This window comes from Pseudoalteromonas luteoviolacea CPMOR-1, assembly GCF_001625685.1.
In the GTDB taxonomy this organism is placed as follows: domain Bacteria; phylum Pseudomonadota; class Gammaproteobacteria; order Enterobacterales; family Alteromonadaceae; genus Pseudoalteromonas; species Pseudoalteromonas luteoviolacea_K.
Map to the genome: position 1 here is coordinate 1 of NZ_AUYC01000034.1, position 57,671 is coordinate 57,671.

The 57,671-nt window shown below is 41.5% G+C and carries 45 protein-coding genes and 1 riboswitch (1 of these 46 running past the window's edge); of the genes, 19 read left to right on the forward strand and 26 right to left on the reverse strand.

Annotated elements, in window-relative coordinates; translation table 11 throughout:
- Positions 1–647: 647 nt before the first annotated feature.
- Entirely contained in the window at positions 648–1,457 is an 810-nt protein-coding gene (locus N473_RS14310) for an energy transducer TonB (protein WP_063368507.1), read from the forward strand.
- Between the two features lie 1,211 nt (positions 1,458–2,668).
- Here the strand turns inward: N473_RS14310 and N473_RS14315 are convergent.
- The 3 genes from N473_RS14315 to N473_RS14325 all read right to left on the reverse strand — a co-directional run bounded on the left by N473_RS14315 (position 2,669) and on the right by N473_RS14325 (position 5,142).
- Positions 2,669–3,157 carry a CC0125/CC1285 family lipoprotein gene (locus tag N473_RS14315; RefSeq protein ID WP_063368508.1) on the reverse strand — a complete coding sequence of 163 codons (489 nt, stop codon included), beginning with the start codon at positions 3,155–3,157 and terminating at the stop codon, positions 2,669–2,671.
- Positions 3,158–3,981: 824 nt separating this feature from the next.
- The gene (locus N473_RS14320; protein ID WP_063368509.1) at positions 3,982–4,557 is read right to left on the reverse strand and encodes a YceI family protein; all 576 of its coding nucleotides are present in this window, start codon (positions 4,555–4,557) and stop codon (positions 3,982–3,984) included.
- Between the two features lie 39 nt (positions 4,558–4,596).
- Complete coding sequence (locus N473_RS14325) at positions 4,597–5,142, reverse strand: cytochrome b (protein ID WP_063368510.1); 546 nt, start codon at positions 5,140–5,142, stop codon at positions 4,597–4,599.
- A gap of 134 nt (positions 5,143–5,276) precedes the next feature.
- Between N473_RS14325 and N473_RS14330 the strand changes: the two genes are divergently transcribed.
- On the forward strand, positions 5,277–6,173 hold the full coding sequence (locus tag N473_RS14330; protein ID WP_063368556.1) for a LysR family transcriptional regulator: 897 nt from the start codon (positions 5,277–5,279) through the stop codon (positions 6,171–6,173).
- Between the two features lie 25 nt (positions 6,174–6,198).
- On the opposite strand, the gene N473_RS14335 is transcribed toward N473_RS14330, so the two are convergent.
- From N473_RS14335 to N473_RS14355, 5 genes are all read right to left on the reverse strand, one after another.
- Complete coding sequence (locus N473_RS14335; protein ID WP_063368511.1) at positions 6,199–6,621, reverse strand: cupin domain-containing protein; 423 nt, start codon at positions 6,619–6,621, stop codon at positions 6,199–6,201.
- A gap of 156 nt (positions 6,622–6,777) precedes the next feature.
- Positions 6,778–8,334, reverse strand: a complete 1,557-nt coding sequence (locus N473_RS14340; RefSeq protein ID WP_063368512.1) for a SulP family inorganic anion transporter — start codon at positions 8,332–8,334, stop codon at positions 6,778–6,780.
- A gap of 112 nt (positions 8,335–8,446) precedes the next feature.
- Positions 8,447–8,908, reverse strand: coding sequence for an Lrp/AsnC family transcriptional regulator (locus N473_RS14345; RefSeq protein ID WP_023398345.1), 462 nt, complete (start codon positions 8,906–8,908; stop codon positions 8,447–8,449).
- Between the two features lie 47 nt (positions 8,909–8,955).
- Complete coding sequence (locus N473_RS14350) at positions 8,956–9,597, reverse strand: MBL fold metallo-hydrolase (RefSeq protein WP_063368513.1); 642 nt, start codon at positions 9,595–9,597, stop codon at positions 8,956–8,958.
- Position 9,598: 1 nt separating this feature from the next.
- Positions 9,599–11,389 carry a M14 family metallopeptidase gene (locus tag N473_RS14355; RefSeq protein ID WP_419555155.1) on the reverse strand — a complete coding sequence of 597 codons (1,791 nt, stop codon included), beginning with the start codon at positions 11,387–11,389 and terminating at the stop codon, positions 9,599–9,601.
- A gap of 141 nt (positions 11,390–11,530) precedes the next feature.
- Between N473_RS14355 and N473_RS14360 the strand changes: the two genes are divergently transcribed.
- Positions 11,531–12,358, forward strand: coding sequence for an SDR family oxidoreductase (locus N473_RS14360; RefSeq protein WP_039609952.1), 828 nt, complete (start codon positions 11,531–11,533; stop codon positions 12,356–12,358).
- Positions 12,359–12,466: 108 nt separating this feature from the next.
- Here N473_RS14360 and rplT read toward each other — a convergent pair whose 3' ends face one another.
- From rplT to thrS, 4 genes are all read right to left on the reverse strand, one after another.
- Positions 12,467–12,826, reverse strand: a complete 360-nt coding sequence (gene rplT, locus N473_RS14365; RefSeq protein ID WP_023398349.1) for a 50S ribosomal protein L20 — start codon at positions 12,824–12,826, stop codon at positions 12,467–12,469.
- 15 nt (positions 12,827–12,841) lie between these two features.
- A complete protein-coding gene (gene rpmI, locus N473_RS14370) occupies positions 12,842–13,042 on the reverse strand; it encodes a 50S ribosomal protein L35 (protein ID WP_023398350.1) in 201 nt (66 codons plus the stop codon).
- Positions 13,043–13,258: 216 nt separating this feature from the next.
- Positions 13,259–13,822, reverse strand: coding sequence for a translation initiation factor IF-3 (gene infC / locus N473_RS14375; RefSeq protein WP_080760236.1), 564 nt, complete (start codon positions 13,820–13,822; stop codon positions 13,259–13,261).
- A gap of 61 nt (positions 13,823–13,883) precedes the next feature.
- Complete coding sequence (gene thrS / locus N473_RS14380) at positions 13,884–15,794, reverse strand: threonine--tRNA ligase (RefSeq protein ID WP_039609951.1); 1,911 nt, start codon at positions 15,792–15,794, stop codon at positions 13,884–13,886.
- 235 nt (positions 15,795–16,029) lie between these two features.
- Here thrS and N473_RS14385 point away from each other — a divergent pair, with 235 nt between their 5' ends.
- The 3 genes from N473_RS14385 to N473_RS14395 all read left to right on the forward strand — a co-directional run bounded on the left by N473_RS14385 (position 16,030) and on the right by N473_RS14395 (position 19,576).
- Positions 16,030–17,034, forward strand: coding sequence for an endonuclease/exonuclease/phosphatase family protein (locus tag N473_RS14385; protein WP_063368557.1), 1,005 nt, complete (start codon positions 16,030–16,032; stop codon positions 17,032–17,034).
- 48 nt (positions 17,035–17,082) lie between these two features.
- Positions 17,083–17,544 (forward strand): DUF3010 family protein, encoded by a 462-nt coding sequence (locus tag N473_RS14390; protein WP_039609950.1) that lies wholly within the window; start codon positions 17,083–17,085, stop codon positions 17,542–17,544.
- Positions 17,545–17,731: 187 nt separating this feature from the next.
- Positions 17,732–19,576: an ABC transporter ATP-binding protein gene (locus tag N473_RS14395; RefSeq protein ID WP_063368515.1), complete on the forward strand. Its 1,845-nt coding sequence runs from the start codon at positions 17,732–17,734 to the stop codon at positions 19,574–19,576.
- On the opposite strand, the gene N473_RS14400 is transcribed toward N473_RS14395, so the two are convergent.
- The gene (locus N473_RS14400; RefSeq protein ID WP_063368516.1) at positions 19,560–20,162 is read right to left on the reverse strand and encodes a TetR/AcrR family transcriptional regulator; all 603 of its coding nucleotides are present in this window, start codon (positions 20,160–20,162) and stop codon (positions 19,560–19,562) included. The two genes, N473_RS14395 and N473_RS14400, sit on opposite strands and share 17 nt — an antisense overlap.
- A gap of 316 nt (positions 20,163–20,478) precedes the next feature.
- On the opposite strand from N473_RS14400, the gene N473_RS14405 reads away from it, so the two are divergent.
- The 3 genes from N473_RS14405 to N473_RS14415 all read left to right on the forward strand — a co-directional run bounded on the left by N473_RS14405 (position 20,479) and on the right by N473_RS14415 (position 26,885).
- A complete protein-coding gene (locus N473_RS14405; protein WP_063368517.1) occupies positions 20,479–21,654 on the forward strand; it encodes an efflux RND transporter periplasmic adaptor subunit in 1,176 nt (391 codons plus the stop codon).
- 5 nt (positions 21,655–21,659) lie between these two features.
- Positions 21,660–24,833, forward strand: a complete 3,174-nt coding sequence (locus N473_RS14410; RefSeq protein ID WP_063368518.1) for an efflux RND transporter permease subunit — start codon at positions 21,660–21,662, stop codon at positions 24,831–24,833.
- Positions 24,834–24,971: 138 nt separating this feature from the next.
- The gene (locus N473_RS14415; RefSeq protein WP_155735618.1) at positions 24,972–26,885 is read left to right on the forward strand and encodes a diguanylate cyclase; all 1,914 of its coding nucleotides are present in this window, start codon (positions 24,972–24,974) and stop codon (positions 26,883–26,885) included.
- Positions 26,886–26,999: 114 nt separating this feature from the next.
- Here N473_RS14415 and N473_RS14420 read toward each other — a convergent pair whose 3' ends face one another.
- From N473_RS14420 to N473_RS14440, 5 genes are all read right to left on the reverse strand, one after another.
- Positions 27,000–28,136 (reverse strand): ABC transporter permease, encoded by a 1,137-nt coding sequence (locus tag N473_RS14420; protein ID WP_081221194.1) that lies wholly within the window; start codon positions 28,134–28,136, stop codon positions 27,000–27,002.
- On the reverse strand, positions 28,133–28,867 hold the full coding sequence (locus tag N473_RS14425; RefSeq protein ID WP_063368520.1) for an ATP-binding cassette domain-containing protein: 735 nt from the start codon (positions 28,865–28,867) through the stop codon (positions 28,133–28,135). The genes N473_RS14420 and N473_RS14425 overlap by 4 nt, the downstream gene beginning before the upstream one ends.
- Complete coding sequence (locus N473_RS14430) at positions 28,864–30,360, reverse strand: alpha/beta hydrolase (protein ID WP_063368521.1); 1,497 nt, start codon at positions 30,358–30,360, stop codon at positions 28,864–28,866. The genes N473_RS14425 and N473_RS14430 overlap by 4 nt, the downstream gene beginning before the upstream one ends.
- A gap of 252 nt (positions 30,361–30,612) precedes the next feature.
- A complete protein-coding gene (gene topA, locus N473_RS14435; protein ID WP_063368522.1) occupies positions 30,613–33,246 on the reverse strand; it encodes a type I DNA topoisomerase in 2,634 nt (877 codons plus the stop codon).
- A gap of 255 nt (positions 33,247–33,501) precedes the next feature.
- A complete protein-coding gene (locus N473_RS14440) occupies positions 33,502–38,754 on the reverse strand; it encodes an Ig-like domain-containing protein (protein WP_063368523.1) in 5,253 nt (1,750 codons plus the stop codon).
- 177 nt (positions 38,755–38,931) lie between these two features.
- On the opposite strand from N473_RS14440, the gene N473_RS14445 reads away from it, so the two are divergent.
- From N473_RS14445 to N473_RS14460, 4 genes are all read left to right on the forward strand, one after another.
- Positions 38,932–40,266 carry a dicarboxylate/amino acid:cation symporter gene (locus tag N473_RS14445; protein ID WP_063368524.1) on the forward strand — a complete coding sequence of 445 codons (1,335 nt, stop codon included), beginning with the start codon at positions 38,932–38,934 and terminating at the stop codon, positions 40,264–40,266.
- Positions 40,267–40,422: 156 nt separating this feature from the next.
- Entirely contained in the window at positions 40,423–41,298 is an 876-nt protein-coding gene (locus tag N473_RS14450) for an NAD(P)-dependent oxidoreductase (RefSeq protein ID WP_063368525.1), read from the forward strand.
- Positions 41,299–41,527: 229 nt separating this feature from the next.
- Positions 41,528–42,043 (forward strand): glutathione peroxidase, encoded by a 516-nt coding sequence (locus N473_RS14455; protein ID WP_039609897.1) that lies wholly within the window; start codon positions 41,528–41,530, stop codon positions 42,041–42,043.
- Positions 42,009–42,986 (forward strand): 2-hydroxyacid dehydrogenase, encoded by a 978-nt coding sequence (locus tag N473_RS14460; RefSeq protein ID WP_063368526.1) that lies wholly within the window; start codon positions 42,009–42,011, stop codon positions 42,984–42,986. Before N473_RS14455 ends, N473_RS14460 begins: the two co-directional genes overlap by 35 nt.
- 54 nt (positions 42,987–43,040) lie before the next feature.
- On the opposite strand, the gene N473_RS14465 is transcribed toward N473_RS14460, so the two are convergent.
- From N473_RS14465 to nhaD, 4 genes are all read right to left on the reverse strand, one after another.
- Positions 43,041–44,366, reverse strand: coding sequence for a sodium-dependent transporter (locus tag N473_RS14465; protein WP_063368527.1), 1,326 nt, complete (start codon positions 44,364–44,366; stop codon positions 43,041–43,043).
- Positions 44,367–44,487: 121 nt separating this feature from the next.
- The gene (locus tag N473_RS14470; RefSeq protein ID WP_063368528.1) at positions 44,488–45,018 is read right to left on the reverse strand and encodes a DUF924 family protein; all 531 of its coding nucleotides are present in this window, start codon (positions 45,016–45,018) and stop codon (positions 44,488–44,490) included.
- 161 nt (positions 45,019–45,179) lie between these two features.
- Entirely contained in the window at positions 45,180–46,526 is a 1,347-nt protein-coding gene (gene lysC / locus N473_RS14475; protein WP_063368529.1) for a lysine-sensitive aspartokinase 3, read from the reverse strand.
- A gap of 85 nt (positions 46,527–46,611) precedes the next feature.
- Positions 46,612–46,785: riboswitch (Lysine riboswitch) on the reverse strand.
- A 122-nt stretch (positions 46,786–46,907) separates the two neighbouring features.
- The gene (nhaD, locus tag N473_RS14480) at positions 46,908–48,155 is read right to left on the reverse strand and encodes a sodium:proton antiporter NhaD (RefSeq protein WP_063368530.1); all 1,248 of its coding nucleotides are present in this window, start codon (positions 48,153–48,155) and stop codon (positions 46,908–46,910) included.
- Between the two features lie 158 nt (positions 48,156–48,313).
- Here nhaD and N473_RS14485 point away from each other — a divergent pair, with 158 nt between their 5' ends.
- The 6 genes from N473_RS14485 (at position 48,314) to N473_RS14510 (ending at position 55,318) form a co-directional block, all read left to right on the forward strand.
- A complete protein-coding gene (locus tag N473_RS14485) occupies positions 48,314–49,582 on the forward strand; it encodes a hypothetical protein (protein ID WP_063368531.1) in 1,269 nt (422 codons plus the stop codon).
- Positions 49,583–49,592: 10 nt separating this feature from the next.
- Entirely contained in the window at positions 49,593–50,144 is a 552-nt protein-coding gene (locus tag N473_RS14490; RefSeq protein ID WP_063360832.1) for a condensin complex protein MksE, read from the forward strand.
- On the forward strand, positions 50,141–52,918 hold the full coding sequence (locus tag N473_RS14495) for a hypothetical protein (RefSeq protein ID WP_063368532.1): 2,778 nt from the start codon (positions 50,141–50,143) through the stop codon (positions 52,916–52,918). The genes N473_RS14490 and N473_RS14495 overlap by 4 nt, the downstream gene beginning before the upstream one ends.
- 100 nt (positions 52,919–53,018) lie before the next feature.
- Positions 53,019–53,573, forward strand: coding sequence for a DUF4136 domain-containing protein (locus N473_RS14500; protein WP_063368533.1), 555 nt, complete (start codon positions 53,019–53,021; stop codon positions 53,571–53,573).
- A gap of 126 nt (positions 53,574–53,699) precedes the next feature.
- Complete coding sequence (locus N473_RS14505; protein ID WP_231099575.1) at positions 53,700–54,911, forward strand: aminotransferase class V-fold PLP-dependent enzyme; 1,212 nt, start codon at positions 53,700–53,702, stop codon at positions 54,909–54,911.
- Positions 54,911–55,318, forward strand: coding sequence for a SufE family protein (locus N473_RS14510; RefSeq protein WP_063368535.1), 408 nt, complete (start codon positions 54,911–54,913; stop codon positions 55,316–55,318). The genes N473_RS14505 and N473_RS14510 overlap by 1 nt, the downstream gene beginning before the upstream one ends.
- Positions 55,319–55,324: 6 nt before the next feature.
- Here N473_RS14510 and tcdA read toward each other — a convergent pair whose 3' ends face one another.
- The 4 genes in view from tcdA to N473_RS14530 are tightly spaced (at most 1 nt apart) and all read right to left on the reverse strand, a layout consistent with a single transcriptional unit that may run on beyond the window.
- On the reverse strand, positions 55,325–56,122 hold the full coding sequence (gene tcdA, locus N473_RS14515) for a tRNA cyclic N6-threonylcarbamoyladenosine(37) synthase TcdA (RefSeq protein ID WP_063368536.1): 798 nt from the start codon (positions 56,120–56,122) through the stop codon (positions 55,325–55,327).
- A gap of 1 nt (position 56,123) precedes the next feature.
- A complete protein-coding gene (locus tag N473_RS14520) occupies positions 56,124–56,789 on the reverse strand; it encodes a TIGR01621 family pseudouridine synthase (protein WP_063368537.1) in 666 nt (221 codons plus the stop codon).
- On the reverse strand, positions 56,782–57,537 hold the full coding sequence (gene kdsB / locus N473_RS14525) for a 3-deoxy-manno-octulosonate cytidylyltransferase (protein WP_063368538.1): 756 nt from the start codon (positions 57,535–57,537) through the stop codon (positions 56,782–56,784). The genes N473_RS14520 and kdsB overlap by 8 nt, the downstream gene beginning before the upstream one ends.
- Positions 57,525–57,671: the 3' portion of a Trm112 family protein gene (locus tag N473_RS14530; RefSeq protein ID WP_046355029.1), read on the reverse strand. Its footprint extends 51 nt past the window's final position; the window shows 147 of its 198 coding nt (coding positions 52–198); the start codon falls outside the window, past its right edge — the gene reads right to left on this strand; the stop codon is at positions 57,525–57,527. The genes kdsB and N473_RS14530 overlap by 13 nt, the downstream gene beginning before the upstream one ends.

The window sequence follows — 57,671 nt, forward strand, 5'->3', positions numbered from 1 at the left end:
GATAAGTGCTTTCCTTGCTCTAGTCATTTCTTTAAACTCGAGTTTAAACTGGATATTTAAACAGTAGTTAAGTAACTCGCTTTAAGCAAACAATTTGTGCCTGTCTAATATTGCTTGTCTAATATTGCTATCTCATATTGCTACTGTGTCTGTCCCATATGTCCCTCCCATATGTCCCTCCCATATGTCCCTCCCATATGTCCCTCTCCATATGTCCCATATTACTACTTGGAAAACAGCTTGACTTAAAGTCGGGAAATATAGGAAAAGTAGTTGAGGCCGATTAAAATCAGTGTTCCTAATTTAACCATAGACAACCTAAAAATGACGTACTTTCCCATGAATGATTATAACGCAGTTACTTTTATTCAAATGAAATGGATAGAATGACTTTGTTACTTAACCCACCTCTGAGGTTAATTATTAGCCTACCCCTTAGCACAAAAAAATACGAAAAACACCATGGTACAAAGATGTTAATACCCTGAAGCCTTTCTATATTTCGCAATTGTACATCTGTCGAATATAGCTCTAGATTAACATATTTATATTCTTTACCTCTCTACCAACTGTAGATTAAATTACGTTTGAATATTAAAAACATTTTATTATATAATTTAAATATAAATAACAAAATTTACTAAATTATGAAAAAAACAATCTATCCCATTGCTCTATTATCTGCTTTATTTGGTTGTGTGACGAGTACACCAATAGTAGAAAAGAACATTGAATTTAAAGAATGCAGTAAAATAAAATTAAATGTTTCTTGTCATAACAAACGACTTATATCCACTCTAGGTCTAGATAATGGTAGTCAAGTTATCGAGGCATTAGGAATAGACAGTAACCTAGATGCAGTAAACGCACTTAAAAAGATAGAAACCCAACATGCATATGACAAAGCGTTAATTAACTACTACATTGGCTCACTTTACTTGAAGAGTGATATGAAAAAAGAAGCTTTAATATACTTTGAGCATGCTGCCAAAAACGCCGACCTAAATCCGAATGAGTATAAGACAACTTTGCGCAACTTAGCTGAACTTAGCTTTTCTCTGGGTTACTATGATACTGCGAAGAGCCATATCCTTAAATATTATGACTATATGGAAATCACCCAACAGCATCATTTTGACCAATACCTAAGCAAGATTAATAACGAAAAACAAAACGAAGCTAATTCACCAACTTTAACTCATCGTGTAGCGCCAAAACACCCTGAAAAAGCAGTTGAACTAGGTATAAATGGCTATGTACAACTCACCTTTGATCTAAATAGGCAAGGTGAGCCAACTAATATCACTGTTTTAAAATCACAACCACAAGGGGTATTCGAGAAAGAGGCTACCTTAGCACTCGAAAAATGGCGGTATAGGGTTAACCTAACTGACACTGGTAACGTAATAGGCGGTAAACAGCTTTTTCTGCAGCTGAATTTTCAAACTCAACAGTAAAAGAAAGTGATTGAAAAAACCAACAGGTGGATTCTTAATATCAGCTATATACTCCTATTAAAATAATTGATGTTCTAACACAACCTCATCAGAGTGACGTGGAGGTGGTACCTTTTAGCCCCTCCCCTCCTGCGACCTTTTTTGTATCCTTTGGGGATAAATGTGCGTCTGTTACTACGACCAGCTTTTTTAATTTTGCTTTCTTTAAGACTGGTTTCATTTGTCTAATCTTTGTGTGTTGTTAAAATGCTCTTATATACAAACCAAAGCCAACGTTATATAAACCTTTCATAGCATTATCTCTAGTTATAATCTACGTCAAATTCAAATTTCAAAAACAACGCTTACACCACCCTGTCAAATGACTTTGTTCTTAGACAGTTATAAATTGATAAAAATAAAATACGCAATAGCGTAAGCATATATGCCTTATTGCGTACTTTTAGCTTTGTCCTTTGCTAATTTAAAGTTAAGTTGAACCTTTTGGTTAACTTTTTTTACTGCGATACCATTTACCTCTTTTGGTTTATACTTCCATTTTTTAGAGAGCTTACAGCCTCTTTATTGAAAAAATCTTAAAGGCTAGACTCCAGAGTAAGCAATTTGTGTCTGTCCCATATTACTCAATATTACTCAAAGCTGAGAAGTGCCTTATTTCTATCTTGTTTTTATATATGGTGCACTTGCATGTTTAATAAGGGCAACGATCTTATTTAATTTTATTCTAGTTTAGCGGTTTATTCGTATTAATTTTTCCCAGTTCTTCTTGATCTAATGTCCAAATATGAACCCTTTCAAGTTTAACCTTTGCAACACTAGCAGAAATAACAAACGCTAAAGGTGCCATTAGGTAGATAAATGGGGTAAAACTGTGCATGTGACAACCTACCAAATGAACTAAACCACCGAAGCACCCAACAGGTAAACGATTTTGTAACTACGAACAACAAATCTAGCTGCAAAACCAACCATCGCTGGAGGAATTGCTGGCATTATAAAAAGTGCACCTTCAATTTCTGCAAATAGAAACCGCTGGGATCAAAGAAAAAATGCTGCACAAAAGCCATAGACAGGTTTTTCATTTTCCCTTAATTCAATTAGTGCACTAACCATTTACTTATCTGAAAATCTCAAATTTCTCTCCTTACCAAAAAATTGTGCATAATCCATATTACTATTCCATATTATTATATTACTTTAGAGCTCAGCTTTTACTCTTCCCTGTAAATTTGATCATCAGTCAAATCTAGCTTTTCTTTCAACTCATCAATACATGAAGCCGTATCATGTATGAACCTAGGATATCTATGGTTTTGTTCTGCTTTGGGAGGCTTTATCCAACAACCTGATTTAGACGAACGGACATTTTTACTCAATAACTCAATATCGACAGTTGCATCTGTGATTTCTGAGGTGCCATATTGATCATGAACATAAGTCGTTTTTGCATTGACTTGACTAGACATAAAGCTTGGCGCACCTGATTTATGCGCTATAACCGCGGCACGTAACAAAGTAAAATCGAGTGTCTTTTGGAGCTTTAAATTCGAATTCCCTTTATATTGAACTGAATAGTGCTTCTCACTCACTTTTTTTTCCGAAAAGCCTCCACTTAGAATATTGTATGGCTGATATACGTGAGATACACAACCATTTAACGATACGAGTGCTGCTGTAATTGTTAATAACCTTGCAAACATGCTTCCAGGTCCTACTTCAAATTTTTTATTGTAAATATATTTATTAAAACATAAAAGAAAACGCTTTAATCTCACTTATTTTATCCAACCTGGAAATTAATGTAAAACAAACACCAACACCTTATGTACAACCTTAAAATACTAGCAAAAATTTTAAAAAACAAAGAAAGTTCATTAAATACCATACAGTTTAAAACATACATATTAATTTCTAAAATTAGAAGTTAAATAGGAACTAATATTCCCCCCATTTACCCCAACGCAATAAATATAATATTTAGCAAATGCATGGATGTGCAAAAAATGTAAATTCAACTTTCAACTTGCCAATTTTAAAACTTAGGGCTCCTCTATGTGAGTCGTCATAATTCAGGAAGTTAGACAGGCATACTTTAAAAACGCTAACTTATTTGGAACCTGTTGTGAGGCCCCCTTTTTTATCCTTGTTGCAATCAAATACACATCAAAAACCACAACGCCATTATCAGAACAGCCTAAAAATGATGAGTCGACTTGTTCGAGCCACACACTAGCTCAAAAGCATCCAATACCCACAATAGAGTCAAGTTATAAACTCTTTAGATGATATCCATGACCTTATTTCTCCTCGTTGAACTGTCTTTGAACTCCACAATTGTATTAATAAACAATTTATTATTAAAATCACACTCCCCTGTGAAAACATACAAAAAAGCCCCCACTAATTAGAATGTCCAACTATTGGGGGCTACTTCACTTGCTGAGGCTTTATCATTCTTGGGACTGAATTGTAACTACTCGCCTAAATCAACAGACCTAATTTAACCAATAGACTTAATTTAGATTTAAAGGCGAATACCTTCAATGTGTAATTCAAGCGTGACGTGTGTCGATGCAGGACCTAAGTTATAGTCGATACCAAAGTCTTTCAGTTTTAAAGATGTTTCACCAGAAAAACCAACACGGTAACCACCCCAAGGATCTTGACCTTCGCCAATTTTTTCAACTGGGAATGTAATCGTTCTTTTTACACCGTTCAGCTCTAGCAAGCCTGTAAGCTTGGCTTCTTTGTCGTTTACTTGCTCATACTTGGTACTTTCAAATGTTGCTTGTGGGAACTTCTTTACGTTCAAAAAGTCTTTCCCACGTAAGTGTTTATCGCGCTCAGCGTGGTTTGAGTCAATACTGGCTGTGTTGATCACAATATCGATTTTAGACTCATTAGGCTTGTTTTTGTCATAGCTAAATTTACCATCAAAATCATTGAACCGACCTGTTAGCCAACTGTAACCTAGGTGCTTAATTTTAAAGTTAATGAATGCATGTGCACCGGCTTTATCTACTTTGTACTCGGCAGCGCTTGCTGTTCCAGCCATTAATAAGCCTGTTGCTAACACCGCACTCACGATACCCTTTTTCATAATTTGCCCTTAAATAATCTATAAATAAATTAAAATACGTTATTTTGATACTTTTAAAATACGACTTAAGCCGCCGTCTTTATTGATAAATTGATGTTTCAGTGCTGCTAACATGTGCACAAGCACAAATCCGATCAAACTCCATGCAAGCCAAAAATGTATATCGCCTACAATGTCTTCTTGGTTGTCAAAAGACCAAGGCACTGCTGGGATTTCAAATAGCTCAAATACACTTATCGGCCTACCATCTGCGGTTGAGATAAAATAACCACTGAGTAAAAGAAGCAACATCAACACATATAAAAGCTGATGTCCTACTCTCGCAGCAATCTGTTCTAACTTCGGTCCAGGTAACGCTTTTGGTTTTGTATTTAGCTGTCGCCACGCCACTCTAAATAACCACACGCCCATCAATACGATGCCCAGTGATTTATGTAAATCTAATGACCCCTTATACCAAGCGTCATAATAGGTTAACTCGACCATGTACAATCCAAGACCAAACATGAAAAAGATGGCCATAGCCATAAGCCAATGCACAGCGATGCTTACCCAACCATAACCCTGAACGCTATTTTTTAGCATATGAAACCCACACCTTTAAAAAACTGAGACTAGATTACCGCGCATAAGTGACATTGAGTAGTGCACAAACTAAAGAACTATTGTGCAAAAAAATATATACTCAAAATCTAGACGAAGTGAAAAATATTATATTTATGCAGAAATTGAATTGGGACGATTTTAAAGTTGCCCATACAGTTGCAAAGGCAGGCTCGCTTGCAAAAGCTGCGACTATTTTAAAGTGTAACCATACCACCGTATTGCGACATATCAATCGTTTGGAAGACGCACTCAATGTGACTTTGTTTATCCGCCATCAAAGAGGATACCAGCTTACGGATGCTGGCCAGATAATGAGTGAAACTCTCGAAGAACTAAACACCCAGTTTATCTCTTTGGAAGACACTCTCCAGAGCATTCAACAAGATTTTAGTGGTAAAATTCGCATCACAACCGTGACTTCATACTCTCCCCTGTTAGCACCAGCAATGCAACAGTTTAGAAAGCAATACCCAAAAGTCAGGATAGAGTTACTGGCCACCGATGAAGTGATCCCACCCCAAAGTGGCAATATTCATGTGTCATTACGGGCAGGCCCTGAGCCAAAAGAGCCTGATTTAATTGCAAAACATGTGATCTCATTAAAAATGTCTTACTTTGCATCAAAAGAATATATGACAGAATATGGCTTACCGCAAAACGAAGATGAGTTTAATCAATTCCATTGGCTAATGCCCGATAGTTCAAAGCACCATATTCCGTTTATCAACCAAGTGATCAAACGCTTAAAAAACGACAGCATTGTGTACACCAGCAATCAATTTTCGGATATACAATCGGCTGTTGTCAGCGGTATGGGCATAGGTCCGCTATCTGAGAATGACGCCATTAAACATTCAAATTTAGTAAGATTGGATGACTGCCCGCCCCTTTGTAAAGAGAACGTTGGCGCACTCTGGTATACCTACCACAAAGATCTCAAGCAAAATGCAAAAATACGTGCACTTTATGAGTATTTAGTTGAGCACACTCAGCACTTATCAGTGGTATAAGTGCTTCGCTTATCAAAGAGTATCGTTAGTGTTTTTTCACCGTAATATCTTTTCCCTGCTCACCGGCATAAAACACTATGATGCGTACATCCTCTTTCCCCACCGCTTTGCCCTTATGCCACTGGTTTACAAGCTCAACAATAGGCTCTCCTGATTTCAGAATGAGCTGTTCACCACTTTGCTTAGTAACATGTAACTCTCCCGATAACACAACCCCGGCGTTAATGACTGGGTGAAGATGCAACGGCAGCTCAGTACCTGCTGGAATATGAATATCCAGCAATGTAATTTCCGGCTTACCTAGAGGATATGATGGTAGAGGTGTGCCATCCCAGCTTTGCGATGTTTTTGTTAAAGTTTTTACCGTCACTGTATTACTATCAGCAATGGCATTGCCACTGAGTAAACATGTTATAGCAAGTATGGAGAGTACAAGTTTTGTTTTCATGGTTTGTGCTTTTAAGATTTAATTACAGGCTACTTTAGATCATTGCTGCAAACATGTATACGTGTATTGGTAGCCGTCACCTAATGGGTAAAATACCGAACTAGTAGTGTGATAAAAAAAGCCCGCATCGAGCGGGCTTGTCTAATTAATTAATACTTAGGCTAGCTTGTCTGAAGCCACCTTGTATTTAGGGTCTTCAATTACGTTGATTTCAACTAAGTCCGATGCGTTATCAAGTAGCTGCTTGCAGTCCTCACTTAAGTGACGTAAGTGAAGTTTTTTTCCTGCTTTAGTGTATTTTTCAGCTAGCGCATCAACGGCTTCAATAGCACTGTGATCCGCAACACGGCTATGCTTGAATTCAACAATCACATCGTCAGGATCGTTTGCAACGTCAAACAATTCTGCGAAGTTTTTAACTGAACCGAAAAATAATGGGCCGTGTAACTCGTATACTTTAGAGCCTTCATCATCAATGTAGTTATTTGTGTAAATGTGCTTCGCGTGTTCCCAAGCAAATACAAGCGCTGAGACAATCACACCCACACATACCGCAATTGCAAGGTCCGTGATCACAGTCACACCAGATACCAATACAATCACAAATGCGTCACTCTTAGGGATACGCTTCATTAAACGAAAGCTTGACCATTCAAATGTGCCAAGTACAACCATAAACATAACACCAACAAGTGCTGCTAGTGGGATCATCTCAATTAAGCTCGCCGCAAATAAAATGAAGCCAAGTAGTAATAATGCCGCTGTGATACCCGATAGTCGGCTACGACCACCTGAGTTAATGTTAATCATAGATTGACCAATCATCGCACAACCACCCATCGCACCAAACACACCACATGTTACGTTTGCAGCACCTTGACCAACACATTCACGGTTACTGTTACCACGAGTTTCTGTGATTTCGTCAATCAGTGTTAATGTCAGTAGCGATTCTATTAAGCCGATAGCAGCCAAGATAAGTGCATATGGGAAGATGATTTTAAGCGTTTCAAGGTTCCAAGGTACGTCTGGGATATGGAATGCGGGGAAACCACCCGCAATTGTTGCATCTGCATTACCGCTCATGTCTTTTAGGTAATCTAGTACATTACGTGCATCTAAATCAAAACCAATTACAATACCCGTCACCACTAGGATAGCTGCCAAACTTGACGGCACAGCGGTTGTCAGCTTTGGAAGGAAATGAATAATGGCCATAGTTAAAGCAACCAAACCCGCCATAATATACAGCTCTGAGCCTTGCATCCACTGAAGAGTACCTGACTCATCCATGACTTTAAATTGGCCTAATTGCGCTAAGAAAATAACAATAGCCAAACCATTAACAAAGCCAAGCATAACGGGATGCGGGACCATTCGGATAAACTTACCAAGTTTAAATATACCCGCTAATATCTGCAAAATACCCATCAATAATACAGTGGCGAAGAGGTATTCAACGCCATGTTCAACCACAAGGCTTACCATAACTACTGCAAGTGCACCGGTTGCACCTGAAATCATTCCTGGACGACCACCAAAAATCGACGTGATCAATCCAACGATAAATGCTGCATACAAACCAACCAATGGGTCGACTTGTGCAACAAATGCGAATGCGACCGCTTCTGGTACCAATGCTAACGCAACAGTTAAACCAGAAAGCACGTCGTTCTTAGCAGAGCTTGGCGCTTTGCCTATAAGATTAAACATTTATATCCCCAAGTGTTTTTACTACGACAGAAAAGCGCTGGATCCTATCAAAATCCAGCGCTTTTAACAAACATGATACATTATAGTGTTAAATTGAGATGTCTGTATGACACTATATAATTGGTAAGGCAGTTGAACGCTTAACGCATGTCATGGTCACATTAGAGTGAACTTCTTGTACATATTCTAGGTTTAATAAATTATCACGAACAAATAGCTCATATCCTTCTATGCCTTTTGAAACTATCCTAAGCATAAAGTCCATAGTACCTGCCATAGTGTAACACTCAGTAACCTCATCATAGCTCATAATCAACTTTTCAAATTCTGCAAGGTTGCTGCGGCCATGGTTTGACAATTTCACATGAGCATACACTAACATATCGAAGCCAAGTTGCTTTTCGTCTAGCAGCGCAACTTTCCCTTTGATAAACCCATCTTGCTCCAATTTAGCGATGCGTCTCCAACAAGGAGATTGTGATAATCCTACTTTGTCTGCAATTTCTGCAGTAGACAAACTTGCATCTTGCTGTAACAACGCTAGTATCTGACGATCAACTTGATTTAATGACATATTTTTCTTTATATTTTAATGTTAAATTTTACGCTATTCACGTAGCGTTACCCAAAGCGACCGCTCATAAATGGGTTATTACGCTTCTCGTACCCTATTGTGGTATCTTCTCCGTGACCACTCAATACCCGGGTTTCATCATCCAAGGTAAAAAGCTTTGTTTCAATAGCGTGCTTAAGTTGTGAGGCATCTCCTTTAGGAAAATCAGTACGCCCCACCGAACCTTTAAACAGCACATCACCAACCAGTACTGTCGCACTTGCAGGTTCATAAAAAACAACATGTCCAGGCGTATGGCCCGGACAATGTCTCACTTGCAAGCTTAACGCTCCAAGCTCAACAATATCCCCTTCGTTCAACCAACGTTGGGGAAAAAATGGTTTATGCGGTGCAAAACCAAACATTTGCGCCTGCATAGGTAACCCTTCTAACCAAAACGTGTCATCAATGTGAGGACCAACGATGTCTACATTAAACTGTTTGGCAAGCTCCTCACTGACACCCACATGGTCCAAGTGACCATGTGTAAGCAAAACCAGATCTACATCAAGGTTATATTCCTTGACAGCTGCAATAATCTTGTCGGCATCGCCACCGGGATCTACTATGGCAGCTTTTCCTGTAGACTCGCAAGCGATAACTCGACAGTTTTGCATAAACGGCGTTACTGGTATTGTTAAAACTTTCATGTTACTGCCCCGTATACGACATTAAAATCGGATACTTTAAATATGCTTTATCGTAGTATGGTGTTTTTTCATACAACCATTCAAGCCTTTGTTTATCGCTTTTAGCAAACTTTTTATCTTCGCGGATCTTTTTATCAAATGCCAAAGCAAGCTTAGGGCTCTCTTTTAACATTTTCCTAGCATATGGCTCAAGTGCATAATTTTCAACATATTCTGTACGCTGGAAAATACTATGGAAGTCTCCCCATGCAAAAAATGAGTCAGGCGCTACTGGATGAAGCAAATGTGTTACAAGTTCAGAATACGCTTGTTTTGTCGAAACTTTAGTCCACCCAGAAAGAGAAACTTCTTCATTTAACAGGTTAGATTTGAATGTCGCATCTACTCTAAAGCGCCCTTCAAATGGCGAGTTAGCAAAGCTATGATTATCGACCGTTAGCTGTGTTAGGCCAGCTAGAGAAGTCCCTTCTGGCAATGCCTCTACTTCTACACCATGTAGCTTTAGTTTATCGACTAAATCAGCATATTGTGGTGGAATGTAAAACGCCTCTGGGACTTGCACAATCGTTTTAATTTCCTTCTGCCAAAATACAGGCAATTTTTCATAATTGATTGGCTCACCGAGATATTTTACTTCTTTATGTCCTGATAAAGCGCTTTCAAAGCTTTTGTACTTAATTCCTTTGAAAGGTATATAATCAGGCTGTTGACTGTAAGACCTTGAGACAACAAGTTCTTTAGGGTAAGACTGTTTTTCAGCTTCCACGGCGCTATGTAATGCTTTATGCTGCTGCGCAAGCGCATCAATCACACCATCAATAAATACATAGGTACCGAGTACACGCTGTTTATAAGGCTTCAATGAGTGGTTTTCAACCAAGATAGTTGGCAACCCTTTGATATCACCCCACCCATTTGAAAATCTCGGAGATGCTACCCAGCCAGCAAGACCTTTCTTAAGATCACGTTTATCCATCACAAATACAAGCGGACCAGGTATATGTCCACTTTTTGCCAGCTTTGTGTCAATAATTGGCGTAAATTGCTCTTCTAGTACTTTCGATATTGCTGGAGATTCACTCGCAAAACTAGGATTGAAGCCATAGGTCACGTCATACTGATAATCCGCGCCATCTGTGACGTGAACATCTACGTACAACGCTGGGGCATAATCATTAATGACTTTTAATACCGAACGCACACCTGGTGTGTCTAATTTTGTGTAATCGCGGTTTAAATTTAGGTTCTTTGCGTTTGTTCTGAAGCCCATGGTCACGGGGCCACGTTGATTTATACGATTAAATTCACTGCTTCTCTCGTGACCATCTACGTTCAGTATTGGAATAAACAAAATATTCACTTTACTTAAGATATCGCGGCGCTTTCCTGTAGCAATATCTCTTAGTAACATAAACATGGCATCTTTACCGTCAATTTCTCCAGCGTGAATACCCGCTTGGATCAGCAGTGTCGGTTTATTATTATTTTTCATCATCGCTGGAGAAAATTGACTACCTTCAACAGCTAATAGCATATTAATGTCCCTTCCCTGATCACTCACACCAATCTTGACCGACTGGAACTGCGTTGGATTAGAGGCGACTAAGCGCTTTAAAAACTCATTTGTTTGCTCGTAATTCGGGGACTCTAATCCACCGCTTAACTCAAAGTCTGTTGTCAGAGGTCCCTCTTGCTGCATCAAAGCCTCACTTTGACCTTGCCAAAGTTGCAATGGAGGGAGATGACTATTCAAATTAAGCGTTGCGGAAAGCAGAACAATACCTAAACTCATAAACATTCTTTGTGTCTTTTTTGTATAAAGATGATTATATCAATATTTTATTTAACAGCTTACAATGTGCGGTGATTCAACAAAAATTCACAGTTAAACGCACTAATTCGCGGTCAACTTAAGGAAAGTTTAACAAAACCAATGAGTAAAAGTATTTTAATCACAGGGTGCTCTACAGGCATAGGTTTGTATTGTGCAGAAACACTGTATAAATCCGGGTACAAGGTTATCGCCTCAGTGAGAAACTCAAAGCACCTCTCGCACTTTGAACAACTCGGGATTCCTTGTATCTTGCTCGACTTATCAGACGAGACGTCAATAAACCAAGGTTTCCAACAAGCACTTGACTTATGTGACGGAAAACTCGATGTGCTCTTTAATAACGGCGCATATGGTCAACCCGGCGCGGTCGAAGACTTGCCAACGGATGTGCTAAGACAACAATTTGAAGTTAATTTTTTTGGATGGCATACCCTAACCCGTCTTGCTGTCGCACATATGAGAGCGCAAGGGCAAGGTAGAATCATTCAAAACTCTTCTGTGCTTGGCTTAGTGGCATTGCCTTATCGCGGTGCATACAACGCCAGCAAATTTGCACTCGAAGGACTTACTGACACGCTCAGAATGGAGCTTTCAGACACCAATGTACAAATTAGTCTCATTGAGCCAGGACCAATTTTATCTGATTTTAGAAAAAATGCTCGCCAAGCATTTGAACAACATATCGATATTGAATCCAGTTATCATAAAGATGAATATCAAGCACAATTAACTAGGCTCAAAGCCCAAACAGCGCCGCAGAAATTCACGCTCGGCCCAGAAGCGGTCTACGACAAACTTCTACATGCGATTGAGTCGCCAAAAGCAAAAGCTAGATATTATGTGACGTTTCCAACTTATTTGATGGGTTACTTAAAACGCATTTTAAGTTCACGCTGGTTAGACAAATTATTACTAAAGAATCGCTGATGATAGCGTGAAGAAAACCAAGCCTGTGGGACAGACTGAACTGGATAGGTAAACACTAAAAAAGGAGCCACAGGCTCCTTTTAAACATCGCTATACTTAATTAATAAATTAAGCTGCAAGACCTTCTTTTGCTTTCTCTACTAGAGCAGTGAAAGCTACTTGGTCATATACTGCGATATCAGCTAGGATCTTACGATCGATTTCAATTGACGACTTTTTAAGGCCGTTAATGAAGCGGCTGTAAGATAGGCCGTTTTGACGTGCTGCAGCATTGATACGTGCAATCCATAGTTGACGGAAAGTACGTTTCTTAGCGCGACGGTCACGGTATGCATATTGACCAGCTTTAGTTACAGCTTGGAACGCTACGCGGTAAACACGTGAACGTGCTCCGTAGTAACCTTTAGCTTGCTTTAATACTTTTTTGTGACGTGCACGTGCGATAACACCGCGTTTAACTCTTGCCATTTCTGATATCCTCTATTAAGCGAATGGTAACATACGATCGATAAGGCCTAGGTCATTCTTATGAACCATAGACTTAGCACGTAGGTGTAGTTTACGCTTAGATGACTTCTTAGTCAGAATGTGACGAAGATGCGACTGTTTACGCTTGTAACCGCCTGAAGCAGTCTTTTTGAAGCGCTTTGCAGCACCTCTGTGTGTTTTTAGCTTGTAAGCCATTGCAATAACTCCAAATGATATTGCGTTTAATATATGTAAGTAGGCGGATGCGAACATCACTTTTAAGGCCCAACTTACACCCTATTCCGGCGAAGCTGAATGTAAACAAACAGCTTACTTACTACCGGTCAACACAGGTGACTTCAGATTAAAAACCTGAGTACTTTCAATACCCGTGTTAAATTCTTTCAAAAATCGGTGCGAATTATGCCTGACTTATGCTTTTTTTGCAATAGGTGCCATCATCATAACCATCTGACGACCTTCAACACGATTCGGGAAAGATTCAACTTGAGCAATCTCTTCCAAATCTGCTTTTAAGCGGTTAAGCATGCTGATTGCGATTTCTTGGTGAGCCATTTCACGACCACGGAAACGGATGGTGATTTTCGCCTTGTCGCCACCTTCTAAGAACTTGCGCAAGTTACGAAGTTTAACTTGATAGTCACCTTCGTCAGTACCAGGGCGGAATTTAATCTCTTTAACCTGGATCTGTTTTTGCTTTTTCTTCTGTTCTTTTTGTAATTTTGCTTTTTCAAAAACGAACTTACCATAGTCCATTACCTTCGCCACTGGTGGCTCAGCGTTTGGACTGATTTCAACAAGGTCTAAACCTGCGTTTTCTGCTTGCGCTAGCGCATCTCTCGTAGAGACAATGCCCGCTTGCTCACCTTCAGCATCGATTAAGCGAACTTCTTTCGCTGTGATTTCATCATTGATACGATTCTTTTGAGCAGTAGTTTGCCCTTTTTTGCCGCCTCTAATGGTACGTTCCTCCAAAAAATCCAAAATTAAACGTGCGGCACTGTTGTAAATATGTTTGCCGCACGGGTTTCAAAAATTAAACTCTGTTTTTGATTTCTTCGCTAATTTTAGCAACAAAATCATCTACAGAGAATTTGCCAAGGTCTTCACCCTTGCGCGTTCTTACTGCTAGCTCTTGTTGTTCGACTTCTTTATCGCCAACAACAAGTAAATAAGGTATACGTTTTAAAGTATGCTCGCGAATTTTAAAGCCAATCTTCTCATTTCTCAAGTCAGCACAAGCTCTTATTCCAAGTTTATTTAGTTTTTGCACAACTTCTTGGACATAATCTGCCTGTTTATCCGTGATATTCATGATCACAACCTGTTTTGGTGCTAACCATGTTGGGAAGAAACCAGCATACTCTTCGGTTAAAATACCGATGAAACGTTCAATCGAACCTAAAATTGCGCGATGGATCATAACAGGCGTTTTACGCTCGTTGTTTTCAGCGACATATGTCGCGCCCAAACGACCCGGTAACGCAAAGTCTAGCTGTACTGTACCACATTGCCAAGCTCGCTCTAGGCAATCGTACAACGTGAACTCAATCTTAGGTCCATAGAACGCACCTTCTCCCGGCAGGTATTCAAACTCAATGTCGTTAGACTTAAGCGCTTCAGCAAGTGCAGCTTCAGCTTTGTCCCACATTTCGTCTTCACCAATACGCTTTTCAGGGCGAGTAGACAGTTTTACAACTATCTTTTCAAAACCAAATGTTTCATACGTATCGTAGACCATTTTAATACAAGATGAAACTTCATCCATGATCTGCTCTTCTGTACAGAATACATGGGCGTCATCTTGAGTAAATCCACGGACACGCATTAGGCCGTGTAGAGCGCCTGACGGCTCATTACGGTGACAACAACCGAACTCAGCCATACGCAGTGGTAAATCACGGTATGATTTCAAGCCTTGATTGAAGATTTGTACGTGACCTGGGCAGTTCATTGGTTTGATTGCATATTCACGCTTCTCAGATTCAGTCGTGAACATTGCATCTGAATACTTATCCCAGTGACCAGACTTTTCCCAAAGTCCTCTGTCCATCATCAATGGACCTTTTACTTCTTCGTAGTCGTATTCACGCAATTTTTCACGCACAAAGTCTTCTAGCTCACGGTAGATGCTCCAACCATCGTTGTGCCAAAATACCATGCCTGGCGCTTCTTCTTGCCAGTGCCATAAATCTAATGCTTTACCAATTTTACGGTGGTCACGTTTTTCAGCTTCTTCTAAACGCTTAAGGTATGCTTTTAACTGCTTTTTATCTGCCCAAGCAGTACCGTAGATACGCTGGAGCATTTTGTTGTCTGCATTACCACGCCAATATGCGCCTGCAACCTTCATAATTTTGAAGTGTTGACAGAACTTCATGTTCGGCACGTGAGGACCGCGACACATATCAATGTATTCTTCGTGATGGTATAGGCCTGGACGATCATCTTTAGCAACGTTTTCGTCAAGAATTTCCATCTTGTAAGTTTCACCACGAGATTCAAACGTGTCTCTCGCTTCTTGCCAGCTTACTTTCTTTTTAACAACATCATAATTTGTTTTAGCTAGCTGCAACATACGCTTTTCAATTGCATCAAGATCTTCTTGAGTTAATGAATGCTCCATGTCGATGTCATAGTAGAATCCATTATCGATGGTTGGACCTATCGCCATTTTAGCTTCTGGGAAAAGCTGCTTTACCGCGTGGCCAATTAAGTGCGCACATGAGTGACGAATGATCTCTAATCCGTCTTCATCTTTTGCGGTAATAATTTCAAGATTCGCATCTTGTTCAATGATGTCACATGCATCTACACGCTCGCCATTTACGCGGCCAGCAATGGTCGCTTTAGCAAGACCAGGGCCGATGTCTTTAGCAACATCAAGAGTAGAAACAGGGTTTTCGAAAATACGCTGACTGCCGTCAGGAAGAGTAATTACTGGCATTTTTAATCCTATTTACAGTGGTGACACCTACGCCGCGTCACATGTATCTATTATCAATTTTAAGTGTTAGTGTTGCCCATCAACGCTTTTACGAATAAGCATTGGTTATTCAGTGATATGCTAAATTTGACTGGGGTCTTTCAATCCTGCGGCTATTGTGACCTGATGCGTGACGAGTTGCAAGGAAAAGACTAAGATTAAATAGTCATTATTAATGGAAAGCAGAGGGATTTTTATGGAGCAGCGAAAAACTTTCAAATTTGCGTCTTTCAATCTTTTGAATTTTGCATCGCCTCCTTATGCTTTTTATCAACCAGAGGAAACCTATAATGACACTCAATGGGCCACAAAAACGCAATTCATTACAGGCCTGATCCAGCACATTGACCCAACAGTCATCGTATTCCAAGAGGTGTTCAACCCTGATGTATTAGCCTCACTTTGCGAGGACTTGGGCCTAAGTTACTTTGCAACAGTTGACTCACCCAAACCGGATGCCGTTTACTCTAATGTGCTATTTAATCCGGTGGTCGCCATCGCTTCAAAAATACCATTTAAGCAATGCAAACCACTCGAACCTTGTCATGAGTTATTGGAATATTTAAATAACCTCGCGCACTTTAAATTTAATCGCACGCCTATCAAGTGCACCTTTGAGCTAGATGGCTTTGGTTTGCTAACAATTTACGCCGTACACTTTAAATCTCAGCGTATTCATTCAATGGCGCAATTACTTGGAGATCCAGACCAAGAAGATCCCTTTTTAGTCATGCTCAATCAAACCGTGGGAACAATGCAGTCGCAAATTTCTCGTTCTTTAGAAGCGTCCATTGTGTATTACGACGCCTTAAAAACACAAAGGGAGAAAAATTCGGCAACATTAGTAATGGGCGACTTCAATGCACACATTACCAGCCCTGCCTTGTCATTTATGACAGAGCAATTTCCCATTATTAGTGAATCCTCTCAATTGGGCAGCGTTGGGTTATTTGAAAGCTTTGCCATTGCAGACAACCAGCCTGAGCTGGGAGTCAAGCCTCCAACTCATTACTACCATGGTGAAGGTAACGTATTAGATTATATTTTGGCGTCGAAGGAGTTTTCACCAAGAGATCCAAATACCCGTGTTAACTCGCTCACTTATCACAATTATGCGAGCCACTTGGACCCTAAAAGAGACGAAGAGGACATAAGATATTCAGATCATGCAGCAATTGCGATAGAAATTACAATTAAATAAAAAAGCTATGCTATTATCCCTGCCATTAGGTATAAATTGGAAAATATAATGAGAACATTAGGTGTTGAAATTACTGGTAGCGAAGCGATGCTTTGTCTTCTATCAAAAGAGAACGACGTATTCGACATTAGGGATATTCGACAAACTCGCTTCACATTGGCAAACATCGGCCAAGACCAAGAAGCAATGCGCAAATTTCACTTTGATGTATCAAAACTGGTAGAAGATTATCAAATCGACACCATCGCTATTCGTCAAAGAGCACACAAGGGAAAGTTTGCTGGAAGTGCTGCTGGGTTTAAAATGGAAGCGGCTTTTCAGCTTATTCCAAACACCGAGGTGCACTTACTCAACGCAACTGAAGTGAAAGAGCAATTAAAGCGCAATCCAGTTCCTGTTGATTATGCTGACACTGGTTTAAGAAAATACCAAGAACAAGCGTTCACTAATGCTTACGTACTGATCATGCGTAAAACATATGGACATGATATAGAGGACGAGCAAGCTTAAACTGCATCGTCAATACACGTATTTCAAGGTGAGTGTCACTACTCACCTTTCACAGTTCCTCCTTTTCGTCATTTCACCCTCATCAATACTAATCGCATAAACGCATACTTATACCTTTCATTTTCTGCTAACCTCGAAAAATAGCGCTAAATTATTCGCGCAAGTTGGAATAAAAAAGGATGTATTAATGTATAAGTTGTTTGAGAAACTCACTGATGCTTTTCCCACTAGAGATGCAAACCAACCTCCTAATTCCCTTTATGCTTTTTGTCGACATTACAGCCGTGGCATGGAATACCCACTGATCATTATGTCAATATGCGCCGCTTCACTTGCAACTCTAGAAGTCATCTTATTCAGTTTTATGGGTACCATGGTTGATTGGATGCAAACCATGAGCCCAGAGCAGCTTTTTAGCAGCAAAAGCCAGACTTTAATGACTATGGCTGCAATAACCGTAATAGCAATTCCAATATTAGTTTTTGTACATAGCGCATTTTTACATCAAAGTTTGCTCGGGAATTACCCCATGTCAATTCGCTGGCTAGCGCATAAATACTTGCTCAAACAAAGTATGTCATTTTATCAAGATGACTATGCTGGCAGAATTTCAACCAAATTAATGCAAACCTCCTTAGCAATCAGAGAAGCGGTCATGAAGCTGCTTGATGTATTGGTCTATATCGTCGTCTATTTTAGTGCCACATTGGTGCTTATTGGGAGCAGTGATATACGCTTACTCATTCCGCTATTTATTTGGTTATTCTTTTACATCTGCGTGCAAGTCTATTTTTTGCCAAGGCTTAAACAGGTTTCTTCAGAGCAAGCCGATGCTCGATCTGAAATGACAGGACGCATCGTAGACAGCTATACCAATATCTCTACAGTGAAACTTTTCTCTTACACCAAACGAGAAGAAGAATATGCCAAAAGCAGCATGGATGTGTTTATGCAACCCGTTTATAGACAAATGCGGTTAGTCACGAGCCTAAATGTCAGTATTCAAGTCTTAAATTACCTTTTGGTTTTCTCCATTGCCGGCCTATCCCTATACCTTTGGTCAAAGAACGTGATTTCAGCCGGAGAAATTGCCATCGCTATTAGCCTTTCGTTAAGATTAAATGGCATGTCCCAATGGATTATGTGGGAAATTAGCAGCTTGTTTGAAAATATTGGGACCGTCGTAGATGGTATGAATACACTCTCAAAATCCATCGAGGTCGCCGACATAACCAATGCAAACGACCTCATCGTAACCAGTGGTCGGATCAACTTTAAAGATGTCACTTTTGCCTACAAGCGCATGGATAAAAATTTATCGACCCCAGTGTTTGATAGATTATCTCTAGAGATAAAGAACGGAGAGAAAATCGGTATTGTAGGACGATCCGGCTCAGGTAAGTCAACGCTTGTGAATCTCCTGCTCAGATTTTACGATATTCAACAAGGCAATATTTCAATAGACAACCAAAATATCAGTCGCGTAACCCAAGAAAGCCTAAGAAAGCAGATTGCGATGGTCACTCAAGATACCGCATTGTTACACCGCAGTATCCGAGATAATGTACTGTATGGCAGGCCTGAAGCAACTGAAGAAGAGCTGTTAGAAGCACTCAACAAAGCACAAGCCAGCGCATTTATATGGGATCTGGAAGACAGCCAGGGTAATCAAGGACTGGATGCACAAGTTGGTGAGCGAGGAGTCAAACTCTCCGGAGGCCAGAGGCAGCGCATTGCCATTGCTCGCGTGTTGCTCAAAGACGCGCCTATTTTGGTGCTCGATGAAGCGACATCGGCCCTCGACTCTGAGTCAGAGCAAGCGATACAAGCCAGTTTAGATGAGCTAATGCAAGATAAAACGGTCATTGCGATAGCCCATAGACTCTCGACTATTGCACAAATGGACCGATTGATCGTTCTAGAAAAAGGCGCCATTGTAGAGCAAGGCACACATACAGAGTTACTGGATCAAAATGGCATATACGCCAAACTCTGGGCACATCAAACAGGCGGGTTTATTGGCGTGGACTAACACCACGACAAAACAATTTACAGGCTTGTTCAATGAATGCTTCAAGTTGCTGATCATCTACGGGGGGCTGCCACCTAATGGCCATCTCCCAAAATGTGAGTCTTTTTAACCCACCCCAAAAAAAGGCTGCTGCAAAGTGGGCATCATGATCGCCTAGGCAGCCTGCACTCGATGCTTCTTCAAACCACACTACCATTGACTGCTCACAGTGACTGAACTTTTCATTTAATCGATGTGCTTGTGTCTCACTTCGCATTGACTCAATCATCACAATACGGGATAACCGGATATAGTCAGGGTCGCACAGCAAACTTACAACACTAATCGCTAAGTGTTTTAATTGCACTTCAAAGTCATAGTTTGGAATAAACTGGATTGCAGTTAATGGTTCTATTCTTTCAATAAGCAAAATAACAACAGCATCAAATAGCGCTTCTTTATTCGGGTAGTGCTTATATAAAGTCCTTTTTGATACTTCAGCCTTTTGGCAAATTGCCTCCATTGTTGTGGCCTGCAACCCATTTAGCGCAAATTGTTCTATCGCGGCACTAACGATTGCTTGCTGTTTGGCTGACAATTGTGTCATTTATTTCTCTCACTTTTAACAATTAACACCAGTTTAACCAATTATCGGGACAATAAAAAGTATACGGTTGCGTTTATCTATAAAATAAAAAGTACACGACATCGTTTACCTTTACATTAAACAAGTATACACTAGCGTTTACTTGTATAGTTGTCGAGTTTATAACCTTTACTTTGGTGTGAGGAAGGTATCAAAAGGACAATCTGCCCACTAATACCCTATGTGGAATAATTTATACAAGGTAGTAAGCTAAACTGTGATGAGCAATACCAGCGACAGTTTGGAAGCACGATAGTTAATAGGATTTGGAGTGTTCATGTATCCAGCATCATTCAAAAGCAAAGTTAAACACCTTTCTTTAGCACTTTTCACAGCAGGCATGTTAAGTGCTTGCTCAGAAGCTCCACAACAACAAGCAGGATTCGGTATGCAGCCTGCTCAAGTCAGTGTGACTCATGTTTCAACACAAAGCGTACCGTTTAAGATTGAACTACCAGCGACACTTCTTGGCGACAAAGAAGTTGAAATACGTGCTCGAGTATCAGGGCTGATTGAATCCAGAAACTTTGATGAGGGACAATACGTAAACGCTGGACATTCCCTGTTCACCATCGAATTAAAACCATTCGAACTCGAGCTTGAAAAAGCGCAAGCTGATCTCCATGCCGCAGAAGCTAACGTGGCACAAGCGAAGCGCGAAAGAGATAGATTAGAAAAACTTAAAGATGAGCGTTCAGTCTCTAAACGCGATTTCGATAATGCCGTTTCAGCTTATGATATTTCGCTTGCTAATTTAGAGTCTGCAAAAGTTGCTTTAAACGAAGCCCAGCTTGACCTTGAATACGCACAAGTAAAAGCGCCAGTGTCAGGCATTATCGGTCGTGAAAAAGAATCTCAAGGCAGTTACATCTCTGGCCCAACGGTACTGTTAACTGAACTCACTGACACTAGCTTCATGAGAGCTCGCTTCGGATTTTCTGAGCGTGAGCAGCTCGCTATGCGAAAAGATGTAGAGCTTGGTAAATTAACCCTACCAAACAATAACGAGTTTGACGCCACTGTCATTTTACAAGATGGCTCAACATACTCAGAACAAGGCAAAGTGAATTTCTCAGATGTTCGAGTCAACCGTTTTACGGGTACCTCTGAATTGCAAGCGCGTATCGCCAATCCAAAAGGTGAATTAAGACCGGGCCAATTTGTACGTGTGCAGCTCAGTGGTGCCGTTAGAAACAACGCCATCGTTGTACCTCAACGCGCCGTGTTAGATAACGGTACTGGTAAATTCGTTTATATTGCTGCTGAGAATGAGCAAGGTATGAAGGTTGCCTTACCTGCTCCAGTTGAAGTCGGTGAGTGGGTACAATTAAATGGTCAAAATATGTGGGTAATTCGCTCCGGGCTTCAACCAAATCAACCCGTCATTGTTGAAGGCATGGCACGTATTTTTTTCCCCGGCATGCCCGTTAACGTAGCGGCTCAAGGAGAATAAGCCCTATGTTTTCTAAATACTTTATTGATAGGCCTATTTTTGCCTTTGTGATCTCAATTGTGATCGTGCTGGCAGGCCTTGCCGCAATGCGAACTTTACCCGTAGCACAGTACCCTGAAATATCACCACCTCAAGTGCAAGTTACCGCAGTATACCCTGGTGCATCAGCCGATGTACTAGAGCAAACTGTTGCTGCTCCCATAGAAAATGCCATCACCGGTGTTGAAGGCATGATGTATATGGAGTCAATCAGCAGTAGCGCAGGCGCAACGACCATCACAGTAACTTTTGAGATTGGGACAGACGTTGACCAAGCAGCTGTCGATGTCAATAACAGAATTAAGCAAGTTGAAGCTCGATTACCCGAAGAGACTAGGCGTCAGGGTGTCGTTGTTGCTAAAGGTTCATCCAGTTTCTTGCAAGTTCACGCTTTTTATTCGCCTGATAACAGTCGTTCAAGTTTATGGACGTCGAATTATGTCACCATGAATATACTGGATAACATTAAACGTATTCCTGGCACCACCAATGTACAGATATTCGGCGCACGTGACTACGCGATGCGTATATGGCTTAGACCGGACATCATGAGCCAATTGAAAGTCACAGTTGAAGAAGTCACCAGCGCGATCCGTGAGCAAAATTCACAATATGCAGCGGGTAGCATTGGCGCTACACCCACATCAACAAGCGCACAAGAATTGGTTTACAGTGTCACTGCTCAAGGTCGACTCTCTACACCTGAGGAGTTTGACAATATCATCATTCGTGCGAATGCAGATGGCTCAACTTTAAGACTCAAAGACATTGCACGTGTTGAACTCGGTTCGAAAGATTATAACTTCAACGGGACAATCAATGGCAAAGATGCTGTGTTACTGGGTATCTTCTTACAACCTGGCGCCAATGCGTTAGACGTGGCCAAAGAAGTTGAAGCTGAAATTGAAAAACTAAAAGCGCAATTTCCACAAGGCCTTGCTCATATCAATTCTTACGATACAACTCGCTTTGTAGAAGTGTCTATTCGCGAAGTCTTAATCACACTTGGTGAAGCCATGGTGCTGGTTTTCTTAGTAGTATACCTGTTTTTACAAAACTGGCGTGCGACTTTAATTCCAACGCTCGCTGTACCTGTATCTTTACTTGGGACTTTTGCAGGTCTATACATGCTGGGTTATTCAATTAATACCTTGACCCTATTTGGTATGGTACTTTCAATTGGTATTGTCGTTGACGACGCCATCGTTGTCTTGGAAAACGTTGAACGTATCATGCATGAACAACATGTCAGTGCCCGAGAAGCTGCTTACAAAGCGATGGAAGAAGTCAGTGGCCCTGTGGTCGCAATTGTACTCGTATTATGTTCGGTGTTTATTCCTATCGCCTTTTTAGGCGGATTAACTGGTGAACTCTTCCGCCAGTTTGCCATTACCATCTCAATCTCAGTCAGTTTATCAGGTGTAGTTGCGTTAACGATGACGCCTGCCCTATGTGTTTTGATTTTAAAACATGAAGATAAACAAACCGCACGATTTTTCTTGTGGTTTAACGACTGGTTTACCCGCATTACGGGTAAGTATGTCGGTTCAGTGAGCTTTATGATCCGTCGCGGCGCACTGGGTTTTGTACTCATGTCAGCGATGGTTGGTACAACCATCTTTATGTGGCAAAAAACGCCAGGCTCACTCGTGCCAGATGAAGATCAAGGGTTTTACATCAGCGCTGTTTTCTTACCTGATGGAACGTCTCTTGAGCGCACAACAGAGGTGACAAAACAAGTTATTGAAGCTGCACAGTCAAACCCTGCAAACGAGAATGTTGTTGCTTTCACCGGTTTTGACTTTCTAGGGGGTGGCTATAAAAATAATGCTGCGACCTTATTCATCACACAAAAGCATTGGGATGAACGTGAAGTTGACTCAAAGGCACTTGTGGGTGAGCTATTTATGAAAACAGCGCACATCAAAGAAGCGCTAGTCCTCGCTTTTAATCCTCCCGCAATCTTTGGTTTAGGCTCTACTGGTGGTTTTGAGTTTTACTTGCAAAACAAGACAGGTGCCGACCCTGAAAAGTTAAAGCAAGGTATGCAGCTAATGATGAATGCAGCTCAGCAAAGCTCGGTCTTAGGTGGACTACAAACTCTGTGGCGTCCAGATGCACCTCAACTCCAAGTGCATATGGACAGAGAGCAAGCCAGAGCTATGGGCGTGAATATTAACTCTGCATTTAATGCGCTTGCAGCAAACCTGGGTAATTACTATGTGAATGATTTCAATAAATTTGGTCGCTCATGGCAGGTTATCATGTCTGCAGAGGCTCAGTTTAGAATGTCACCACAAGATGTTGGCCGAATTTATGTAAAGAACAATCAAGGAGGTATGGTTCCCATCTCTGCGTTTACTGACATAGAGTTTTCTCGCGGTCCTGAAAGCTTACACAGATATAACAACCTATCAGCAGTCAAGTTAATGGGTAATGCGGCTCCAGGCTATAGTTCAGGACAGGCGATTGCTGAAATCGAGCGCATTGCAGCTGAAGTGCTTCCGCCAGATATGACGTTTGAGTGGACTGCGTCTGCATTCCAAGAAAAACGAAGTTCTGGCACAACTGGGCTTGCGCTTGGTTTAGCCGTTGTCATGGTGTTTTTAATTCTTGCCGCTTTGTACGAGCGATGGTCTTTACCGATATCCGTTTTATTAGCACTGCCATTTGGCACCTTTGGCGCACTTGTCTCAATTTGGATAGCTGGTCTTACCAATGACGTGTATTTCCAAATTGGCCTTGTTACCCTACTCGGACTTGCTAGTAAAAATGCCATTTTAATTGTCGAATACGCTCTGATGAAACATCAACAAGGCTGGAGTGCCAGTGCTGCTGCACTTGAGGCTGCAAGATTGAGGTTCCGCCCTATCATAATGACCTCACTAGCGTTTATATTAGGCGTAGTGCCGCTCGTTCTAAGTTCTGGTGCTGGGGCTGGCGCAAGGCACAGCGTTGGCACCGGTGTAATGGGTGGTATGATGGCAGCTACCTTCTTAGCGGTATTCTTCGTGCCACTATTTTTCTACTGGTTAACTACAAGAAAGTTTACAGAGAAACGCTCAAAACACGAGCTGGCCACAGAAATCGCAGCGCATCATAAACGCGACCATACAGATACACAGGAAGACCTAGCCTAACACTTCACAATAAACGCCAGTAAACTGGCGTTTATTGTTTACGGCATTATAGTTACAAATGATAACAAGGTTTTGGCTGTAAAAGCACCAAGCTATTATGTTACTATTTGCAATTATTTTATTTCAAAGGCTAAATCTTTGCGCTTATTTGTTGTATTTGCACTCGCATTAGTAATTAATTTCCCCGTATTCAGCAGCACACAGAGCACATGGCAACAAACCTATGACATGTTACGCGCGCAAGATACCCTGTCTGCATTCGAGTTCTTAAGTGAGGAAATAAAGTCTACGGACCCCAGTGCAAAACGAGTCTATATTGGTGCTACACTTGTTAGAACTGCACTCGCATTAAAAAAAGAGCACACCTTGAGTATGCTCATCAGCTATGACAAGAATGTATATGACCAGATCCTAGAAAATCTTGTTAACGCATTGCACAGTGCACATGACAACGAGTATGAGCAAACCATGCACGCTTTTAAACAGGCAATTACGCGTGCTTATACAACTGACGATCCCGCATTAATAGCAACCGTTGAATTATTTTATATCAACGCGAAGATTACATTAGCTAACTACATACAACTCGATCACCATATTAAAGAAGTAGAGCGCAACGCAAATGCTTTAGATAAACCATTTTGGGGTTTGAACTCTTTACACAATGCGAAAGCTTTGAATGCTAACTTTTTAGGTGATCATGCTCAGGCAATTGAAACTTACAAGCAAGCCATTGCAAACTCGAATTATGAAGGTAACAAAGCGCCCTATTATAATAATTTAGCCCTGACTTATTTAGAAATTGGTAATTACAACGACGCAGCCAAATATCTAGAAAAATCATTAGCTTTGAGAAAAGCACAAAACAATGAGTTTAAGGTTGCACTGACGATGTTAAACCTGGGGATTGTTGCTAACAAGGCACAAAACTATGAAACAGCATTGCAGTGGCTCAATCAAGCCCATCAGTACTACGTCAAATTCGACAACCCTTATCGCCAAGCATATACCCTTGTGCAAAAAGCAAAGGTGTATACCAACACACAAAAAATCGATCTTGCTACAATTGCACTTGAACGCGCATTATCTAAGATTAGTTTAACGAATAACATTAATTTAATCACAGATATTCGCTTGCAGGCGGCTGAAAATATGAGAGCTATTGGCCAATATGACGATGCGATTAGCCAAGCAACTTTGGCCTACAACCTATCCAGTAATGTAAGCGATAAAACCCACTTAATTCATAGCTTAGAGTTACTATCAGATCTGTACGCGCAGCAATCTAACTATGAGCAAGCTTATACACTGCAAAGTGAGTTGGTCGCGCAAAAAGAGCAGTTTAATACCCATAAGACCATGCATGCAATGTTGGCATTGGAATCTGAGCTTGAAGTCACAGCACAGCAACTAGAGAATATTCGTTTGGAAAAACATAATAACAAGCAACTCGCCCAAATTTCTCAGCTAGAAGAGCGCCAGCAGTTTCAAGCCATCATCATCCTATTCTCATTGTTACTGCTATTCATCAGCTTAAGAGGGTACTCTAAGCACAAATATCGGGCACAACATGACAATTTAACTGGCGCGCTAACTCGAAGTACTTTTCTTCATGTCGTGTCGCGCTCCGCCGTCCCAGCGATAGGCAAACAGCATTGTTTGGTGCTATTCGACTTAGATCATTTCAAACAAGTTAACGATGAATACGGTCACCCAACCGGAGATACAGCCTTAAAACAAACCGCAATGCTTGCCAAACACTTTTTTGGCAAGAGTGCCCTTTTGTCTCGCTTTGGCGGTGAAGAGTTCATGCTATTCTTACCCAATTTAGTACATTCTCATAACGAAAATGTCATTGAGAAATTCAGAGAGGAACTCAGCAAACTTCCCATTGAAGCAGAATCTGGAGAGACAATTCATATTACGGCGAGCTTTTCAACTTATTACTATAAAACATCGCCACAAAGCCTGGACAAAATATACAGCAAATTAGATGTCGCTCTATATCAAGCTAAGAAGTCAGGCAGAAATCGAGTGGTTTGCGCTGTTTAAGATGAGTTTAAACTGTATTAAGGAATACAGACTATAATTAGTTAAGCCACAAGCTTTCGGTTTTGTTCTATTGGAGAAACTGGTTGAGCATAAAGTATGCCCAACCAAGTCGCCTTAAAGTCCAAAAACAACCTTTTCACTTTTAAGCATTTTGCTACTTAACATAGTGAATAACGCAAATAGCCCCAACGTACTTAACGATGATAAAAGTACTTGCAACAAGGGCAACTCATTCCCTTTAATTACTTCAATCATTGCATATTGCTGAGCCGCAATAGGAGCCCACTGCACATAGTCGGTTGCAATGTCATATGTGGTCATCATGCTTAAGCCAATCGGCACGAACAAAACAAACGCCACATAAGATTGCGCCTCTTTGAAAGATTTAGCCATAAACGATACAAACACCAATAAACTGGCTGACATCAAGGCAATTGGCAGGCCAATGAGTGTGCAAAATAGAATAAACATCAAGTTTAGGTTAATACTAAAGCCTAGCTGTTCCCATGGCACCATGCCATAAGCAAATTTTGACACAATCAGCACTAACACAAGACCAATCATCGAATAGCTGGCAATCGCTGCGACTTTTGCAAGTACGATCTGCGTGCTACTCAAAGGGTGGCTGAGTAGCAGTGCCAATGAATTTCGCTCTCTTTCTCCAGCACTGGTATCAATAGCCAAATTCATTGCGGAGTAAAATAACGCGATAATAATTGAGAGCGTTGCAATGCCTAGGAACATTCCACCTTTTGAATCAGGGGTTGCTTGATCTTGAGTTTGGACATTAACTGCGCGCATAATGCTCGGGTCAATACCACGACTTATTAACCTAAGCCCAGCCACTTCCGAATTGTATCTTGCTAGACCCCCCTCAAGCCTACGCACAGATTTAATCAACTTATTATCAGACTTGTCTGCAATAATAGTGACCAGTGCACTTCTTCCTTCGGACATGTCTTCTGCGTATTTTACATCGATAACGAGTTTAATGGGTTTAACACTGTCATCATCACCATGACTAATATCGAGCCCATCTAAATACGCAACGAGATTTGGCGCGACCTCTGCATTTTCAATGCTAATTTTAAGTGCTTCAGGAGAACTCAGCTGTTTAAGTAGAATTGTAAACAGCAAGCACATCACTATGGGGGCACCAATCGCGTAATATAAACCCGCCATCACCGAACGTTTATCGCGACTCGCATCTAACATCTCTTTTTTATATAAAACCTGTACTAGCCTCATCATGCTGCGAGTCCCTCATCTGAACCTATCAATGTTATAAAGGCTTCTTCTAGCGTATCCTTTTGCGTCTGTTCACATAGGGATTGTGGTGAACCTTCGGCCACCACTTTACCGTCAGCCATGACCACAACATGATCACACAGCGCTGCTACCTCTTGCATAACATGACTGGAAAACAATACACAATGCCCCTGCTCTTTGAGCATCAGAAGTAGGTCTCTTAAAATACGCGTGCTCATTACATCTAGCCCACGAGTCGGTTCATCCAAAATGATATTGGTTGGCTGATGCACAATGGCTTGTGCTAGTGCGGTCTTCATCCGCTGACCTTGTGAAAAGCCCTTACACTTTCGATCTGCAATATCTGTCATTTGTAGCTTTTCAAGTACACCTTGAGTTGCTTCTGCTGCTGCTTGTTTACCCAGACCACTTAGCTCTGCAAAAAACTGTACATACTCCCTCGGCGTCAGACGCTCATATAATCCACATGGGTCAGGAAACAGCCCAAGCTGCTGCTTTGCAGCCATAGGATCTGTATACACATCAATGTTATCTATTTTTGCATAACCACTATCGGCTTTGAGCAGTCCAAATACCGTTCTAAGACACGTTGTTTTACCTGCCCCATTTGGTCCAAGTAGACCTGTAATTTTCCCATCATCAGCACGAAAGCTTAGTTTGTTCAGCGCTTGTACTGAGCCGATTTTCTTTTCTAATTCGAATACTTCAATCATTTTTTATGCTCATTACTGTGGTTAGCTACGGGTCCATTAATATTCATAAAATACTGTTTTCTATTATCTTTATCGAGACAATCCGTAGTGAGTTCAGAAAACTCCATGGTATTAATGAATTGCCCAATGACTTTATTCGCGCAGGTCTGTGACGCAACACCATGTGTCGCAGAAGGCGAAACTAGGTGTTTCGCATTACTGAAGCTCACCATCGCAAGATCTGCCCAACTGGGAGGTGTGGCTGGATCAAGCCCACCGGATAACAACAAAATAGGAATATTGGTCTTAACTGGTTTGTAAAAATCGTGCTCAACAGGCTCTACCTGCCAAATTGGACAAACCATATCAAGTGACTCAATCATCATCTTACCGAAATAAGATTGGCCGTATTTTTGTCTGTCAGACTGCGTTAAAACAGGCCAATCCTCACCACAGGTAATCGCACTATGCATGCCCATAGCAATACTGCCTACGGTCTGTTCATTTCCGAGTAGGCCAACTAAAGGGTGATAGTTTCCTTTTTTTGCAGAATCAATGACTAACGGGATTAAAGAGCGAGATGTATGACCATACAGCGCCATTCTAACAGCACCACGTAATTTGCTTTCAGTGATCACAAGTGTGATCTCTTTATGTGTTCTTGGGTGCCTGACTGCTACCGTTATTGGCTCATTTTTTAGTTGCAACAACAAAGCTTGATAATCATCAGCCAAAGTGGGGTATTGTTCTAAACAGGCTTTATCCGCCATACAATCTAAAAACACTTCGTTAAGTGCACTATCTATGGCATCACCTATCGCGACAAGGCTCTGCTGCATAGGCACGACACCATCTAAAGTGGCACTTAATACAGAGCTTGGGTACTGACGCAGATATTCTTGCGCAATACGAGTGCCATAAGACGCGCCGTATAAATGTAATTTCTCATAGCCTAATGCCAATCTAACTGCTTCAAAGTCGCTGGCCGCAGCGACAGTAGTAAAGTGGGACAGATCTACTTCTAACAGTGCTTTACATGCGTTGGTTTCTTCTTTTGTGAATGCGACGAATGACAAAGCTTGATCGTTAAACGTAAATTGCTCTTCAATTGTACCTGTGTCACATTGCAATAGTTTTGACTTACCTGTCCCTCGTTGATCTACTAGAATAATATCTCGATTCTCTCGAGCGTATTTTAAATTTCGAGCAAAAATTGCTGCAACTTCGATGGCTGACTGTCCAGGACCACCAGCGAATGCGAGCACTGCTTCTTTGGGGTGTAATTGCTTTATCGCAGGGATGACAGCAAAATGGATATCGATATTCTCAGAAGGTGACTTTTTCGACAATGGCTGACTGACAGAGCCACACATTAAGCGATCTGCAAGGCCTTCAACATAACAAGCTTCAAGTGTGTTGTTTTGTTGTGCAAAAGAAACCCCAGAATAGACAATAGCAAGGGATGTTAAGCTTTGACCAATCAACTTAACGAAATGACTGCCGTACTTATTCATTACTGTTTTCCTTATTCTAATCAACAAGTATTGTTATTTTTTTGCTGATATTTTCCTGTATTAACCGATTAATACAGTCGGCGTTAGAATAGAGGGCAGGCTTTGGCAAGTCAACTGGAAGCGTTTCCAATTTAGATGCAACAAGAAGAGTCTACATTGTGGCTAATTTAAGGTGTGCACTTGGGCTGAACTGTTCAGACATTATGGCAATCGCTATAAAGAAAAAGGCCAGCGTTTGCTGGCCTTTACTCATTACTTCTTGCGCTTTTTCTCTTCTTCGACCCATTTGCCTTCAACAAACGTTGCTTTCCAGCCAGTGGCTTTCCCTTCAACTTCCGTCATGACATATTGTGTCTTCGTTTTGCGAGAATATCTCACAACCGCTAAATTGCCGTCACCGTCTTTTTCTGGCGCATCTGCCAAATAATAAAACTTAGGAGATATTCTATCTCTAAATCTCTTCAGCTCAGCAACTTTTGGCGCTCGAGTCTCCCTTGATTTAGGGAAAGTATGCGCTGCTAAAAAGATACCTGACGCACCGTCACGTAGGACAAAGTGTGCATCTGACTTCTCACACTCTAGCTCTGGTAACGGAACCGGATCTTCTTTCGGTGGCGCAGGCTCACCATTTTTCAATAACTTACGGGTATTTTTACACTCTTCTTTAGTACAGCCAAAGTACTTACCAAAACGACCTGACTTAAGCTGCATGTCTGCACCGCACTTGTCACATTCAATGACAGGGCCATCATAGCCCTTAATTTTGAATGTGCCCTGCTCCACGACATAACCGCCACATGCAGGGTTATTACCACAAACATGAATTTTGCGAGTCTCATCAATTAAGTATGAGTCCATCGCTGTTTCACAGATTGGGCAGCGTTTCTTTTGTCTCAGGCTCTCTGTTTCAGCATCTTCAACATCCGCATCGATTGCTTCATCGCCAGAGATCAGATTCATTGTCGTCGTACAACGCTCTTTTGGTGGTAAGTTATAACCTGTACACCCTAGGAATACTCCCGTTGAAGCAGTACGAATACCCATTTTTCTGCCACACGTAGGGCAGTCAATGTCTGTTTCAACCATGACATTTTGACGCATGCCACCTTCGGCTTCATCTTGACCAGCTAACTCAAGTTGATTTGAAAAGTCTGCATAAAACTTATCTAATACTTGTGTCCACTCTCGCTCACCCTCAGCAATATCATCAAGACGACCCTCCATTTTGGCGGTAAAGTCAAAATTCATTAGATCATTAAAGTTCTCAACTAAACGATCTGTGACGATTTCGCCCATCTTTTCAGCAAAGAAGCGTCTATTCTCAACACGTACATAACCGCGCTCTTGAATTGTCGAAATAATGGCAGCGTACGTCGATGGACGACCAATTCCACGTTTTTCTAGCTCTTTAACTAAACTTGCCTCACTATATCTTGCTGGTGGTTTAGTAAAGTGCTGCTTAGGATCTAGGCTCACAAGGTCAACGCTGTCACCAACCGTCACAGCCGGCAGAGCTTGCTCTTCTTCGCTCTTCTTGCGAACTGCCGGTTGTACCTTTGTCCAACCATCAAACCTCAGTACTCGACCACGTGCTTTAAGCGTGTAATCATTCGCACCTAGCGTGATATTAGTTAGGTCATATTCCGCCGGTGTCATTTGACAAGCAACGAACTGACGCCAAATTAGCTCATATAGTTTTTTAGCATCTGCATCAACACCTTCAACATGTCCCGACAACACGTTTACATCAGAAGGACGAATTGCTTCGTGCGCTTCTTGTGCATTACCTTTCGCACTGTATTTAATTGGTGCTTTAGGTAAATACTTGTCGCCAAAGTTGCCTTGAATGTAATCACGACACATTTCTACAGCGTCATTAGACAAGTTTGTCGAGTCAGTACGCATATACGTAATGAAACCAGCCTCATATAAACGCTGAGCCAACATCATGGTTTTCTTTACGCCATAGCCTAAACGTGTACTCGCTGCTTGCTGCATTGTTGAAGTAATAAAAGGCGCACTTGGCTTACTTTTACTTGGCTTTTCTTCTACTTTAACAACAGACAGGCTCGCGTTTTCAATTTCTGAAACCGCTTTGAGCGCTTCTTTCTCGTTTACAGGTTTAAATGCTTGGCCTTGGTATTTAGTAACAGCAAATCTTACATCTGTCGCCGCCAACTTAGTGTCTGCATGGATATCCCAGAACTCTTCAGGAATAAAAGCTTTAATTTCGCGCTCACGCTCAACCAACAAACGAACAGCAACTGACTGTACACGGCCCGCAGATAAGCCTCTTGCAACTTTTTGCCACAGCAATGGTGAAACCATGAAACCAACAACACGGTCTAAGAACCGACGCGCCTGTTGTGCATAAACCATATCAGTATTGAGTTGTCCTGGTGCTTCAAACGCCTGCTGAATAGCATTTTTTGTTATCTCATTGAATACCACACGCTTATACTTAGATGCATCACCACCAATGATCTCTTCAAGGTGCCATGCAATTGCTTCTCCCTCTCTATCCAAATCGGTTGCGAGATAGATATGGTCAGCATCCTGTGCAAGCTTAGTGAGCTCTTGAACAACTTTTTCTTTGCCTGGTAACACTTCATAGTGCGGTTCCCAGCCTTTCTCTGGGTCTATACCCATTCTTGCAACTAAATTAGCGTAGTCCTTTTGTTTGCGATATGCCGCCTTTTCTTCAGGTGACATTTTACGTACTTCAGCCGGAGACTTAGTAGCAACACCTTTAGTTTTGCCCGCACCTGACGTTGGTAGATCACGAACATGACCCACACTGGATTTCACAATGTAGTCTTTTCCCAAATACTTATTAATAGTTTTGGCCTTTGCGGGAGACTCTACGATTACTAGCGATTTGCCCATATTTGCCTATTTTGACTAATTCTGTCTGTTGTGCCCCATTGGGCGTTATTATTTATAGGTATATCCACAAACACCTATTGTTACAAGCTTTTCATTCTAACTTTTATCTGAACAGCGATTTATTAAGCAACATTTGCTGCTATTTTGCTCAATTGCATCTCTGGACTCATTAAAAAGGCGAATATAGCGGATATATTAGGAAATTCAAGCGTTAATAAAAAAGGGCCTTAAAAAAGGCCCTTTTCACTCACAATCTTAACCGTTGTCTTGGATAATTATTGACTTGGTTCTTGTGATAGTTTCTCCATCATCCGATGGACTGGGAATTTCAAACGTGATAGTTAAGTTACCAGTATCTTGGCTATTCGCTGACGTCTCTGGCGTCACTTGAACAACCGCTTTACCGCGATCAAAACCGCCACTAAAGTAAACAGTACTAGATAATTCAATGATATTTACTACGCCGTTGGTTGTAGCGATGTTAATTTCAGTTCCTTCAGGCAATGAGTTGCCATATAAATCTGAAAAGTAAATTTCAACCGTGACTGAGTCAGTTTCATTTTCATTATCATTATCAAAGTCGCCGAGCATAATGCCATCAATATCACAGTAATCGGCATTTTCAGTGTCCTCTAGCCCAAATAAACCTTCCTTAGGGAAAGTCACAATGTCTGAATCTAGATCTCCAGGATCAATTCTACCGACATCGTTGCTACAGGTTCCACCGTTAATATGAGATTTATTAACGACAAAACGCGTATAAACCACATCGCTTGACGCAACAATTTCAAATTGTTTCCTAATATCGACTAAATCCTTACTGCACTGTCCAGCTTCTTCTGCAGCCTGACCACACAGTAAACCATTGTATATGCCCGTTGTAGGATCATCCGGGAGCCCATCGTACACGCCATTATTGTTGGCATCTAAATAAAATTCGTTGTGCCCACCGTTACTGAGTGTTGGCTCACAAGGATCTGTAGCTGGGTCGTCATTATTTGCTACACAGTCAACCGCATCAAATTGGTTATTACCATTAAAGTCAGCAAACGCTTCTGGTAAATCATCATTCAGCGGCTGAAACTCACCAATATCAAATAGGCCATTCTTGCGTTGTATCGTATCTGTAGACGGCTTATCGTGGAAATTTTCCTGCCCTTTTGCTGTCGCAAGTATCGTCACACGGGCACCGCGCACCACTGTTCTAGTTACACCACCGTCGGTCACCGTCTCTGGATAGTCTCCTATACATGGCACAGGGGCACCTTTATAAGTGTCACATACATCACCGATTCGGTTAAGCCATTTAGGGTCCGTAAATGGCAATTCACCTTGAGAGCGCCATTGTACTTGGCAACGCCCTTTATCCGCAAAGCATTGATAAGATTCATCACCACCTGAACCGTCAATATTGCCGATAACCCCTGCTTCAGCTTGCACATTCGCAACTAGGTCATCTTTAGATAGTTGATTAAACTGATCGCCAAAGAAAACGCTAATATTTGCCGTGACACCTATATAGTTTTGAGTATTAAGAATAAACTTCTCCGGCGCTGCATCAAAACTATCTTGGTCAGGCACACCCGACGATAATATAACACCAGAAGAAACCGCATTGATTTGATCTCCAGCTGGGATAAGCGTAAACCCGTTAGATAAGTTATCTGGTAGCTCACAAAACTCTAAGCTAGGATCGGCTGTACATTGGTCAATCTTCGACTGCCAGCAGGTAGGAAATTGCAGGTTTTGCGCTGCGGCTTCGATAGCATCATCTGGCAGGTAACACGCTTCAACAACCAGCCCACCAGGGACCACACCGCCTTCGATTAAGGTCTTTGCTTCACCATTGCTATCGGTGTTGCCTTTATACGTATTTAAAGTCGCTTCCCCAGTCAAATCTGCAAATCTAAATTCAATTTGCTTTTGACGCAACGGGTTATCGTCAGTATCAATCAACTGGAATGTAATCGTAGATGTTACCGGTACACCGCCTGTTGCAGGTGGTAGGCCGATAAAGCGGTTACTTGCACTTATAAACTTCAATGACTGCACTGGCGCGGTATTAACGAAGAATGCATAACTGGCTGGATCAGCAGCTGAGATACTCGCTGTGATTGTATCATTACCATTACAACCACTTGCTCTGTACGTTGAAGTTGCTACACCTGCTTGCGAACGAACTGGACTGTCAATAGTAGCTAATGTGCCGGCTGGCTGTTGGCTTGCACAAATTGACGAAAAGCCAATATCAACAGGTTGTTGATAAAGTTCAGTCAATGCTTCATCCGTATAAACTTGCGCCGTAATAATGAAACTGTCACCTGAATCTAATTCAGGCAGAGGTTGCTCAGACGTTGGTGAAGATGGTAATTCTGCTGTCAGCTGCAAATACAATTCTTGTATACCCACAGAGAAGTTCTCCGTAGCTGTTTCATTATCAAAACTCACACTAATTGTCCCAGCACCGTCACTGTCACCGGGCTGCAATTTCAGTAATGCAATTCCATTGACATCTGTAAGTACTTTACCTGAACTAGGCAACACCTGCCCTTTATCAGTGGTGATTTCAATGATTTGATTGTCAACGTCTTCTGCATCATCTGTTACAGGTGTTATACGGATAAATAACTCAGGGATCACACTGGAATCTACACTTGTCACAATAGTACAACCGCCAGTAATGGGATCTATCGGGTTATTGATATCATTTCGAACCGAATCCCAATCGTCGTTACAACCTGTCAGCAACTGAATATCAAAACTGTAATTGCCATCTATCGTTTCAGCATCACCTTTAGAGTGGAACAAGGCATTGTTCGTTCTAAGTCCTTCATACTCGGCAAAGACTTCACCGACACCCGCAACACGTGTTGTCAATAAATTAACCTGAGCCCTACCTTCACTATCAGTCTCTGCACGTCCACTTTCCGGATCCATAGTTGCAACGTCATCTACCGTGAACGTAACCAATGACTTGGTCACCGGTTGCCCATCTTCAGTCAACCGTGCTGTGACTACGCCTATTTGGTCTTTACTAATCACATTATCTTGTGAAATTGCCTGGCCGTTACTACCTATGATTGACTCAATAACCAATAGTAAGCCGCCATCGCCTTGGCTATTAAAGTTGAAACTGCGCGATACATTCACGCCACTGCTTGAGGTAAATGTGGCAGTCACTCTGCCCGCCCCTTGTACCGAGTTGTCTTTTAACTTAATAACAGCAACGCCAGATGAATTTGTTAAAACAGAGCCAGATTGAGGGTCTAAAGTACCAAATTCATTGACTGAAAATTGGATGAGCTGATTTTCAAACGCAGAACCGTTTTGTAATAGAGTCGCACTTAGCGTCAATTCAGAGTCACCTGATAGCTCGTTAGATTCAATGCCCGAGGCGTTACGTGCAACAATTGATAACTCGAACTCAGAGTCGCTGAAGTCAGGATCCCCCTCTGAATAGTAGATATACTGCTCAGTTACAGTCTCCGAGGTGACAGGATCTGTATAAGTCGCAGACAGTTGACCTATACCAGTCTCTTTATTAGCAACAAGCTCTAACGATGCTTGCCCATTGGATTGGGTCACGGCTTGCCCATCTGAAGGTACCGTTACTGCTTTTCCACCAGCGGAAACGTTGACAATTGCACCGCTCACCAAAGTGCCATTATTAGAAAGCGTAACTTCAATCATTCCTCGAGTCGTGCCGTTAAGCGGATTTTGTTGACTTATCGGGTTTTTATCAGTGGTTTGGTCGTTAACCGTCAACGTCATTTGCAGTCCACCGTCACCGGCGCTGATAAAATTAAACGCCTTCGTGATAACGACATTATCTTCTGTCGTATAAGTTGCAGTGACAACCCCCGCACCATCAACATTGTTTTCACTTAATACCACCGCAGCAAAGCCGTCCGTACCAGTTTCCAAAACACTGCTCGATAACAAGCCTTTATCATTAACCGTGAAATTGATGTTTTGACCAGATACGGGTGAGCCGTTGAGCGTCAATAAAGCACGGACTGTAAGTGGATTCGAAAATGACAACTGATTTGAAGTTGCACCGCTTGCGGTTTCACCAGTAAGTGCAATTTCATACTTTTCTATACCGAAAAATTCATCACCATTAGAATGATAATTTACAGTACGAGTCACCGTTTCTGACTCAGTCGCATAAGTTACAGTCAGTGTATCAACGCCAGACAACGTATTAGGCACAAGTGTCAAAATCGCTTGCCCCTGTTGATTAGTCGCCACTTTGCCATCTGAAGGAATTGTTACCGCTTTAGTGCCTCCATTTACAGTCACTATCACATCGGACAAAGGCTGGCCGTTATCTTCAAGCAAGATTGTTACAGAACCATTTTTTCCTGTACCAAGCCTGTTTTGATCAGAGATAAGCGCACCGGTTGAATCTGCAATAGATACACTCAGCTGTAAACCGCCATCCCCTTCACTTTCAAAGCTAAATGCAGAAGACACATCTTCAACATCGCCAGGCGCATCAAAGGATACATTTAATATCCCTACACCAGATTCATTGTTATCAATTAAGTTGAATGTCACAGAACCGTTACTGTCAGTCTTCAATACGTTTGTCACAGTGCCGATAAGTGCTTTATCAACACTAAACGTGAGTGGCTCATCAGCTACAGGCTTACCATTAAGTGTCAACGTGGCACGAATTGCGATTGGTGTATTAAGCGATAGCTCACTGGTTTCTTGGCCTTGCGCGTCTAATCCCACAACAGACAAATCATAAACTTGACGATTGAAGAACTCATAACCTTCAGACGCAAAATTTAAGGCTGTTGACGCATCTTCATAAGTGACAGAAATAGTCCCCGCACCGACTTGCTGCGTGGCATTCACTTGCACACTGGCTTGACCATTGGCATTCGTGACGATTTTACCATTACTGGATGTGCTTATCAGTTCGTCAAATGTGAAGGTTAATAACTGGTTAGATAGAGCGACACCATTATTTGTCAAAGTCGCCATTACTGTTGCCGCATCTTCTCCGGCCAGTTTGTTTTCAGTATTGATTTCATTACCACTGGCATCTTTGAACTCAAGTGCAATTTGAATGCCCCCATCGCCCATCGCTGCGTATTCGATACTTTGAGTAAGAGTTTGACTATTCACATCAAAAGATGCAGTTATGGCACCCGCCCCTTGGTTACTGTTTGCAACAATACCAACAATAGCAATACCTTCACTATTGGTTAAAACTGATGACGAGCCATTAAATTCAGAGAATTCATCCCCAACAAATTTGACTAACCTATCAGCTTGAGCTTGACCATCTTTAGTTACTTTGGCCTGAACTTGAATCGGATTTGAAACACTTAGCTCGGAAGAACCACTTGGAGAGTTAAGACTTAATGCCAGTGCATAATCGTCTGTATCAGTACCGCCGTCACCAGAGGAGCTTTTCTCAATTGAGCCACCTCCGCCACAGGCTGTTAGAAGGAATATCATAAATATGGTGCTAAACCAACGCATTGAAAACATCCGCAGTTCTCCCTCGCACAATTTAAAATTAGAGTTATTTGCACAATGTTAACTCAAAACCAGACAAAACATCACAATTTTTTCGTAGTAGAAGACAATTTTTTTTGTTCATTTTGAGCCATCCTGTTAGGCTATAACCATTTTAACAACAAGAAGTTTTAGGGCGTCTCCAAAACAATGACTGATAATAATAAATTTAGCCTCACAACCCGTATCATGATAGCCATGATCGCGGGTATTGGTGTCGGTATAATTCTGCAGCAAATCCTTGCAGGTGAACCAGAGTTTCTAATCCCACTAGGGTTTGCAGAATTTCCTGTTAGAGGCTTTTTCGTCGATGGGATATTCCACATTGGCGGACAGATTTTTATAGCAAGTTTAAAGATGCTTGTAGTACCTCTGGTATTTATATCGCTGGTCTGTGGAACATGCAGCTTAAGTGACCCCAAAAAGTTAGGACGTTTAGGTGGAAAATCAATTTTACTTTATCTAACGACTACAGCCATTGCCATCACTGTTGCGATTTCCCTGGCACTGTTAGTTAGCCCAGGTGCGGGCATTGATATGCCAACAACAAGCAGCTTTGATGCCAAAGAAGCGCCAACGCTTGCGCAAGTCATTATTGGTATGTTCCCAACTAACCCGATTGACGCAATGGCCAGTGGCAATATGTTACAGGTCATCGTGTTTGCCCTACTTTTCGGTATCGCGATGGCACTTAGTGGTGAACCAGGTAAGCGCGTTGCAGCTGTATTTGATGACTTAAATACCGTTATCCTAAAATTGGTTACTTTACTGATGAACTTAGCGCCTTATGGTGTATTTTGTTTAATGGCTAAGCTATTTACTGATATTCAGATGGGGCTCATTGTCGAACTTGGTAAATACTTCTTAGTGGTTGTCGCGGCACTGTTCTTCCATGCACTTGTCAATTACACCGTTTTGCTTAAGACCTTAACAGGCCTCAATCCAGTCATTTTCTTAACAAAAATGAAAGATGCATGTATGTTTGCGTTTAGTACTTCAAGCTCAAGTGCAACCATGCCTGTTACGCTAGAGACAGCAACTAAAAAGCTGGGTGCAAAAAACTCTGTGGCATCTTTCACGGTTCCTCTTGGTGCAACCATTAATATGGATGGCACAGCAATCATGCAAGGTGTCGCCACCGTGTTCATCGCGCAAGTATTTGCTGTAGACTTAACCTTGAGTGATTACCTCATGGTTATTTTAACCGCGACATTAGCATCTGTAGGGACAGCCGGCGTACCTGGCGTTGGACTAATCATGCTGGCAATGGTATTAAATCAAGTTGGTCTGCCTGTAGAGGGCATCGCAATTATCATGGGTGTAGATAGATTATTAGATATGACACGAACCGCTGTAAATGTCACTGGCGATTGTATGGTAACTTGCGTTGTAGCTAAATCAGAAGGTGAATTAGATCACTCTGTGTTTAATGACCCAAATGCAGCAAAAGACCTTGAGGAAAACTTAAGTACAACCAAGTCTTAACTTCATTGCATGTAGAGTAGCTTAATATTGAAGCTACTCTACATTAACTTTTCCATTTAAAAGCATGACCTATTCACATCTTCATGCAAAATATTCAGCCACAAATCCTCTACTTAAGTTACAATCGAGTTATTCGCCACAACTGGATTGTAAAATATGACTTCAAATAAAAAAAATGTTGCTTTTGTTGGTCTTGGTGTAATGGGGTTCCCAATGGCTGGACACTTAGCAAATCAAGGATATAACGTCACCGTATATAACCGTACCACGAGCAAAGCACAGGCTTGGGTAGACGCATACTCGGGTCAACTCGCAACTACACCGGCACTTGCCGCTAGCAACGCAGATATTGTATTTGTTTGTGTAGGCAATGACGACGATCTGCGTGAAGTCACTAAGGGTGCAGACGGCGTGCTGAAATCAATGAAAGAAAATACCATTTTAGTTGACCACACCACAGCATCTGCTGATGCTGCTCGCGAGCTATTCTCAGCGTGTGAAGCTAAAAATATCGGTTTTATTGATGCACCAGTCTCTGGCGGAGAAGCTGGCGCCGTCAATGGTCAACTCACCATTATGTGTGGTGGTAACAAAGACACCTATGACCAAGTTGAGCCTGTCATGACAGCTTATGCGCGCTTCTCTAAACTACTTGGAGATGTGGGCTCTGGTCAAATAGCAAAAATGATGAATCAAATTTGTATCGCAGGTGTTGTTCAAGGCCTTGCAGAAGCTCTACAGTTTGGTCAAAATGCCAATATTGATTGCGAAGCGGTTGTTGAAGTCATTTCAAAAGGTGCAGCGGGTAGCTGGCAAATGGAAAACCGCCATAAGAGTATGTTGGATGACCATTACGAGCATGGTTTTGCCGTTGACTGGATGCGAAAAGACTTAGCTATTGCGCTAGATGAAGCAAAAAAGAATGGCTCTACCCTACCTTTAACAGCATTAGTCGACCAATACTATGCAGATGTGCAAAAAATGGGCGGAAACCGCTGGGATACCTCAAGTTTGCTCAAGCGCTTAGTTTAAGCCATTTCGGTGCCACCCCCGTGGCACTTTGCCCTGCAATCAAAATCAAACCTATCTGCAATTGTGTACTTTCCGTTAATTTTAAACTGACTTGACATAAAATTGACCAAAATGACTGCTATGCTTTAACAATGGAGGGGATTTCACCTCAAAAGCAGTCAGTGGACTATACAAAAGCGCCACATGAAGAACATTAATAGAACTCGTTATATGCACGGAACCTTGCAGCATGGAAAATATTTACAGATACAGTGTTAAATTACTTACAGGTGAGACGCTTGCTTTAAAGTCGTTAAAAGACAGGCCTGTTATTTTGGTGAACATAGCTAGCAAATGCAGTTTTACACCACAGCTTACCGCCCTAGAAAAAATGTATCGTAAATATAACAAAAAAGGGTTAGAGATCATTGCGTTTCCATGTAATCAGTTTGGTAAGAATGAGCCGTTAGAAAACGAAATGCTCAAAGAGTTTTATCAATCACACTTTAACTTAAGCTTTAAAATTGCAGAAAAAACGTTAGTAAACGGGCCCGATGCTCACCCTTTATTTAATTATCTGAAGTCACATACTCGTGGCATTGCACAGAATCGAGCGATAAAGTGGAATTACACTAAGTTTTTAATTGGTACAGATGGTGAGCTGCTCTCTCGCTATGCACCACGTACCAAACCAGAGTCTTTAAAGCAGATCATCGAGGGTCAGTTGCAAGATGAAAGTAGCACTCTTCAGTTCGCAAAAATATGAACACCCATTTTTTTCCAGCGCTATCTCAAAGTTCAGCGGTATTGAGATAAGCTATATAGAAAACAGCTTAAATAGAGATACCGTATTTTTGGCCTCAGGCTATGACGCAGTGTGTGTCTTTGTAAACGATGATCTTAACGCCTGCGTGTTGAGTGACTTGGCAGAGCTTGGGGTTAAATTTGTCGCATTGAGGTGCGCAGGTTATAACAATGTGGATATTGAATCTGCACATGCACTAGGGATTCAAGTAGTCAGGGTTCCCTCATACAGCCCCGAAGCGGTTGCTGAACATTGCATGGCACTTATTCTGACATTATCCAGAAAAACGCATAAGGCCTATAACCGTGTCAGAGAGGAAAACTTTGATCTCAACGGTTTATTAGGGTTTAACATTCATAACAAAACAGTCGGTCTCATTGGCTGTGGAAAAATAGGCCAAGCGCTTGTTTCTATTTTAAATGGGTTTGGTGCACACACGCTTGTATATGATCCAAATATCGGTGAGGGTTCTTACACACAGGTTTCTTTGGAGATGCTGTTAGAACAAAGCGACATTATTTCCCTGCATTGCCCCCTCACTGAAACGACACACCACTTAATCGATGAAGCCGCCTTCAATAAAATGAAATCCGGCGTTATGTTGATCAACACCAGTCGTGGTGCATTAATTGACACACATGCCTGTATTGCCGCTCTAAAAGCAAGAAAAATTGGTTATTTAGGTCTTGATGTGTATGAGCAAGAATCAGAGCTTTTCTTCAAAGACCGTAGTGAAGAGATTATTCAAGATGATACCTTTGTAAGACTAAGTGGGTTTCCCAACGTGTTAATCACAGGTCATCAAGGTTTCTTTACTCAAGAAGCATTAACCGAAATCGCCATGACGACGGTTAAAAACCTATACGCACTCAAGAATAAAACCCATACACCCAATATTGTGTAAATCTAAATACAAAAAAAGCGCAGCCAGGCTGCGCTTTTTTCTTTAAAGCTTAGCTTATTTGTTCACAACAACATTGACAAATACTGCCGTCATTAAGACAGGGCAGACAAAACGAAGATATTGCGCAAACCAGTATTGTAAGCCGGTTGCATTCTCGGTCAATTTATTACCTCGTTTCCACATCCAACCAACTGTCACAAAATAGAACAAGCCCATCAGAGGAAGCTGGTAGCGAGTAAACACTGAAATCACTAAACCAAACAGCCAGTCGAAATTCAAGATGATCAGACTAGAACACAGTAAAATAACCAACGTCACTACCCAAGTCGCGCTCTTTCGTTCCATACCGTGGTTTTCAACTAAGAATGATACTGGTATCTCTGTTGACGAAATTGTCGAGGTCAGAGAAGCAATTGACATTAATACAAAAAACGTTAAACCAACCCAAATACCAATTTGGCCCATACTTGAGAAAAGCTCAGGTAGAATTGCAAAAATAAGCCGCCCTTCTCCAGCGAGCTTGCCATCTTGAAATACTTCAACGCCATTTTGCTGCGCAACAAAAATGGCCGGGATAATCAATAAGCCTGCTAAAAATGCCACGCCTGTGTCTAGCATAGCAACGCTAAAAGTCAGCTTTGGTAGATTTTCATTTGGTTTTAAATATGAGCCGTAAATCATCATACAACCTACGCCGAGCGATAAAGAAAAGAACGCTTGGCCCATTGCCGCGATGATTAAATCAGGATCTGTGATTTTGCTAAAATCAGGCACTAAGTATGCTCTAAATCCCTCTTCAGCGCCTTCTAGTGTCGCCATATAGGCAATCAAACAGCATAAAAGTAGCAGTAACAAAGGCATTAAACGACGTGACCACGTCTCAATACCCGATTTGACACCTTTGAGAATAATCGCAGCTGTTAATAACAACATTAAAGGCGTGAAAATAAAGTTTCTATGGGTAGAGTCACCCGTCAAAAACTGGCTCGCAGCGTCTAAGCCTAACATAGACGTGACGGGCTCAATAGAGTGTGCGAGCATCCACCCCGCCACAATGGAGTAAAAACTCAGCATCACAATCGCGCCAGCTAAACCCACATAGCCTGCTGTAGCGCCCACTCGTGGTTGCTTTTCTTGCCATGCTTGTTTTAATGCTTTCACAGGATTTGCTTGCGCTTGATGACCGAGATAGAGCTCAGTATATAAAGCTGGCAATGCCAGTAAAAAGATAACTATAAAATATGCGAGTAAAAATGCACCACCGCCATGATTGGCAGCTTGCGTAGGGAAGCCCCAAATATTACCTAAACCAACAGCAGCACCTGCCGCCGCTAGAACAAAGCCAAGACGACTTTGGAAACCATCACGTACCTGAGCCATAATTGAACACAAATATAATTATTGTTGTGGCCCGCGATTATACCTTTTTAAACGAAGAATGCGAGCATTACAACCCTGTTACAGGAACTCCAAAAGTAGATTGATGAATTAAAAACAACAGTTAAAAGCTTGAACCAGGCTGCTGCAAAAATTCCAACTCTTCATCTGTTGAAACGCGACCAAGAATATCATTCCTGTGCGGATAACGTCCAAATCTATCAATAATCTTTTTATGTGCTAATTCAAACTCATAACCAGGCAGCTCCCTGAACAACACTTCTGCTTGACGATGAATAACTGCACTTTCACTATGCATGAAAGGCATATACAAAAAGCCAACCTCGGTATCATTCAATGCTTTATCAAAGCCTTTCTCTATTGCCTGCTGTGAGAGGCTCAAGGCTAACGCATCACTGGCAAAAGCGAGTGGTGTATCACGATACATATTTCTTGGAAATTGATCTAACACGATAATCTCACACAATGAACCAACGGGCGTTTCACGCCACTTTTCAAGCTCACCGTTGTGTGCCATTTTGTGGAGAATTGAAAATTGACTTTTTACTTTCTGATCAAATGCCGAAGATTTTTGCCACCAATCCTGCTCTGAACATGTAACAAACCAAAACTCATAAATATCTTGATACTGCATAAGTCACCCTCAGTGTAAATATTCCCCTCTTAGATAAGCTTGTCACTTTAAGTCTTTTATTGCAACTTTATCATTAATATTTGTTATAAAATTATGTCATTCCAGCAATGTAAAGAGAGAGTATACGGAACACATGTATACTCTCTTCAATTAAGATGCGTTTACGCTGCTTCTAATAATTTTTGATGAATTGCTTTCACCACTGAATCCGATTTCGACTGTTCAACCAAGAAACATAAATTATGGCGGCTGGCTCCATGACAAATCAAACGAATATCAAATTCAGATAACACATCAACCAAGCAGTCATCTCCCCCTCTTAACTGAATCTCTGAGCCTATCATGGCAACTAGCGTTAAATTATTTTCGACTGACACGTGACAAAACTCACCTAGCTCATCAAGGCAAGCTTGATCCAATTCTGGGCGCGAAGCATTTGGCGCGTTGTCTAATGTCAGCGCAACGCTGATTTCAGAAGTCGTGACAAGGTCAACGGAAATATTATAGTTACTGAGTATGGTAAATATTTTTGCTAAAAAGCCACTTGCTAGCAGCATTTCAGGGCTCTTCAAGGTCAATAGAATTTGATTTTTGCGCTGTGTAACAGCTCTTATCCCAGATTGAGATTGTGTTTCTTTTTCAATCCAAGTTCCACCTTGCTCAGGTGCTTTGCTCGAACCAACAAATACCGAAATACCTTTGCGGCTTGCAGGTAGAATCGTCGCAGGATGCAACACTTTTGCACCAAAAGTCGCCATTTCAGCAGCTTCATCAAAGCTCAGCCTAGCAATTGGTTTTGCTTTACTGCATAACCTAGGGTCTGTGCTAAATATGCCAACCACATCTGTCCATATATGTACACTGTGTGCACTGATTGCTTCTGCAATAAGCGCAGCACTATAATCAGAACCACCACGGCCAAGTGTGGTCGTCTGTCCATATTTATCACTGCCAATAAACCCTTGGGTCACTACAACGTGCTCCTCAAGCAATGGCTTTAAGTTTTCTGACGCTGCAGCCGCTGTTGCTGCAATGTCTGGTGTCGCCTTGGAGAAATTATCATCTGTCTTTAAAACTTCTCTGATGTCAAAACGCACTGAACTGACCCCTAAGTTACGCAGCACTTGGGTAAAAATATAGGATGAGAAACGCTCACCAAAGCTCAATACTTCATCGCATTGTTGTGTGCTTAAAGCAGGTAACAGCGCTATTTCTTTGAATTCTTTGTATGTGCCGTCAAAACCAGACTGTAAATCAGCATCAAGTGTCACATGCTCCAATATGCGCCGCTGAATTTGCATTACAGCGTCAACCAGTGTTTGTCGTTGAGTCTCATCGGCCTTTTGTTGTACCAACTCAACTAGGTGATTGGTAACACCTGCACTCGCACTGACTACGACTACTCGAACACTCGGATCATCATTTATTATTTGCGCACAACGATGCATAGCTGTGTAGTCGGCAACACTTGTACCACCAAACTTAGCAACTACATACTGGGAATTCATTTTATCTCCTTGTGACAACATTGGTGCTGTCATAAAAATAAGGAGAACTCATTGGCAAGAGGATATAGAACTACATTGAAAAACCACTGCCAGAAGCTCTCCACCAATAATCGGTGACAGTTCCGAGGATTCAACCCCGTAAACCGAAAAGTCATTGTAACGACCAATCACTTTCCTCGGCGAATACTTCCCTCACTTGCTGTCGTTGGATGTCGTGTCCTCGAACAAGCTACCTAAGCATCGCACCTCTTCTGTCTATTTTGCGCGTTCTAAGCTGAACAATAGCAAAATAAAAGCCTGCTACTGGAGCAGGCCTTTAAAAACTATCTTTTAGACGTCTAGGTGTCAAGCAATTTTGTACCTAGACGTCAAAAAATTTATTTAGATGAGTTGTCCCATATAAAATGAACCCGCATAACCAATGGTGTACGCAACAAGTAGATATAACACCATTTTTAAATAACTCATGAAAGTCAGTGCCTTTACTTTGCTCATTGCTATGATCCCTGCGGCAGAACCGATAATAAGCATCGAGCCTCCAACGCCTGTTGCATACGTAAAGGTTAGCCATTGCTGAGGGGTCATTTCTATCTGCGCTTTTAGTAAAGCTGCTGTGAGTGGCACATTATCGACCGCCGCGCTCAATAATCCGACTAAGTAATTCGCATATTCTGGTGCCAAATATTGGTATAGCTCAGTAAACATGCTCAATACGCCAACTTCTTTAAGCGCGCCCACTAACAACAACACTCCTACGAAGAAAAGCAGCGTGTCATATTCTATCTCTCGTATGTAATCAATAATCTTTTTGTTGACGTCCTTTTTACGCATAAGAAACTGCGCGACTAAAAACATAAAAGACAAGCCAAACAAAAACGTCAACATAGGCGGTACTTGGTACTGGACACTTAAATACAATGTCGCAAGCACAGTAGACATAAAAATAACAGCTATGGTGATGTCTGTTTTTTCGATTCTTCTCACTTCTTGGCGAGCAAAATACAACTGCTCATTCATGCCAATGGATAACATCGCAGCCAGCGCAAATACACTTACAATAGCTGGCATCACCAACAGCAATAAATCAGGGATAGTGACTTTACCAGCTAAAAATATCATTAAGGTCGTCACATCACCGGTAATTAAAGAGACACCGCCAGAATTTACGCTAAATATGATTAATGTGGCATACTTAACAAGCTTTTTAGCGTCCAACTTCAAGGACATGACAACTGCCAACGAAATTAAAGTCGCTGTAATATTGTCTGAAATCGAAGAAAAAACAAATGCAAATGCGCCGACGAGAAACATTAACTTTCTCTCACTGATTTGCTCAGGCATGATCCGATGCACAATATTTTGAATAAAGCCTTTGGAGTTTAGATAAGCAACAAAGGTCATCGCAGCCATTAAAAAAAGCCATAAGGTCGCGATTTCTAAAATGTTATGATCTAACTGATGTTGTATAGTTTCTGAGCTTTCACCATGAATTGGAGATATAAAAGCGATAATCCAACATAAAGTGCCAAAAAAAAGCGTCGTTTTGGCCTTGTTTACATGGATAATATCCTCTATAACGATAAGCACAAAAGCTAGCGCTATTAGGGTTAGGATTATGGAAGTGACCATACGCGTAAACAACCTGTAATAAAATGTAATTTTTGTAAAGGGCGATGTAAATCGGCGCGGAGTCTAACACTATGGGCAAGTGACTGCTATCGCTAATTACACTTTATGACAAATTAGTGAACTAGCGATGTCACAAAAATGATACAAACTGGAAAGTTATGATCCCAGCTAAAAAAGTTCTTAATACATTAAATGAGCATTGGAGTGTTTTGGAGCTGTTATTTAAACGCTTTAAAATGTCCGATTTCAGTATAAAAGATGTACAAAACTTAATAAAATTAAAAAATCCGAACTGGTCAAGTGAGCGAATTTACAAAGAGACTAATAGACTCTTAAATCAAGAAATTATTATTCCACTGGCCAAATCTTCTCAACTTGAAATCAATCGTGCAGTTGCTGATTTTGCAAGTTTTTTATTACAAGAAGAACACTTAGGCTTAGCCGAAGAGATCACTGTATTGGTGAAAGATTTGCAACGCCTAGGCGAGCGACTATCTCAGGCTGGCAATGAAGGCGACCACAGTGAGCTAAGACGATTCAGCCGGATAATGGATGAACGAGTAAGAAAAATTGTAAAGCTTTATCAACACAACGAAAGCGCAATTCTCAACTTGGTCGAACAAGCAAAATCTGATCACAGTAACTTATCACTCAAACGACGCTATCAAGCTGTAATAGAAGCATTTGATGAGTATATTGAGCCCATGCTTGAAATGGTCGACATTCATGGTCCTTTCCAAGCATGCTTTAGCCAAATTGAATTTCAGATCAGCGAGCAAATAAGTCAAATTGAACAGCTTGGTCGTGGCGCACATGATAAACGTATGTTAGAGCAATTGAGAACGCGAATTTTAGACATGCACTTAATCGGTCGTGAAAGCTTAGGTAAAAGCGCAGATATGCTGATGCCGCTGCGTGAAGAGCTCCGGCGCAATACCTTAATTACCCGTCAGGCAGCCAAAGTGTTGGGGCTTATTCGTAAAAATGGTGTCGACCGCATGCTCACTCCTGTGCAGCCAGATTTTGTATCGGATATCCAACGTTTTAATCTTGGTCAAAAACGCCATATGGTTGCTTACATGGCAAGTCTTGCGGAATTTGAGCATGAAGAATATCAGCTGCCAGATCACAACGATGTACCAGTATACCAAAGTCCCAACATCCCCGATTATCAGGATGTTAAAAAATCGTTTTCTACAAGCGGTAAAAAGCGCACTGCCCTACTCGGATTTTTAAGTGACAGCTACCCGAATTTAGAGGCCGATGAGATGCTGTTTTTATACCAAAAGCTTATCAGCGACCCTGATCTCACGGTAACGCAGTCTGATTCTCAAGAATCAATGCAGCTGGCAAATACCAAAATTAAATTGTATCCATTTAGCGCTTCGGAACACTCTGAATCCGACGCTGAAAAAGCAAAGCAATAAGTACAACACCATGACACAAATTAATCTAAATGACTTATCACAGCTGCAAGCTATCAATAAAAAGCTTGCTGGTGGTTACCACATTAGTGAACAAGATACGACACTTTGGCAAGAGCTTGATCAGCACATTGAAGCTTATCAGGCGTTGTTCGCAGCACTTGGCCATGATCTTCAGCATGATGCTCGCGGTTTTTATTATCTTGCCAGTGATGAAAGCACACCTAACATGGGTAAAATCAGCCGCGCGATTGCTTTGACCGTGTTTATCCTTATCGAGTATTACGCAAACCAAGGTAAAGATCCCTTGCGTGCGCTTTTTGATGAGCAGATCGATTTAGAACTGATGCAAACTCTCATCCAACTTAACAAACACTTATTTGATCAATTAGAGATCTTCTCAGGTTCAGATTTAAGAAAAGATGTCTTTTTAAGAATGCTGAGATTAGGGCTTTGTAAAGAAACCGAGCGTGGTTTTGTATTGTTAGCACCGGTTTATAGATATATCGACGCCTTAATGGAAGTCAATGAAGATAATTTTGAAGCGCTAGAGGAAGAAGTATGAGCGAATTATATGGACTAAGCAAACTTGCGCTTTTAAACACGGCAGGCTACGCCAAGTGTGTTATACCATTAGATAAAAGTGCTTCTATTTGTGCACCAAACAACACGGGTAAAAGCTCTGTTATCAATGCACTACAATTCCCACTAGTCAATGACTTACGTTTGACTGAATGGGACGGTCACGACTTAGAAGAAACCAGAAAGTTCTACTTCTCTAGTGACCAATCTTATATTTTACTCGAAGCAAACCTGCCTCACGGTGACGTTGTCATTGGTGTTGCTGGCCTCGGTAAAATCGCAGGGTATGCGCATCAGTTTTTCTGCTATAACGGCAAATTAAACCTCGATGACTTTACCGAAGGCAAAAGCATCATCAAATATACCAAATTATTTAATCATCTTGGTGACAAAGGTTTTAAGCCGATTGAGCTTAAAGCTGCCGAATTAAACGCCTTATTAACTGGTGGTGCAACACCTTACGACGGCGACATTAACCTTAAAATGATCCCGCTTAACAATGTGCAAGATGCGGCGATCTATAAAGAGATCTTTAGACGTATCCTTAACCTGCACAAACTTGGTGCTCATGATGTTAAACGCTTTATGTTACGTGTTTTTGAACGTCATATGTCAAATTCAAAGGTCGATTTTTACGAAGTATGGCGCCGCGCATTCGACAAGGTTAATCGCTCTAAGCGAGAGCTCAATGCACTAGAGTCAATGCAAGAGCCCATTGCAGCCCTTGAGCAAATGATCGAAAGTGAAGCGACCATTAAAGGTAAGCTAGCTGCATATGCGCCTAAAATTGACCAAGCGATTATCGCTTTTGATGAATATCAAACGACACAGATTGATGAGCTAAACGAGCAACTCGAAAATATCGAACAAGAAAAGCGTGATTTTGAGCAAAAACAGCAGCTTTATGTCCAACAATCTCGTGATATCGAGCGAAAACAAACGCAAATTGAGCAGTGGTTTACAGACTACCAAGCCCTTAAATCTGAGTTTGAGCTGACCAATCACGCCACTTTAAAAACTAACCTTACACTGCTAAAAAAAGAATATGAGCAACTGTCTTTCTCAATTAACAGCGCACAAGGTCAAAGCTTACATACACTTGACTATCGTATTGGTGAAACGCAAAAGCAAATCAAGAGCTTAAAGCTTCAGCTTAAAAACTTAGAATTTAACCTATTTACGCGTATGCGTGAGGATCTTTCACTAAAAGAAGTTGAAGAGATTTCACGAATTTTAAATCCAGATCTGCTGTCTTTTGCCACCACCTCGCAGGGTGAAGTCACAATTGAAGATGAAGATGCATTTGCTGACTTCTTGGCGCTTCTATCAAACGCTGTAAAAGGCGGTGAACTTAAACTGCCGGGTGTCAGCATTAAACTGAAAAAGCTAGCACCTGTGCAAATGCAAAGTGGAGAGAATAAAGCACAGCTACAAGCTCAGCTTGAAGCCCTGCAACGCTCGCTGGCAGAACTTAAGCAACAACGAGAAGTTGCTGCAAACGTTGCCGATAAGCAGCAAGAACGCGATGCATTATATCAAGAACTTATGTCAACTGAGGAAGCTCTAAAACGCTTCGAGCAATTCCAAACGATGCAGCAATCAGCTGAAGCACAGCTTGCGCTTAAAGACCAATTAACGGCTGAACGCGAGCAAGTTGATGACTATTTACAAGATGTGCAACGCAATGCGGGATCTATTTCAGATCGTCGCTCGATCATCAAGAGCAAACAAGATCTCATCCTGAGACAAAGCGATCGTTTAAAGCAAGTTAAGTCTGAGCGTATCGACCATACCTTGGCGATTTATGAGGGTAAGCAAACCCCTTACCCTATCGATGTTAAAATTGACTTTGATAACCTCTCGGAAATTGTGCATCAGTTCAATAAAGACTGCCAAGAGCTGAGAAACCTTGATGTGAATGTCCGCAATACCTATTTACACATTTACAATGCGGGCATCACAAAGTTTGATAACGAATCAGATGAGTCGACAAAATACGCCAAATTAATCAGCGCCTATCATAATATTGATAACGAGCGCGATGCGGTAGAGCGTCAAGCACGTGTTGCGCTGACAGAGGTTGCGGCAACAATTAAAGGCCTGAGAGAAGACTTAGATCGCTTACGCCGTGAAATGAACAGTTTCAACCGTGGGATAAGTCAACACCGAATTTCAAACTTAAAAGCGTTTAAGATAAATGTTATCCCACGCAAGATGCTGGTTGACAGTATTGATACTATTATCAGTACCTCAGAAGTCTACGAGCAAGGTGAAAGTTTTGATTTACTCAGTGAAGCAAAAGCAGACGAGAACGCGGTAAATGAAGCAAAAGATCACATTATCAAGCTGGCGAGTGAAAAAGCAGGCCTGACGCTAACAGATTTGTTCGATATCCGCTTTGAAGTCGTCAATCGTGCTGGTGAAACCGAGCATTTTGATAAAATTGACTCTGCCGGCTCAAACGGTACGCGTATCACCATTAAGCTACTGTGTGGCATGTTGTTTATTCGTTATCTACTTTCTGATCAAGAGCAAGCCTTGTACCGTATACCAATTTATATTGATGAAGCGGCAGATATCGACCCACAAAACCAAAAAGCAATCATAGAGACCGCTTTAAGCTTTGGATTTGTGCCTATCTTTGCTTCGGTTAAGCCACAAATAAGTTGTGATTACCTAGTGCCAATTCGCAGTGTGAATAAAGGCAGCCAAAACTGGGTAGACGAAAAAGACTGGATTGAAGTGGAACATTCGTAGTTTAAAATGGTCTTAATAACTGGATCTTAGGGCGTTTTTGCTTATCCACTAGGGTCCAGTTAGTATTACAAGGCCAAAAGCCTTAATTAAGGAGTAAAAAATGACTCGTAACCTGCTTGTAGCGCTAAGTTTAATTGTTTTAAGTGCTTGTTCTAACACACCAGATTGGGACTACGATAAATCTGTTGAGTTTTCCAATTACAAAACCTTTTCCTGGTCTCCTGACACTGCCAATTTTGATAAAGGTGCAGACAATTATCAGATCAGTGAACTGATGGAAAAGCGCGTACGCAACGCAATTATTACTGAGATGGCACAGCATGGTATCACCCTTGTTGAAGGCACTAAAGCGGATGTAATGGTAAACTTCCACGCGGCAGTAGATACAAAGCTTGACGTAGACACTTTTAATACCAGCTATTCTGCACGTTGGAACTATTGGGGTGTTGGCTGGCACACACAAACGCAAGCGCGTGAATACGAAGTAGGTACTTTGGTTATTGATATTATCGACAGTGCGTCAAATCAACTGGTTTGGCGCGGCGCAAAAGAAGGTCGATTACGCAAAAAGCAATCGCCTGAAAAACGCACCGAGTCGGTTAATAATACCGTCAAAGATATTCTCGCCAACTTCCCTCCAAAAGTTGAGCACTAAAGGCACAATTAAGGCAGCAACAAGCTGCCTTTTTCAATTTACCCTACTGATTTAAATGTTCAGACTTGCAAGGGAATTTCAATTAGGTAAAATTCGGCGGTTTCCGGTTCTTAATGAGCAACTATCTTGATTGAGCAACTTCGTAAAGACTTTCCTTTATTACACCAATTAGTGGATGAGCAGCCACTTTGTTATTTTGATTCTGCTGCCACAACACAAAAGCCACAAAGTGTAATTGATGCAGTAAGCCATTTTTATCAGCTTGAGAATGCCAATGTACATCGCGGTGCACATACGCTTAGCGCTGATGCAACCACAAAATATGAAGCTGTTCGCGACAAACTTGCTCAATACTTAAATGTTCATAGAAACGAAATAGTGTGGACTAAAGGTGCAACTGACTCTCTTAATTTAATCGCCCACGGTCTATCAGAAAAATTAACTCAAGATGATGTCATAGCGCTCTCCCCTTTTGAGCATCATGCCAATATTGTGCCTTGGCAACAAGCGGCTGCTAGAACGGGTGCTCAAATCGTTGTTTTACCCGCGTCAAAAGATGGGGTGCTAGACCACAATGCGTCTATTGAGCTCATACACGAGCTTAAACCGACTATTTTAAGTATTTGCCATGCATCGAATGCGCTGGGCAATATTCATGATGTCAGATCACTGATTGAGGTCTCAAAAGCCTATTCAACAATCACTGTCGTTGATGGTGCCCAGTCATTTATGCATTTAAAACCAGACTTAACACAACTTAATTGTGATTTTTTCGTGTTTTCGGCTCATAAAGCACTTGGGCCAACTGGCCTTGGCGGTCTATTCGGTCGTTTTGATCTGCTCAATAGCCTCCCTGTTTACCAGACTGGGGGGGAAATGATTGACACTGTTAGCTTCTCAGACACGACGTTTAGGCAAGCACCTGAAAAGTTTGAACCTGGAACACCTAATATCAGCGGTGTCCTCGGCTTTGGAGCGGCACTTGATTATCTCAATAATATTGAACGAGATGCGTTGATTGAACACGAGCATGCTTTGTATCAATATCTGGTATCAAATCTAAAAAATATTGCAGGTGTTAAAATTTGGGGCGACACAACACATAATATTGGTGTTGTCAGTTTTACCTACAAAGACGAGCATCACTTTGACATCGCTACCCTATTAAACACCTATGGTGTGGCAGTCAGAAGTGGTCATCACTGCACACAGCCTTTAATGGCACATTTAGATATTCCCGGCACAATTCGCGCAAGTCTAGCGTTTTATAATAACCAGCAAGACATCGACACTTTTATCAGTGCACTTACAGAAACCATTGAGATGTTGGAAGAATAATGGATATCAATCAAATCCAAGAAAAATTAAACAGTTTATCTGGCTGGCAAGCAAAATACCGTGAAATCATGTTACTTGGTAAACAACTACCAAATTTGCCAGAGCCACTGAAGACCTCTGAAGCGCTTGTAAAAGGCTGCGAAAGCAACGTATGGCTACACATTGACCTAGACGAGTCTTTACAACGACTCGTGCTTATTGCTGACTCAGATACGCGTATCGTAAAAGGGTTATTGGCAATTATTCTGGCCTGCTACAACCATACATTGCCAAACGAAGCAAAAGACATCGACGCTTATCAGCTATTTGAAGACATGGGCCTAATTAAACATTTAAGCCCATCGAGAGGTAATGGTGTCAAAGCGATTGTCGAACGTATTCAACAGCAGGTAAATAAGCTCCAGTAATTGGAGCTACTTACTTGCTCGCGCTTTTTTATCTAAGTATTTTCGTATAGATTTTGCTGCGGCAAAAAAACCAAAACTGCCAGTCACCATGGTTGCCGAACCAAAGCCCGTCGCACAATCCATATTTTTACTGCCATCGGCTTGTTGTTTCGCTTTGCACACTTCACCATCCCCTGTTGGGTATACAAGTTGCTCTGTAGAATACACGCAATCTACGGCAAACTTGCGCTTCGGGTTAGTGGTAAAGTTATATTGCTTGCGCAGTAAATATCGTACTTTAGCAAGTAGCGGGTCATGAGTTGTTTTAGCCACATCCCCAAAACTAATTTGACTGGGGTCAGTTTGTCCACCTGCTCCGCCAGTTGTAATGACAGGGATTTTGTTACGCTTACAATGCGCTATCAGTGCCGCTTTCTCTTTTACAGCATCAATACAATCAATCACATAATCAAAGCCTTGAATGTACTCTTTGATATTCTCTTGCGTAATAAAATCGTCTATTACCGTGACCTGACAATTTGGATTGATGCTTTCAAGACGAGATTTCATTGCCTCTGCTTTAATTTCACCCACTGTTTGCGTCACTGCGTGTAATTGACGGTTGATATTCGTCACACAAATATCGTCAAGATCGATCAGTGTAATATGTCCGATACCAGTTCTTGCTAATGCTTCAGCAGCCCAGCTGCCCACACCACCGATGCCTATGACGCAAAAATGCGCGTCACTTAACCATGCTAATTGTTGGTCACCATATAATCTGCCGATGCCACCAAATCGAAGTGACGTATCTTGATCTGTCATATTACCACTCTAACTGCTCAGGCTGACGCCATGATAAAAATACTTCATGCTCAATTAATTGCATAAATTTACTGCCTTCTTCAGGCTCAATACTAAAAACCACACGCTCGTCATTCCAATTAAACGAGAGATAATACGCGTGTAAATACACCCTATCGGACTGTTTACCACCATAGCTATCATCGCCTAAAATCGGTGCTGACAGACTTTTCAAAGCAACTCGTAATTGGTGAGTTTTACCACTGTACGGTTTCAGTAAACAAGCCCTTAGACCTGGTTCAATGCTTGTAGAATAAAACCGGGTTATCGCTGGGTTATCTTGGCTTTTTAAAAGTTTATATGTACCGCGTCGAGACTTAGCCATATCGCCTTTTATCCACCCTTGTTTTTTCTTTGGCTTATCTGAAATCAGCGCGAGATAATATTTATCTACCTCGCGGCTTGTGAACATCTCTGTCAGTTTAGCAGCCGCTTGACTAGATTTTGCCAACACTAATAAACCAGATGTAACCTTATCTAATCGGTGCACCGGAAATAAACCGATCTCCAGTTGCTGCTCCAACAAAGCGACAAACCCAGCTTGCTCTTCACTATGAAAACTTACACCACAAGGCTTGTAAGCAACAACAAAATCTTCATGCTGCGCAATGACTTTGATATCAGCCATTAAGAAACTCAATCACGCGATTTAAGTCTTCAGGTGTATCAACGCCTGCATGCACCGGTTTGCACGCTTTGGTCACTTTGATTGAGTGGCCGTGATAGAGCACTCGAAGCTGCTCTAAAGACTCTTGCACTTCCAGCGGCGATACACTTAGGTCAAGGTAGGTTTTGATAAACCCAGCGCGATAAGCATAAATCCCCACGTGACGCTTAAAGTGTGCAAGTGGAATGCTACCTTTGTCCAAAGACATCATGCTATCACGCTGAAAAGGGATCGGTGAGCGAGAAAAATACAACGCATTATTCTTAATATCGCTAACTACTTTCACAGCATTCGGGTTAAGTACTTCTTCCACATCTTCAATATCAACGCTCAATGTTGCCATAGGCGCAGAAGAGTTGAACAGTAACTCAGCTACTTGGGCAATATTTTCAGGCTCAAGCAATGGCTCGTCACCTTGCACATTCACCATTAAAGTATCGTTATCTAAATTGAGAAGTTCAACCACTTCAGCAAGGCGCTCAGTACCAGATTGATGATCTTCACGAGTCATCAATACGTTATCAGTAAAACGCTTTGCTTCATCAAAAACCAGCTGGTGGTCAGTCGCGATATAAACTGCTTTTGCACCTGACTTTTGCGCTTGCTCAAAGACTCTTTGGATCATTGATTTACCGCAGATATCCACCAGTGGCTTACCTGGCAAGCGTGTTGATGCATACCTTGCAGGTATGACAACTATGAATTCCACTTTTCTACCTCTTCAAGAGATAATTCTCTTGCCTCATTTTCTAGCAAAACAGGAATATCATCCCTCACTGGATAGGCAAGCTTTGCTGCTGTGCTGATAAGCTCTTTGTTATCTTTATCATATGCTAGTTTGCC

What these genes read in the sequence shown, in the direction of transcription:
- N473_RS14390 (WP_039609950.1), top strand. Translation starts at nt 17,083, where the DNA reads ATGAGAACATTAGGTGTTGAAATTACTGGTAGCGAAGCGATGCTTTGT.
- N473_RS14520 (WP_063368537.1), bottom strand. Translation starts at nt 56,789, where the DNA reads ATGGCTGATATCAAAGTCATTGCGCAGCATGAAGATTTTGTTGTTGCT.
- N473_RS14330 (WP_063368556.1), top strand. Translation starts at nt 5,277, where the DNA reads ATGCAGAAATTGAATTGGGACGATTTTAAAGTTGCCCATACAGTTGCA.
- N473_RS14335 (WP_063368511.1), bottom strand. Translation starts at nt 6,621, where the DNA reads ATGAAAACAAAACTTGTACTCTCCATACTTGCTATAACATGTTTACTC.
- tcdA (WP_063368536.1), bottom strand. Translation starts at nt 56,122, where the DNA reads ATGACAGATCAAGATACGTCACTTCGATTTGGTGGCATCGGCAGATTA.
- N473_RS14405 (WP_063368517.1), top strand. Translation starts at nt 20,479, where the DNA reads ATGTATCCAGCATCATTCAAAAGCAAAGTTAAACACCTTTCTTTAGCA.
- N473_RS14430 (WP_063368521.1), bottom strand. Translation starts at nt 30,360, where the DNA reads ATGAATAAGTACGGCAGTCATTTCGTTAAGTTGATTGGTCAAAGCTTA.
- N473_RS14440 (WP_063368523.1), bottom strand. Translation starts at nt 38,754, where the DNA reads ATGTTTTCAATGCGTTGGTTTAGCACCATATTTATGATATTCCTTCTA.
- lysC (WP_063368529.1), bottom strand. Translation starts at nt 46,526, where the DNA reads ATGAATTCCCAGTATGTAGTTGCTAAGTTTGGTGGTACAAGTGTTGCC.
- N473_RS14465 (WP_063368527.1), bottom strand. Translation starts at nt 44,366, where the DNA reads ATGGCTCAGGTACGTGATGGTTTCCAAAGTCGTCTTGGCTTTGTTCTA.
- N473_RS14355 (WP_419555155.1), bottom strand. Translation starts at nt 11,389, where the DNA reads ATGAGTTTAGGTATTGTTCTGCTTTCCGCAACGCTTAATTTGAATAGT.
- N473_RS14495 (WP_063368532.1), top strand. Translation starts at nt 50,141, where the DNA reads ATGAGCGAATTATATGGACTAAGCAAACTTGCGCTTTTAAACACGGCA.
- N473_RS14460 (WP_063368526.1), top strand. Translation starts at nt 42,009, where the DNA reads ATGAAAGTAGCACTCTTCAGTTCGCAAAAATATGAACACCCATTTTTT.
- N473_RS14420 (WP_081221194.1), bottom strand. Translation starts at nt 28,136, where the DNA reads ATGATGAGGCTAGTACAGGTTTTATATAAAAAAGAGATGTTAGATGCG.
- rpmI (WP_023398350.1), bottom strand. Translation starts at nt 13,042, where the DNA reads ATGGCTTACAAGCTAAAAACACACAGAGGTGCTGCAAAGCGCTTCAAA.
- N473_RS14455 (WP_039609897.1), top strand. Translation starts at nt 41,528, where the DNA reads ATGGAAAATATTTACAGATACAGTGTTAAATTACTTACAGGTGAGACG.
- N473_RS14395 (WP_063368515.1), top strand. Translation starts at nt 17,732, where the DNA reads ATGTATAAGTTGTTTGAGAAACTCACTGATGCTTTTCCCACTAGAGAT.
- N473_RS14425 (WP_063368520.1), bottom strand. Translation starts at nt 28,867, where the DNA reads ATGATTGAAGTATTCGAATTAGAAAAGAAAATCGGCTCAGTACAAGCG.
- N473_RS14325 (WP_063368510.1), bottom strand. Translation starts at nt 5,142, where the DNA reads ATGCTAAAAAATAGCGTTCAGGGTTATGGTTGGGTAAGCATCGCTGTG.
- N473_RS14410 (WP_063368518.1), top strand. Translation starts at nt 21,660, where the DNA reads ATGTTTTCTAAATACTTTATTGATAGGCCTATTTTTGCCTTTGTGATC.
- N473_RS14340 (WP_063368512.1), bottom strand. Translation starts at nt 8,334, where the DNA reads ATGTTTAATCTTATAGGCAAAGCGCCAAGCTCTGCTAAGAACGACGTG.
- N473_RS14500 (WP_063368533.1), top strand. Translation starts at nt 53,019, where the DNA reads ATGACTCGTAACCTGCTTGTAGCGCTAAGTTTAATTGTTTTAAGTGCT.
- N473_RS14485 (WP_063368531.1), top strand. Translation starts at nt 48,314, where the DNA reads ATGATCCCAGCTAAAAAAGTTCTTAATACATTAAATGAGCATTGGAGT.
- N473_RS14490 (WP_063360832.1), top strand. Translation starts at nt 49,593, where the DNA reads ATGACACAAATTAATCTAAATGACTTATCACAGCTGCAAGCTATCAAT.
- N473_RS14350 (WP_063368513.1), bottom strand. Translation starts at nt 9,597, where the DNA reads ATGAAAGTTTTAACAATACCAGTAACGCCGTTTATGCAAAACTGTCGA.
- thrS (WP_039609951.1), bottom strand. Translation starts at nt 15,794, where the DNA reads ATGCCAGTAATTACTCTTCCTGACGGCAGTCAGCGTATTTTCGAAAAC.
- N473_RS14400 (WP_063368516.1), bottom strand. Translation starts at nt 20,162, where the DNA reads ATGACACAATTGTCAGCCAAACAGCAAGCAATCGTTAGTGCCGCGATA.
- N473_RS14470 (WP_063368528.1), bottom strand. Translation starts at nt 45,018, where the DNA reads ATGCAGTATCAAGATATTTATGAGTTTTGGTTTGTTACATGTTCAGAG.
- nhaD (WP_063368530.1), bottom strand. Translation starts at nt 48,155, where the DNA reads ATGGTCACTTCCATAATCCTAACCCTAATAGCGCTAGCTTTTGTGCTT.
- N473_RS14450 (WP_063368525.1), top strand. Translation starts at nt 40,423, where the DNA reads ATGACTTCAAATAAAAAAAATGTTGCTTTTGTTGGTCTTGGTGTAATG.
- N473_RS14510 (WP_063368535.1), top strand. Translation starts at nt 54,911, where the DNA reads ATGGATATCAATCAAATCCAAGAAAAATTAAACAGTTTATCTGGCTGG.
- N473_RS14345 (WP_023398345.1), bottom strand. Translation starts at nt 8,908, where the DNA reads ATGTCATTAAATCAAGTTGATCGTCAGATACTAGCGTTGTTACAGCAA.
- topA (WP_063368522.1), bottom strand. Translation starts at nt 33,246, where the DNA reads ATGGGCAAATCGCTAGTAATCGTAGAGTCTCCCGCAAAGGCCAAAACT.
- N473_RS14310 (WP_063368507.1), top strand. Translation starts at nt 648, where the DNA reads ATGAAAAAAACAATCTATCCCATTGCTCTATTATCTGCTTTATTTGGT.
- N473_RS14360 (WP_039609952.1), top strand. Translation starts at nt 11,531, where the DNA reads ATGAGTAAAAGTATTTTAATCACAGGGTGCTCTACAGGCATAGGTTTG.
- N473_RS14320 (WP_063368509.1), bottom strand. Translation starts at nt 4,557, where the DNA reads ATGAAAAAGGGTATCGTGAGTGCGGTGTTAGCAACAGGCTTATTAATG.
- N473_RS14445 (WP_063368524.1), top strand. Translation starts at nt 38,932, where the DNA reads ATGACTGATAATAATAAATTTAGCCTCACAACCCGTATCATGATAGCC.
- rplT (WP_023398349.1), bottom strand. Translation starts at nt 12,826, where the DNA reads ATGGCAAGAGTTAAACGCGGTGTTATCGCACGTGCACGTCACAAAAAA.
- N473_RS14315 (WP_063368508.1), bottom strand. Translation starts at nt 3,157, where the DNA reads ATGTTTGCAAGGTTATTAACAATTACAGCAGCACTCGTATCGTTAAAT.
- N473_RS14385 (WP_063368557.1), top strand. Translation starts at nt 16,030, where the DNA reads ATGGAGCAGCGAAAAACTTTCAAATTTGCGTCTTTCAATCTTTTGAAT.